This window comes from Terriglobus tenax (assembly GCF_025685395.1).
Taxonomy (GTDB): Bacteria; Acidobacteriota; Terriglobia; order Terriglobales; family Acidobacteriaceae; genus Terriglobus; species Terriglobus tenax.
The window spans coordinates 2,914,935-2,972,605 of sequence record NZ_JAGSYA010000004.1 but is presented as its reverse complement, the minus strand read 5'-3'; the positions used below and the strand labels follow the sequence as shown (position 1 = coordinate 2,972,605).

49 protein-coding genes (2 of these 49 cut by a window edge) are annotated in these 57,671 nt (G+C 60.3%); 17 read left to right on the top strand and 32 right to left on the bottom strand.

Features of this window, described 5'->3' with window-relative positions:
* Positions 1-487, top strand: the 3' portion of a protein-coding gene (locus OHL13_RS18290) for a phosphatidate cytidylyltransferase (RefSeq protein ID WP_263411557.1). 335 nt of this gene lie to the left of the window's left edge; the window shows 487 of its 822 coding nt (coding positions 336-822); its start codon lies off the left edge, out of view; the stop codon is at positions 485-487.
* 117 nt (positions 488-604) lie between these two features.
* Here OHL13_RS18290 and lptE read toward each other — a convergent pair whose 3' ends face one another.
* Positions 605-1,120, bottom strand: coding sequence for an LPS assembly lipoprotein LptE (lptE, locus tag OHL13_RS18285; protein WP_263411556.1), 516 nt, complete (start codon positions 1,118-1,120; stop codon positions 605-607).
* Positions 1,121-1,311: 191 nt separating this feature from the next.
* On the opposite strand from lptE, the gene OHL13_RS18280 reads away from it, so the two are divergent.
* Positions 1,312-1,983: a hypothetical protein gene (locus OHL13_RS18280; RefSeq protein ID WP_263411555.1), complete on the top strand. Its 672-nt coding sequence runs from the start codon at positions 1,312-1,314 to the stop codon at positions 1,981-1,983.
* Between the two features lie 51 nt (positions 1,984-2,034).
* Here OHL13_RS18280 and OHL13_RS18275 read toward each other — a convergent pair whose 3' ends face one another.
* The 4 genes from OHL13_RS18275 to OHL13_RS18260 all read right to left on the bottom strand — a co-directional run bounded on the left by OHL13_RS18275 (position 2,035) and on the right by OHL13_RS18260 (position 6,706).
* The gene (locus OHL13_RS18275; RefSeq protein ID WP_263411554.1) at positions 2,035-2,391 is read right to left on the bottom strand and encodes a DUF4260 domain-containing protein; all 357 of its coding nucleotides are present in this window, start codon (positions 2,389-2,391) and stop codon (positions 2,035-2,037) included.
* A 68-nt stretch (positions 2,392-2,459) separates the two neighbouring features.
* The gene (ftsH, locus tag OHL13_RS18270; RefSeq protein WP_263411553.1) at positions 2,460-4,376 is read right to left on the bottom strand and encodes an ATP-dependent zinc metalloprotease FtsH; all 1,917 of its coding nucleotides are present in this window, start codon (positions 4,374-4,376) and stop codon (positions 2,460-2,462) included.
* 254 nt (positions 4,377-4,630) lie between these two features.
* Positions 4,631-5,680, bottom strand: coding sequence for a tRNA lysidine(34) synthetase TilS (gene tilS, locus OHL13_RS18265; protein WP_263411552.1), 1,050 nt, complete (start codon positions 5,678-5,680; stop codon positions 4,631-4,633).
* A 12-nt stretch (positions 5,681-5,692) separates the two neighbouring features.
* A complete protein-coding gene (locus tag OHL13_RS18260) occupies positions 5,693-6,706 on the bottom strand; it encodes a carboxypeptidase-like regulatory domain-containing protein (RefSeq protein ID WP_263411551.1) in 1,014 nt (337 codons plus the stop codon).
* Between the two features lie 23 nt (positions 6,707-6,729).
* Between OHL13_RS18260 and OHL13_RS18255 the strand changes: the two genes are divergently transcribed.
* Positions 6,730-7,185 (top strand): GNAT family N-acetyltransferase, encoded by a 456-nt coding sequence (locus OHL13_RS18255; protein ID WP_263411550.1) that lies wholly within the window; start codon positions 6,730-6,732, stop codon positions 7,183-7,185.
* Positions 7,186-7,200: 15 nt separating this feature from the next.
* Here the strand turns inward: OHL13_RS18255 and ispD are convergent, their stop codons facing one another.
* The gene (gene ispD, locus OHL13_RS18250) at positions 7,201-7,902 is read right to left on the bottom strand and encodes a 2-C-methyl-D-erythritol 4-phosphate cytidylyltransferase (protein ID WP_263411549.1); all 702 of its coding nucleotides are present in this window, start codon (positions 7,900-7,902) and stop codon (positions 7,201-7,203) included.
* Positions 7,903-7,956: 54 nt separating this feature from the next.
* On the opposite strand from ispD, the gene ispF reads away from it, so the two are divergent.
* Positions 7,957-8,559 (top strand): 2-C-methyl-D-erythritol 2,4-cyclodiphosphate synthase, encoded by a 603-nt coding sequence (ispF, locus tag OHL13_RS18245; protein ID WP_263411548.1) that lies wholly within the window; start codon positions 7,957-7,959, stop codon positions 8,557-8,559.
* Between the two features lie 46 nt (positions 8,560-8,605).
* Here the strand turns inward: ispF and OHL13_RS18240 are convergent, their stop codons facing one another.
* A complete protein-coding gene (locus tag OHL13_RS18240; RefSeq protein ID WP_263411547.1) occupies positions 8,606-8,926 on the bottom strand; it encodes a putative quinol monooxygenase in 321 nt (106 codons plus the stop codon).
* Between the two features lie 169 nt (positions 8,927-9,095).
* Between OHL13_RS18240 and gltX the strand changes: the two genes are divergently transcribed.
* Positions 9,096-10,595: a glutamate--tRNA ligase gene (gltX, locus tag OHL13_RS18235; protein WP_263411546.1), complete on the top strand. Its 1,500-nt coding sequence runs from the start codon at positions 9,096-9,098 to the stop codon at positions 10,593-10,595.
* A gap of 45 nt (positions 10,596-10,640) precedes the next feature.
* Here the strand turns inward: gltX and OHL13_RS18230 are convergent, their stop codons facing one another.
* Both OHL13_RS18230 and OHL13_RS18225 read right to left on the bottom strand, forming a co-directional pair.
* On the bottom strand, positions 10,641-11,114 hold the full coding sequence (locus tag OHL13_RS18230; RefSeq protein ID WP_263411545.1) for a protein-disulfide reductase DsbD N-terminal domain-containing protein: 474 nt from the start codon (positions 11,112-11,114) through the stop codon (positions 10,641-10,643).
* A gap of 2 nt (positions 11,115-11,116) precedes the next feature.
* A complete protein-coding gene (locus tag OHL13_RS18225) occupies positions 11,117-11,752 on the bottom strand; it encodes a TlpA disulfide reductase family protein (RefSeq protein WP_263411544.1) in 636 nt (211 codons plus the stop codon).
* 76 nt (positions 11,753-11,828) lie between these two features.
* On the opposite strand from OHL13_RS18225, the gene OHL13_RS18220 reads away from it, so the two are divergent.
* Complete coding sequence (locus OHL13_RS18220) at positions 11,829-12,815, top strand: KpsF/GutQ family sugar-phosphate isomerase (RefSeq protein ID WP_263411543.1); 987 nt, start codon at positions 11,829-11,831, stop codon at positions 12,813-12,815.
* On the opposite strand, the gene OHL13_RS18215 is transcribed toward OHL13_RS18220, so the two are convergent.
* The 3 genes from OHL13_RS18215 to OHL13_RS18205 form a co-directional block, all read right to left on the bottom strand.
* Entirely contained in the window at positions 12,812-13,147 is a 336-nt protein-coding gene (locus OHL13_RS18215; protein WP_263411542.1) for a DNA-binding transcriptional response regulator, read from the bottom strand. The two genes, OHL13_RS18220 and OHL13_RS18215, sit on opposite strands and share 4 nt — an antisense overlap.
* Before the next feature lie 117 nt (positions 13,148-13,264).
* Positions 13,265-14,005 (bottom strand): Crp/Fnr family transcriptional regulator, encoded by a 741-nt coding sequence (locus OHL13_RS18210; RefSeq protein ID WP_263411541.1) that lies wholly within the window; start codon positions 14,003-14,005, stop codon positions 13,265-13,267.
* 235 nt (positions 14,006-14,240) lie between these two features.
* Complete coding sequence (locus OHL13_RS18205) at positions 14,241-14,585, bottom strand: STAS domain-containing protein (protein WP_263411540.1); 345 nt, start codon at positions 14,583-14,585, stop codon at positions 14,241-14,243.
* A gap of 81 nt (positions 14,586-14,666) precedes the next feature.
* Between OHL13_RS18205 and OHL13_RS18200 the strand changes: the two genes are divergently transcribed.
* Positions 14,667-16,412: a proline--tRNA ligase gene (locus OHL13_RS18200; RefSeq protein ID WP_263411539.1), complete on the top strand. Its 1,746-nt coding sequence runs from the start codon at positions 14,667-14,669 to the stop codon at positions 16,410-16,412.
* A gap of 9 nt (positions 16,413-16,421) precedes the next feature.
* Positions 16,422-18,956: a PBP1A family penicillin-binding protein gene (locus OHL13_RS18195; protein WP_263411538.1), complete on the top strand. Its 2,535-nt coding sequence runs from the start codon at positions 16,422-16,424 to the stop codon at positions 18,954-18,956.
* 14 nt (positions 18,957-18,970) lie between these two features.
* Here OHL13_RS18195 and OHL13_RS18190 read toward each other — a convergent pair whose 3' ends face one another.
* Positions 18,971-19,942, bottom strand: coding sequence for an energy transducer TonB (locus OHL13_RS18190; RefSeq protein WP_263411537.1), 972 nt, complete (start codon positions 19,940-19,942; stop codon positions 18,971-18,973).
* A gap of 59 nt (positions 19,943-20,001) precedes the next feature.
* Between OHL13_RS18190 and OHL13_RS18185 the strand changes: the two genes are divergently transcribed.
* The 3 genes from OHL13_RS18185 to rimM are packed head-to-tail and all read left to right on the top strand — an operon-like array spanning position 20,002 to position 21,834.
* Positions 20,002-20,769 carry an enoyl-ACP reductase FabI gene (locus OHL13_RS18185; protein WP_263411536.1) on the top strand — a complete coding sequence of 256 codons (768 nt, stop codon included), beginning with the start codon at positions 20,002-20,004 and terminating at the stop codon, positions 20,767-20,769.
* Positions 20,770-20,779: 10 nt separating this feature from the next.
* Positions 20,780-21,289, top strand: coding sequence for a DinB family protein (locus tag OHL13_RS18180; protein ID WP_263411535.1), 510 nt, complete (start codon positions 20,780-20,782; stop codon positions 21,287-21,289).
* Positions 21,286-21,834, top strand: a complete 549-nt coding sequence (gene rimM / locus OHL13_RS18175; protein ID WP_263411534.1) for a ribosome maturation factor RimM — start codon at positions 21,286-21,288, stop codon at positions 21,832-21,834. The genes OHL13_RS18180 and rimM overlap by 4 nt, the downstream gene beginning before the upstream one ends.
* 50 nt (positions 21,835-21,884) lie before the next feature.
* Here rimM and OHL13_RS18170 read toward each other — a convergent pair whose 3' ends face one another.
* The 6 genes from OHL13_RS18170 to OHL13_RS18145 all read right to left on the bottom strand — a co-directional run bounded on the left by OHL13_RS18170 (position 21,885) and on the right by OHL13_RS18145 (position 28,984).
* Positions 21,885-22,883, bottom strand: a complete 999-nt coding sequence (locus OHL13_RS18170) for a hypothetical protein (RefSeq protein WP_263411533.1) — start codon at positions 22,881-22,883, stop codon at positions 21,885-21,887.
* Positions 22,884-23,113: 230 nt separating this feature from the next.
* Positions 23,114-24,490, bottom strand: coding sequence for an alpha/beta hydrolase family protein (locus OHL13_RS18165; RefSeq protein ID WP_263411532.1), 1,377 nt, complete (start codon positions 24,488-24,490; stop codon positions 23,114-23,116).
* A 74-nt stretch (positions 24,491-24,564) separates the two neighbouring features.
* Positions 24,565-25,557 carry a pectinesterase family protein gene (locus tag OHL13_RS18160; RefSeq protein ID WP_263411689.1) on the bottom strand — a complete coding sequence of 331 codons (993 nt, stop codon included), beginning with the start codon at positions 25,555-25,557 and terminating at the stop codon, positions 24,565-24,567.
* Between the two features lie 180 nt (positions 25,558-25,737).
* Complete coding sequence (locus tag OHL13_RS18155; RefSeq protein ID WP_263411531.1) at positions 25,738-25,998, bottom strand: hypothetical protein; 261 nt, start codon at positions 25,996-25,998, stop codon at positions 25,738-25,740.
* Positions 25,999-26,010: 12 nt separating this feature from the next.
* On the bottom strand, positions 26,011-27,741 hold the full coding sequence (locus OHL13_RS18150) for a sodium:solute symporter family protein (RefSeq protein ID WP_263411530.1): 1,731 nt from the start codon (positions 27,739-27,741) through the stop codon (positions 26,011-26,013).
* A 145-nt stretch (positions 27,742-27,886) separates the two neighbouring features.
* Positions 27,887-28,984, bottom strand: a complete 1,098-nt coding sequence (locus OHL13_RS18145) for an L-rhamnose/proton symporter RhaT (RefSeq protein ID WP_263411529.1) — start codon at positions 28,982-28,984, stop codon at positions 27,887-27,889.
* 167 nt (positions 28,985-29,151) lie between these two features.
* Here OHL13_RS18145 and OHL13_RS18140 point away from each other — a divergent pair, with 167 nt between their 5' ends.
* The 5 genes from OHL13_RS18140 to OHL13_RS18120 all read left to right on the top strand — a co-directional run bounded on the left by OHL13_RS18140 (position 29,152) and on the right by OHL13_RS18120 (position 39,160).
* Positions 29,152-30,366, top strand: a complete 1,215-nt coding sequence (locus OHL13_RS18140; protein WP_263411528.1) for a TIM barrel protein — start codon at positions 29,152-29,154, stop codon at positions 30,364-30,366.
* A gap of 49 nt (positions 30,367-30,415) precedes the next feature.
* Positions 30,416-31,504: a substrate-binding domain-containing protein gene (locus OHL13_RS18135; RefSeq protein ID WP_263411527.1), complete on the top strand. Its 1,089-nt coding sequence runs from the start codon at positions 30,416-30,418 to the stop codon at positions 31,502-31,504.
* Between the two features lie 48 nt (positions 31,505-31,552).
* Positions 31,553-35,044, top strand: coding sequence for a DUF4450 domain-containing protein (locus tag OHL13_RS18130; RefSeq protein WP_263411526.1), 3,492 nt, complete (start codon positions 31,553-31,555; stop codon positions 35,042-35,044).
* A 94-nt stretch (positions 35,045-35,138) separates the two neighbouring features.
* Positions 35,139-37,898 (top strand): glycosyl hydrolase, encoded by a 2,760-nt coding sequence (locus OHL13_RS18125; protein WP_263411525.1) that lies wholly within the window; start codon positions 35,139-35,141, stop codon positions 37,896-37,898.
* Positions 37,899-37,948: 50 nt separating this feature from the next.
* Positions 37,949-39,160 (top strand): glycoside hydrolase family 88/105 protein, encoded by a 1,212-nt coding sequence (locus OHL13_RS18120; RefSeq protein WP_263411524.1) that lies wholly within the window; start codon positions 37,949-37,951, stop codon positions 39,158-39,160.
* 68 nt (positions 39,161-39,228) lie between these two features.
* Here OHL13_RS18120 and OHL13_RS18115 read toward each other — a convergent pair whose 3' ends face one another.
* The 3 genes from OHL13_RS18115 to OHL13_RS18105 all read right to left on the bottom strand — a co-directional run bounded on the left by OHL13_RS18115 (position 39,229) and on the right by OHL13_RS18105 (position 46,601).
* A complete protein-coding gene (locus tag OHL13_RS18115; protein ID WP_263411523.1) occupies positions 39,229-40,569 on the bottom strand; it encodes an oligogalacturonate lyase family protein in 1,341 nt (446 codons plus the stop codon).
* Positions 40,570-40,667: 98 nt separating this feature from the next.
* A complete protein-coding gene (locus tag OHL13_RS18110; RefSeq protein WP_263411522.1) occupies positions 40,668-44,471 on the bottom strand; it encodes a carboxypeptidase regulatory-like domain-containing protein in 3,804 nt (1,267 codons plus the stop codon).
* Between the two features lie 261 nt (positions 44,472-44,732).
* Positions 44,733-46,601 (bottom strand): alpha-L-arabinofuranosidase C-terminal domain-containing protein, encoded by a 1,869-nt coding sequence (locus OHL13_RS18105; RefSeq protein ID WP_263411521.1) that lies wholly within the window; start codon positions 46,599-46,601, stop codon positions 44,733-44,735.
* Between the two features lie 164 nt (positions 46,602-46,765).
* On the opposite strand from OHL13_RS18105, the gene trmD reads away from it, so the two are divergent.
* A complete protein-coding gene (gene trmD, locus OHL13_RS18100) occupies positions 46,766-47,560 on the top strand; it encodes a tRNA (guanosine(37)-N1)-methyltransferase TrmD (protein ID WP_263411520.1) in 795 nt (264 codons plus the stop codon).
* Between the two features lie 41 nt (positions 47,561-47,601).
* Here trmD and OHL13_RS18095 read toward each other — a convergent pair whose 3' ends face one another.
* The 10 genes from OHL13_RS18095 to OHL13_RS18050 form a co-directional block, all read right to left on the bottom strand.
* Positions 47,602-48,834 (bottom strand): MFS transporter, encoded by a 1,233-nt coding sequence (locus OHL13_RS18095; RefSeq protein ID WP_263411519.1) that lies wholly within the window; start codon positions 48,832-48,834, stop codon positions 47,602-47,604.
* A gap of 1 nt (position 48,835) precedes the next feature.
* Positions 48,836-50,440, bottom strand: a complete 1,605-nt coding sequence (locus OHL13_RS18090) for a fucose isomerase (RefSeq protein WP_263411518.1) — start codon at positions 50,438-50,440, stop codon at positions 48,836-48,838.
* 12 nt (positions 50,441-50,452) lie between these two features.
* The gene (locus OHL13_RS18085; protein WP_263411517.1) at positions 50,453-51,352 is read right to left on the bottom strand and encodes a dihydrodipicolinate synthase family protein; all 900 of its coding nucleotides are present in this window, start codon (positions 51,350-51,352) and stop codon (positions 50,453-50,455) included.
* Positions 51,353-51,409: 57 nt separating this feature from the next.
* Positions 51,410-52,162: a GntR family transcriptional regulator gene (locus OHL13_RS18080; RefSeq protein WP_263411516.1), complete on the bottom strand. Its 753-nt coding sequence runs from the start codon at positions 52,160-52,162 to the stop codon at positions 51,410-51,412.
* Positions 52,163-52,183: 21 nt separating this feature from the next.
* Complete coding sequence (locus tag OHL13_RS18075) at positions 52,184-54,106, bottom strand: CocE/NonD family hydrolase (RefSeq protein ID WP_263411515.1); 1,923 nt, start codon at positions 54,104-54,106, stop codon at positions 52,184-52,186.
* 70 nt (positions 54,107-54,176) lie between these two features.
* Positions 54,177-54,560: a DUF3037 domain-containing protein gene (locus tag OHL13_RS18070; protein WP_263411514.1), complete on the bottom strand. Its 384-nt coding sequence runs from the start codon at positions 54,558-54,560 to the stop codon at positions 54,177-54,179.
* Positions 54,544-55,317, bottom strand: a complete 774-nt coding sequence (locus OHL13_RS18065; RefSeq protein ID WP_263411513.1) for a HipA family kinase — start codon at positions 55,315-55,317, stop codon at positions 54,544-54,546. The genes OHL13_RS18070 and OHL13_RS18065 overlap by 17 nt, the downstream gene beginning before the upstream one ends.
* Before the next feature lie 63 nt (positions 55,318-55,380).
* Positions 55,381-56,595: a J domain-containing protein gene (locus tag OHL13_RS18060; RefSeq protein WP_263411512.1), complete on the bottom strand. Its 1,215-nt coding sequence runs from the start codon at positions 56,593-56,595 to the stop codon at positions 55,381-55,383.
* 139 nt (positions 56,596-56,734) lie between these two features.
* A complete protein-coding gene (locus tag OHL13_RS18055; RefSeq protein WP_263411511.1) occupies positions 56,735-57,640 on the bottom strand; it encodes an Fpg/Nei family DNA glycosylase in 906 nt (301 codons plus the stop codon).
* A protein-coding gene (locus OHL13_RS18050) for a DUF3800 domain-containing protein (protein ID WP_263411510.1) crosses the window boundary here: on the bottom strand, positions 57,633-57,671 show its end. Its footprint extends 813 nt past the window's final position; the window shows 39 of its 852 coding nt (coding positions 814-852); its start codon lies off the right edge, out of view; its stop codon occupies positions 57,633-57,635. Before OHL13_RS18050 ends, OHL13_RS18055 begins: the two co-directional genes overlap by 8 nt.

Genomic DNA, 57,671 nt, shown 5'->3' with positions numbered 1-57,671 from the left:
GCTGTACATCGCCTGGCCGCTTTCGCTGCTGTACCTGCTCGGTTCCCAGTCCACCGGCCTGCTGATCTTCCTGTTTGTCTGCGTCTGGTCCGGCGATATTGCCGCGCTGTACATTGGCCGCGCCATGGGCGGCAAGAAGCTGGCGCCGTCGATCTCTCCGGGAAAGACCTGGTCGGGCTCCATCGCTTCAGTCATTGCTTCCGTGGTTCTTGGTCTGCTGCTCACGTGGCTGGGCCAGTGGCTGGCGGCACGCGGGCAGTCGATTCTGGATGTAGGCCTGCCGCTGACCTCGGTGCCGGTCTTCGCGGCCCTGATCAACGTTGCGGCCCAGATTGGCGACCTGCTGGAGTCGGCCATTAAGCGCGGCGCAGGCGTAAAAGACTCCGGCAACCTGCTGCCGGGGCACGGCGGCGTGCTGGACCGTATCGATGCCCTGCTGTTTGCCGCTCCGGTGCTGTACTACTCCCTGTTGTTGCAGTCGTTTTAGGTCCCATCTCCATCGCAGTCGGACGAGAGCTTTTCGTATGTCATCTCGACCGGAGTAGAACGCAGGTCGTTCTGCGAAGCGGAGAGATGACAAATTCCCCTAAACTGACACACCAGCCTAAAAGCTCTCAAGCATGTCGCTGACCAGAGACTGCGCGAAGTTGCGCGCCAGGCGCTGCACGGCCGGACTGTCTTCCTGGAGGAAGGCGCTCAGGTCCTGCGTGGACTGGTATTGTTCGCGAAAGCTGAAACCGTCGTTCTTGTACAGCACCCGGCCATCCGGCGCAGTGAGTGTCACCTTGGCCACGATCGTGATCAGGTAGCTGGAGGTCTGGCCGCTGGTGGAGTCATAGGTCAGCGGAGCGATGGTCTGCGAAACGATAGTGCCGGTCAGCAAAGCGTCGCTATTGCCGGGATTCTCGTCCGAGGTGACCACGTAGCGCGTGCGGTTATTCAACGCATGCACCACCGCCTGCGTGAACGCAACCTCGGTGTGATAGCTCTGCGTATGGTTCTTGAACATGGGCACCGCCAGCGTGCGTACACCGGCGGGAATATGCGTCGCCTGGCCCACACGGTGGTAGCCACAGCCCGTTACTGGCAGAAGAGCAAACAGAAAAAGAAACCGCTTCATCGCTGTTTATCAGTGTACGCAGAATCAATTCCGGTACCCCCCGCGCAGGCAACCTTTCCCCGGTTTCTGTGAATTTTTCTCGGGCTGCAAGCCCTGTATTTCTGCAACGGAGGGATCTGAATAATTCATCTGATGTTCATAGACAGTGCTGCAATTCCGCGGCCTGTAACGCAGTAGCAGTAGAGGTACCGATGAATCGATTTACCCCCCTTGCCTTACTTTTCGCTCTTCCCCTGGCAGCGTTCGCTGCTTCCAGTGATTCAGACTCCACCACCGCAGCAGCCGCCACAGAAAGCTCTTCCCGTATGGCGATGCAGACAGTAGCCACCACCCAGGACCCAGACCAGCTGAAGCACGGCACCATCATCGGCTCGGTCACCTTCAGCGGCGTTTACACACGGCAGTTTACCCAGCAGCAGCCCGTGATGGGCACCGCGAACAACGGCGATAAAAACCTGGCCGGATGGGCCGTAACCCCTGAGTTCAACTTCACGAAACACCTCGGGCTGCAGGCGGATTTCATGAATACCTACGCCTCGGACAGCTACCCGGGCGCAAACAAATTCATGATGGCGGCCGGCCCGCGCTACACCTTCAATCCATACTGGAAGGCCACTCCTTTTGTGTATGGCGAGGCAGGCGAGGTGCGCACCACTTATGGCCGCAACGCGGGCGGCACTCACCCGCCCACAAGCTGGAACCCCGTTGTTTCCGCCGGCATCGGCTTCGACAAGAAGATCAGCCCGAACTTCGCCCTGCAGGTTGTCCCCGCTTCCTGGACCGGCGAGCGGTTTGATTACAACGGCACCTGGCAGAACAACTTTCAGGCCCGGCTGGGCATTGTCTTCAACCTTCGCAAGTAATCTGTAACAAGCCTAGAAAGGCCGGACTCACACTCCGGCCTTTTGCATTCTTTAAACCCGTTGCAAATGGGTGTCTTTGAAATGCGTTGGATACTTCAGGCCGTAACCTAACATGCGGTCAAATCCAATGTGCGCTAACCAGATCAATGCAAACAATAATGTGGACCGGTGCCGCTGATGGAAGCTGACAAGCGCCAGCAGGATCGGCAGTCCTTCATTGTGCACAAGGTTATACGCCGCTGCTCCTGCCTGAGCGCCAGCTGCATAGGCGATCATGGCGAGGTCCGGAAACAGGAACAGGACAGCAAACCACAGCCAACTGCCATGCAGATGGCGATAGCCATAGAGAGAGGCAGCGAGGGCAGCAATGCCCTCCAGGTGCAGTAACAGGCGGGGATGCGTCAACATGCGACCACGCTACAGGAAAAATGCCACCCCGAAGGGTGGCATTTTGGTGAAACAACAGAGTGAGTTGATTATGCGGGGCTCGGGTGTCCATCACCGAAGCCCGGGGCGCGACCGCCCTCCGGCTTGATGATCTTCTGGGCGTCCGCGGTATTCGAGTCGGCGTGCGCGAGAGCAGACTTTACCGGGGGCAGTTCCTTGCCCTCGATGATCAGCTTGATCTCGTGCGCATCGATGGTCTCGCGCTCCAGCAGGGCCTTGCTCATGCGATGCATGATGTCCTGGTTGTTCTCCAGGAGCGAGTAGGCTGCCTTGTAGCCCGCGTCGACGAACGAGCGAACCTGCTCGTCAATCTGCTTGGCCGTGTCGTCGGAGAAGTCGCGGTGCTGGGCGATCTCGCGGCCGAGGAAGATCTGCTCTTCCTTCTTGCCGAAGGTCATCGGTCCAAGACCGCTCATACCGTACTCGCACACCATGCGGCGGGCCAGGTCAGAAGCACGCTCGATGTCGTTGCCGGCGCCGGTGGTCATCTTCTTGAGGAAGATCTCCTCGGCGCAGCGTCCGCCCATCAGGATGGCAAGCTGCGTCTCCAGGTAGTCCTTGGTAACGGTGTGCTTGTCTTCCTCAGGCAGTTGCATCGTAACGCCCAGTGCCATGCCGCGCGGAATGATGGTGACCTTGTGAAGAGGATCGGCATGCTCGCGCATGGCGGCAACCAGAGCGTGACCAGCCTCGTGGTATGCCGTAACCTTCTTCTCTTCGTCGGTCAGCAGCATGCTCTTGCGCTCGGCGCCCATCAGGACCTTGTCCTTGGCATGCTCAAAGTCGAACATGTGGACGGCCTTGCGGTTGTTGCGAGCGGCGATCAGCGCAGCCTCATTGACCATGTTGGCCAGGTCGGCACCGCTGAAGCCCGGTGTTCCACGAGCCAGAATGTTCAGGTCGACGTCTTCAGCCAGCGGCACCTTCTTGGAGTGCACACGGAGAACCTCTTCGCGGCCACGAACGTCCGGACGGCCCACGATCACGCGGCGGTCGAAACGGCCGGGGCGCAGAAGCGCCGGATCGAGAACGTCAGGGCGGTTGGTGGCAGCAACCAGGATCACGCCGTCGTTGGACTCAAAACCATCCATCTCGACCAGCAGCTGGTTCAGGGTCTGCTCACGCTCATCGTGCCCGCCGCCGAGGCCTGCGCCACGGTGACGTCCGACAGCGTCGATTTCGTCAATGAAGATGATGCAGGGGGCGTTCTTCTTGCCCTGCTCGAACAGGTCGCGGACACGGCTTGCGCCGACGCCGACGAACATTTCAACAAAGTCCGAACCGGAGATGGAGAAGAACGGAACGTTGGCCTCACCCGCCACAGCACGGGCAAGCAGGGTCTTACCGGTTCCCGGAGGTCCGACGAGCAGCACACCCTTGGGAATGCGGCCGCCCAGGCGCTGGAACTTCTGCGCCTCGCGGAGGAACTCGATGATCTCCTTCAGCTCTTCCTTGGCTTCGTCGACACCAGCGACATCCTTGAAGGTGACCTTTTTCTGCTGCATGCTCAGCAGGCGGGCGCGGCTCTTGCCGAAGCTAAGGGCCTTGTTGCCGCCGGACTGCATCTGACGCAGAAGGAAGAACCACAGGCTGATGATCAGCGCGAAGGGCGCGATCTGAATCAGAAGGCCCAGCCAGGCATTCGACTGCTGGTCCTTGACCGTGATGGCCACACCGTGGTCGCGCATCGACTTGTACATATCCGGATAGTTGGCCGGAATAGTGGTGTGGAACTGGTCCTTGTTGTCGCGATAGTGGCCGGTCACTTCCGTGCCATTGATGGTCACGTCAGAGATCTTGCCCTGTTCAGAGTCGTTGAGCATCTGGCTCAGGGAGATGGTTGTATCGTGCCCCATGCCCGTGCCCTTGACCACGAACTGCCAAAGAATAACCAGGCAGGTGATCATGAATACCCAGATCAGGACGGTTTTTACAGTTGAATTCAAATCCGGTTCCTCTTTCCGGCTGCTTCACCTTGGAAGCTAAACCAGGCAGAGTCGTTTCCTGAAGAAACGCTCCTGTAATGGTTTAGACGTCCCCCAGGGGCGGAAGGTGCCCGGGGGAGAACGTGCGTGCTGGTGTCTTAGATTCTACTCCCAGCCTTTCCGATTCGACGGGAGCATTCCGGGGAAAGTTTCCTGCAATTTCCATTTACGGCACAAGGCTTTAGCGTGACGGTAACCGTACTTCCGGGTAGCGCTCATCCCTTGGAGACCTGCAGCTCCCGGGCGGTTCTTTTTGCCCGCAGGCCGCCGGGCAGGTGAAGCTGCGCCCCCGGTTTGCTGGAGACGGTCGGGTCTGGCGTCCAGCCGTCCCCGGCCAGGCCGCACATGGCCAGCAGGCGGGCGGTCTCTACAAAGCTCAGCCGGCACCCCAATCCGGCCACCGCCGAGCGCAGCACCCTCCTTCTGGCGGCCAGAGAGAGCGGGCGAAGCCGCTCCACCTCAATGGCGATGGATTTTGCCCCCGGAGCGGTCTCGGAACTGCGGCCGCCACCCCGGACAGGGGTTCCGGGCAGCACCAGCCCCGGCAGCAGGCGGGTAATCTCCGTCGCCCAGTGCTCTTCCTCGGCGCGAGCCAGCTCGGCTACCTGAGCCAGCGTGGCGGCGGCCTGCGGGTTGAACTGGCGCAGCAGCGGCATCAACTCGTGCCGGACGCGGTTCCGGGTCAGGTCCAGCGAGTGATTGGTGGAATCCGTCCGCCACGGCTGCTTGCGGGCGTTCAAAAAGGCCTCCACCTCGGCGCGGGCGACCCCCAGGATGGGGCGGATGATTTTTGGAGTGCCCTGGGGCACACCTTCGACTACCGGAGAAATTGCCCCCAGCCCCTCGGTCCATGCTCCACGCAGCAGCTTCATGATGACGGTCTCAGCCTGGTCATCCTGGGTGTGGGCGGTGGCGACAGAGTCAACCTCCAGCCCGGCGAAGACCTGGTAGCGGAGCTTGCGGGCGGCATCTTCCACGGACTCCTTCTCCTGCTCGGCTCGGGTGGGGACATCGACGTGCGCGACGGTGACGGGAATCTGCAGCCGGTCGCAGAGTTCCTGAACGAAGGCGGCATCGGATCTCCCTTCTTCCCCGCGGATGCCGTGCTCCACGTGTACCGCGCTGAGCACGATGCCGAGGTCAGTTTTTTTCTCTGCCAGCGAGAGCAGCAGGGCGACAGAGTCCGCACCACCGGAGACGGCCGCGCAGACACGCGCGCCGGGGTGAAAGAGTCCGGTGTTCAAGGAAAGTACGGGCAAAGCCATTGCCCTCTTATCCTAGCGGCTGGCAGGCGAGGAAGCTTTTTGCATTTGGACGGTGGGCAAATGCTCCGCCTTTGGATCAAACAGGTTATTCCAGACGACAGGCTCAAAGTCTGGCGTGCGGAGACGCAGTTCATAGCTATCCTCCGTCTCAAAATGGAGCGCATAAACGCCATGGGTATCTGTCACGGCTCTGGTCAACGGCGCCTTGCGCCCATAGCGATACACCTCCACCGCAACACCGGTAAGCGGCTGCAGGTCTGTATCGATCACAATGCCAGAGAGGTTCATCGAAACCACGACCGGCTTTGGCCGTATGGGGTTCCCGTCGCTATCCAGAACCGTAACGCATGGAGAACACTCCCCGACCGGCAGCTTGACGCTGAGTGGATCGTCTGACGCTTCCAGATCTTTTTTCAGGTGGGCGGTCCTGAACGCAAGTGCGGCGACTTCAATCTGGTAGTCGAGCGCGGGGATGTTCAATACCGCTTCACCCTGCTGATTTGTGAAGCCGACCGTGCCCCTGTCGGTCGAGTATTGACGAAGAAGGATCGAGGCGCCTGGGATATCGGCTCCGGTTGGGTCGGTGACATGCAGTTTTTGCAGAAAGTAGGGCAGAAACTGCGACCCGCTGCCATGATCTTCCATCTGCAACACAGGCGATACCGTCAGCGTCTTTCCACTCTGCACCACGATGTTCTGCAACAATGGAATGAAGCCTGATCGAGAGAACTGGACCTGGTACTTCCCTTTCGGCAAGGCGAGCTGAAAGGCACCATCCCCGGTCGTGTGCTCCCTCCGAATCGCCTCGTGTGTGTCTGCGGTGAGAATCAACACGTTGGCGCGGGATATCACCGCACCCGACTCATCCATGACAACCCCGGTTATCGCACCTTTCTTCGGCACGGCAAAAGCAAATCCGCATATCAGAAACAACTGGAGCAGGGGTGAAGCAAATTTACTTTTCGCGATCATTGGCCACCTGGATGCTCTACACGAAACACAAAAAGCATATGTCCGGACAGGCACGCTTGCTAGATGATTAACAGAACATGTTCGAAACACGAGCCGCCACAACCGCCGACGCTGCCTTGATCGCTACCCACCGCCAGAAGATGTTTGCCGACTCCGAGCAGGGCGATGAAGCCGTCCGTGCGGAGGTCCGCAGGAACTTTGAGCCCTGGGTGCAGCCGCGCCTTGAATCCGGCGAGTACACCGGATGGATCATCGAACGCGAGGGCACAGCCATTGCCGGTGCGGGCATCTGGTGGATGCAGTGGCCGCCGCACTTCCTGGACCCCGAGCCGCTGCGGCCTTACCTGCTGAATGTCTACGTGGACCCGGCCTATCGCGGCCACGGGTTAGCCCGCAAGCTGGTGGAACTGAGCATTGAGGCAGCAAAACAGCGCAATTGCCGCCTGCTGTCGCTGCACGCTTCCAAGATGGGAAAGCCCATCTACGAGAAGATGGGCTTTGTGGGGACTACGGAGATGTTTCTGTATCTGTAGCGGGAAAAGCACTTCTCAGTGCTCCAGATAAAACTCGGCCAGCTCCAAATCGCCCGGCTGGGTGATCTTGAAGTTGCGGGGTGAGCCAGCGACGACAGCCACTTCCATGCCGGCGCGTTCCAGCAGGCTGGCTTCATCGGTCCCGGCGAAGCCGTCCGCCTCAGCCTCGGCAAAAGCCTTCTTCATGCGGCCCGCCGTTGCGCCCTGCGGCGTCTGCGCCAGCACGATGCGCTCACGCGGAATCGTGCTGGTGATAATCGCGCCCTCTGCGGTGCGCTCCACCTGCTTGATGGTGTCAATGGCCGGAACGCCGACAATCGCCGCACCGTGCTTCTGGACAGCGGAGATGGTGCGCTCGATGGTGGCTCCGTCGATCAATGGCCGGACGGCGTCGTGCACCAACACAATATCGTCGTCCGCACAGTCCAGCGCAGCCAGGGCGTTAGCCACCGAGCCCTGGCGGTTCTCGCCGCCTTCCACAACACGGATACGGCTGCCGAGCCCTGCAGCTTCAATCTGCTGGTGGACGCGTTCCATCTCCTGCGGGCGCACGGCAACCAGGATCTGGGTGACCGCCGGAACGCCAGCAAAGGCCTTCAGGCTGTGGATAAGAATGGGCTCCCCGCCCAGTTCGAGAAACTGTTTCGGAGCAGCAGCGCCTGCTGCCGCCATGCGCGTGCCGATCCCGGCCGCCGGAAGGATGATAAAGACTCGCATATTCAGGACTGCGAGTATAACGCGTCTGCCCGGTGAGTTTATTCTGTTGTCTGCATGCGAATTGGTTACGGTTTCGACTCCCACGCCTTTAAGCCCGGCGTACCCCTGATCATCGGCGGCCTGCCGATCGACTATCCGGAGGGCCTTGCCGGCCACTCGGACGGCGATGTCCTGCTCCACGCCATCACAGACGCCCTGCTGGGCGCGGTCTCCGCTGGAGATATTGGCACTTTCTTCCCGCCGAGCGATCCGCGCTGGAAGGGTGCAGCTTCGGATATTTTCCTGCGTACCGCTCTCGAGGAAGTTGCCACTGCGGGCTACCGCATCGTGAACATTGACACGGTGCTGATCATGGCCAAGCCCAAGGTCGTCCCCATTGCCGGGGAACTGCGCGCGCGCGTTGCCGAGCTGCTCGGGATCTCTCCCCGCGACGTCGGCATCAAGGCCAAGACCCCCGAGGGTCTGAACCAGGACAATGTCGCCGTGGCCCAGGTGGTTGTTCTGCTGGAAGACATTGAGACCTCGGACGGCAAGCTGGCCATCGCCGTGGAAGACGATGTGGACGCCGCCGTGAAGGACCTGGTGGACGGCATCGAGGTCCACGACACCCGCGCCCTGGGCCGCAAGCCCGCGTTTGATGCGGATGATCTGACGTAGGAACCATGCGGGGGTGTATGCGTTTCGCGCGCACACCCCGCGTTCTCTACTTTGCTCCAAGCAGAACGGGGTCTGTCTCAACCAGCCTCAGCGACTTCACCATGTTCTGCGTTTGAGTTTTGTACTTCCTGAAGTGCGGCGTTTGCAGGTGCGCTTCATACGCGGCCTGATCGCGGTACATCTCGAAGAGCCGTATCTGGTCCGGATGCCCCTTCACGGACACGGCATAAAGCGTTAAAACCCCAGGCTCAACGCGGATGGACGCTTCAATCTCCTCACGCAGGAGAAGCCTGTACTCCTCCAGGCGGGCGGGATCGATCTCGAGCTCCGCCAGCCGCACAACGCGATCCTGAACTGGTTGAGCCACTCCCCGGCCTGCCGAAAGCAGACAAAACACATCAGCAGCAGCCGCAAGCAAAAAAGCTGGTCTTACTCGCATGGATCCTTCTCCTTCAGATGAGACCTGCCGTTTAGACGCAACGGTCTTCATCCTAACCGGAGGCAACCGGGCACTCCGCTAGAATGGAAGACTGGTTATGTCTGAAAGTTCCCGTCCTACCCGCGTCCGTATTGCTCCCTCGCCCACCGGCGATCCTCACGTCGGCACGGCCTATATCGGCCTGCTGAACTACCTGTTCGCCCGTCAGCGCGGTGGCCAGTTCATCCTGCGCATTGAGGACACGGACCGCACCCGCTTCGTTCCCACCTCCGAGCAGATGATCTTTGACGCCCTGCGCTGGCTTGGCCTGGACTGGAATGAAGGTCCCGATGTGGGCGGACCGCATGGCCCCTATCGCCAGTCGGAGCGCACGGAGATCTATCGCGAAAACGTGCAGACGCTGCTGGACAACGGCACGGCGTATCGTTGCTTCTGCACGGCAGAGGAGCTGGAGGCCAAGCGCAAGGCGCAGATGGCCGCCAAGCAGCCGCCCAAGTACGACCGCACCTGCAAGTATCTTCCGAAAGAAACAGTGAACGCCAACCTGGCGGAAGGCAAGCCCTTCACCATCCGCATGGCAGTGCCGGAGAGCGGTTCCACCAACTTCCGCGACGAGCTGCGCGGCGAGATCGTCATCGACCACAACAACGTGGATGACCAGGTGCTGATGAAGTCCGACGGCTTCCCCACCTATCACCTGGCCAACGTAGTAGATGACCACCTGATGCAGATCACCGACGTGATCCGCGCCGAGGAGTGGATCAGCTCCACACCGAAGCACGTGCTGCTGTACAAGAGCTTTGGCTGGGAGATGCCGAAGTTCTGGCACATGCCGCTGTTGAGGAACATCGACAAGTCGAAGATCTCCAAGCGCAAGAACCCGGTTTCGCTGATCTATTACCGCGAGTCGGGCTTCCTGCCGCAGGCGGTCATCAACTTCCTGGGCCTGATGGGCGGCGGTATGCCGGTGCTGAACCCGATTGAAGCAGCCAATGCCGGAAGCACCAAGGAAGCCGATATCTTCAGCCTGGCGCAGATGGTGGAACGTTTCCAGTTCGACCGTATCTCCCTGGGTGGACCGGTCTTTGACCTGGTGAAGCTGAAGTGGCTGAACGGCGAGTACCTGCGCGCCCTGCCGCAGGAAGAGTTCTTCACCGCGTTGAAGCAGACGATTCTCTCCGACAGCTACATCCGCGCCATTGCGCCGCTGGTGCAGACGCGGCTGGAGACGCTGGGCCAGTGGGGCGACCTGACGGGCTTCTTCTTCTCCGACAACATTGTGCCGCCGGTAGAGGTATGGGTTCCGAAGAAGCGCACGCCGGAAGAGACGCTGACCTTTGCCGTCGAAATGCTGACCGTACTGGAGACGGCGGACTGGACGACGGAAGCCATCGATGCTGCTCTGCGTGCCCTGCTGACAGCCAAGGAGTGGAGCGTGAAGGAAGCCTTCATGCTGCTGCGCGCCGTACTGACCGGAAGCACGCAGTCGCCACCGCTGCTGGAGTCGCTGGTGGTCTTCGGCAAGGCGAGAAGCATTGACCGCGTACGGCGGTTCATTGACGGCCAGAAGAAGGCCGCCGCCAATACGAAGAAATAAGAAAAGCCCGGCGATCGCCGGGCTTTTTACTTGCCGTCACAAACCTTACTTCGCCGTAACCGCAATCTCCACCGGCAGCTTCTTCGGCGGGTAGCAGGCGGCGTTGTCGCAGGCCTGGTAGCCCAGCACGCCCTTCACGGTGTAGGTGCCAGGGTCTGCGGTCACGTGGACCTTGATCGTGACCGGGCCTGAGTAGACGTCGAGCTTTTCCTTCGGGTCAAACGAAAAGCTGTACTCGTGCCCAGCCGGGTAATCAATGGCACCCAGCTTCACGCCCGCGGCCGGCTCCAGCTTCAGCACAGTGGGGATCAGCAACTCGCTCTTCGGCGTGTGCGAGTTCATGTGGTAGCCGTCGTTCACCTTAAAGTGCAGCTCCACCACGGCAGGCTTCTTCGCAGCTACGGTGGCCGGCTCCGGAGCATAGGTCACATAGCCCTTGGGGGCAACACCGCCCATCTGCGCCAGGGTAAGGCCGGCGGCCAGCATCAGTACGGCAAACGATCCAAACAAACGCTTCATGCTTAAAGTGCTCCTGTAGCGGCAATCGTCTTCTTGATTTTAGCTTCGATGCCGTCCTTGCTTCCGAGCCCGGCGGCCTGCTCCACGATATTGCCCTTGCCATCGATATAGAAGCTCATGGGCAGCAGCGAGAAGTCGCCGTAAGCCTTGTCTGCCTTGGGATTGCCCAGAAGAATGGGGTAGGTCACACCCAGTTTGGTTGCGGCCTTGGCGATGGCCTCCTTCGGCTGGTCATCATCTTCCGAGACGCCGAGGATGACGAATCCCTGCGCGGCATACTTCTTCTGGAACTCCTCGAACCAGGGCATCTCCAGTTTGCAGGGAGCACACCAGGTAGCCCAGAAGTTCACCAGCACGGGCTTGCCTTTGTAGTCACTGAGCGAGACTTTTTTGCCCTCCAGCGAAGTGAGCGAGAAGCCGGGAGCGGGCTTGCCGCGAAGGTCCAGCTCGCCGACGTAGCTGTCAGCGCCTGCTGTCGGCGTGGGCATAGCTTCGCCGTCCTTCACCATGGCGAGCTCAGGTATCTGCTTTGCCTTTTCCGCCGCTTCCCTGCGTGCGCGCAGGTTCTGCACGCCTGCCCAGACCAGCGCCGCCACCAACAGAACAACGACACCGACTACTGCCAGATTCCGCTTCACGATCGAATCTCCTGTCTTTCAGTGTATCCGGCGCGGCGCGGCTGCACGTCTGCCGGTGTAGCATCTGGTTGGACTGATGGAAACAGCAAAGAGCATCAAACCGGCTGATCTGGTACGCATTGAAGCCGCCGCACTGCAGCAGTTGGCCGGACGCCTGGACGGGGCCATGGCAGCGGCTTTTGAGAACGCCGCGGAGCGCATTGCCGCATGTGCCGCCAGCCGCCAGCGGGTGGTGGTGACCGGCATGGGCAAAAGCGGGCTGATCGCCCAGAAAATTGCCGCCACCCTGAACTCTACCGGCACCCCGGCCCAGTTTCTGCACCCAGCGGAGGCCATTCACGGCGACCTGGGCATGCTGACCCGCGGCGACCTGGTGCTGGCACTCTCCTACTCGGGCGAAACCGAGGAGATTCTACGGCTGCTGGAGCTTTTGAAGCGGCTGGGCGATGCCCTAATCACCATGACCGGATGCCCGGAGTCGTCGCTCGCCAGGACCAGCGACGTGGTGCTGGACTGTTCCGTAACCGAAGAGGCCTGCACGCTGAACCTGGCCCCGACGGCGTCCACTACCGTCATGCTGGCGCTGGGCGATGCGCTGGCGATTGAGGTCTCCCGCTTGCGCGGTTTCCGCGCGGAAGACTTTGCGCAGCTCCACCCCGGCGGCAAGCTGGGCAAGCGGCTGCGGCTGGTTTCGCAACTGATGCACACCGGTGAGGCGATCCCGATGGTTGCGCCGTCGACACCGATGCCCGAGGTGATCCACGAGATGAGCCGTAAGCGGCTGGGAATGACCTCTGTGGTGGAAAACGGGCGTCTGCTGGGCATTCTCTCGGACGGTGACCTGCGCCGCCTGCTCGAGCGCGAGCAGGCACGGGCGCTGACGCTGACCGCGGGCGAGGTGATGAATACCGCCCCACTGACCATCGCTGCGGACGAGCTGGCTTCGTCAGCCCTGGCGGTGATGGAAGAGCGGAAGATTACCGTGCTGGCTGTTCTCTCCAAGACGGGGCAACTGGAAGGCGTGCTGCACCTGCATGACCTGTGGGGACTGGAGCTGGTCTAGCTCTGCGTCAAACGCCGTACCGTGCGTAAAAGCTGCTCCGGACGATGGGCGCTGCAGCGTTCCATGCCATCGACGACGCCTTCTACCGGGTCCCGGCTGAGCATCAGGATCTTGCAGCCGTTGCAGGCCGCGCGGATCGCCGAAGCGATGCTGGTTGCATCTTCCTGTCGCAGGGAATGGCACAGCACGGCGAGGTCATAGCGCTTCTGCGCCAGTTCGCCGACCGCCTTTGCAGGCTCAGCCGAAGCCACTTCGGCGCCGGTCTGGCGAAGCAGGCTGGCGCGGGTTTTCAGCAATACCGGATCACTGCCAATAGATAAGATAGCTGGCATTCTCTAACCGATCGTCATAGGTTCCGGGTAATGCAGGGGCCCCCGTTAAACGCAAAACGTATGACTGCACTGTAGTGATATCACCCTCGCCATGTCGGTGCGGAAGCCGACATAACGTCAGGGTTTCTTCAGGGACGCCGGCCGGAAGCGTTCGAGGACATTGTTCAGGGTGTGATAACACTCGCAGGCAGCCTTCTGCAGTCCGGCACGGTCCTGAATGCGGATCTTGCCGCGGGTGTACTCCATCAGTCCGGCACGCTGCAGATCGCCAGCGGCAATGGTTACCGTGGATCGGCGGGCGCCCAGCATATGGGCCAGGTACTCCTGCGTCAGGCGCAGGGACGCGGACTGCATGCGGTCAGAGGCAGTCAGCAGCCACCGGGCCAGCCTCTGCTCGACCGAATGAGCCCGGTTACAGACGGCGTTCTGCCCCATCTGCAGCATTTGGAAGTAGATAGCCTGGTGAATGAGGTGCTGCAGAGAGGAGTCGCGGCGCATTTCTTCCCGTAGAACAGAGGCCCGGATACGGAGAGCAGCGCCCTCTCCCTGCACGGTAATGGCGTGAGCTGCCAGAGGCTGGTCCATGAGCGGGCCGGTGTTTACCAGCCCTTCCTGGCCGACGGCGGCCACTTCAACCGAGTCGCCGGACTCGGTAAGGACGCACAGGCAGACAAAGCCGCCCAGGGGAAAGTAGACATACTCCGCAGGCTTTTCCGGCTCTGCGAGCACCATGCCTACCTGCAGATCCACAGGGGAGAGGTGCCGTTGAAGAGCGGCGTACGTCGTCTCCAGGAGCTGCAACAAAATCCAGTTTGGGGGCCGTTGGTTCATGGTCCCCGATGTTTGTCGATCGTTCATCGAGGTGTTTCCTTAGCGCAGAAACGCCACTTAGCCATGCCCTATAACGGCATGACCCTAGAAAACAACTGCCAGGTTGTGGCGAAATGCTGTTCTTTATCCTCAACGATTCGACGCGCAGATGTCTGTCGCGCAGCATACATAGCACAACTTTTTGAAAAATAAGACGATCCTGGTCTTTCGTGTGCTCAAAATCTTAAGCGTGACTTAAGCGACTGGTTCGCAATCCCCGTCCTTACAGCGTCGATTCGGCGTCGGCAACGGTGGGATAGACCTTCAGCACCGTGTTCACCTTGGTCAGCTCCATCAGGGCGGCGATGCGCTGCTGCAGAGCAGCGACGGCCAGGCGGCGCCCCTGCTTCTGTGCGGAGAGGTGAAAGTTCATAATGGCGCCCAGTCCAGCGGAATCCACATACGGAACGCCCGACATATCCAGCACCACCAGCGGCTCCGTAATGGCCTTGGCCGCCGCCTGCAGCTTGGGCAGGTCACCCAGCGTCAGGGATCCGGAGAGGCGCAGGATGAGAATTCCCGCAAGAGCTCCGGGGGCGGTCTCAATCGTCAGGGGCAGAGCTGGCATGGTGCTACCACTATACCAAGCAGTGACATACGCCCGCAGGAATCGTTTTTCGCGCACTTTGCTTCGATACAATCAAACCCTATGCAACGTTGGTCAAAGCTCTTTATTCCGACCCTGCGCGAGGCCCCGGCGGATGCCGAAGTGGCCAGCCATAAGCTTCTTCTGCGCGCCGGTTATGTCCGCCAGCTGGGTGCGGGCATCTACAGCTACCTGTTTCTCGGAAACCGGTCTGTCAACAAGATCATCTCCATTGTCCGCGAGGAGATGGACACGATCGGCCAGGAGTTCTTCCTGCCCGCGCTGAACCCACGCGAGGTATGGGAGGCCAGCGGCCGCTGGTCCGTGATGGGCGAGAACATGTTCCGCCTGAAGGACCGCAAGGGAGCGGATCTTTGCCTGGGCATGACCCACGAAGAGGTGATGACCGAGATTGCCCGCAAGGAGCTGCGCAGCTACAAGCAGCTGCCGCAGATCTGGTACCAGATCCAGACCAAGTTCCGTGACGAGCCCCGCCCGAAGAGTGGCCTGCTGCGCGTGCGTCAGTTCACGATGAAGGACTCTTACTCCTTCGATATGGACACGGCCAGCCTGGACGAGAGCTACGACAAGCACGACCGCGCCTACCGCCGGATCTTCAAGCGCTGCGGCCTGGACTTTGTCGCCGTCGAGGCGGACTCGGGCGCCATGGGCGGATCGGCAAGCCAGGAGTTCATGGTCTACACCGATGCCGGGGAAGACCTGATTGCAAGCTGCCCGAACGGCCACTACGCGGCCAATCTTGAGAAGGCGACCAGCACGCTGACCGCTGTGGCCGAGCTTGCCGATGGCGCGATCGAGGAGGTCGCAACACCCACACAACGCACCATCGATGAGGTCGGCGCGTTCCTGAAGGTGGAGCCGGTTTACCAGATCAAGACGATGGCCATGGTTGTGACCACGCCGGATGGCAAGTCGAAGACCGTGGTTGTCTTCCTGCGCGGCGATCACCAGTTGAACGAGGCGAAGGTCTCGGCGGCGGTGGGCGGCGGAGAGCTTCGTCCGATGGTTGCGGAAGAGATTCTGGCGGCGTTTGGCGCACCTGCGGGCTTCCTTGGTCCGATTGGAGTCAAGGCTGATCACGTGATCCTGGATGCTTCGCTGGAAGGCCGCAAGAACCTGATCGCGGGAGCGAACAAGGAAGGCTTCCACCTGCGTAATATCACGCCGGGCAAGGACTTCAAGCCAACGCTGGTAGCCGATGTGCGCAACATCAACGAAGGCGAGCCCTGCCCGCAGTGCGGAACACCTCTGAAGCTGGGCCGCGCGGTTGAGATTGGCCATATCTTCAAGCTCGGCAACAAATACACCCTCTCCATGGGCGCCAGTGTGCTGGACCGCGATGGCAAGGAAGTGACGCCGATCATGGGCTGCTACGGCATTGGCATCGAGCGGATTCTGACCTCCGCCATTGAGCAGTCGGCCGCCAACCGTGGTGTCGATGCCAGGGGCGAGATCAGCTACGCCATGCCGCCGTCGATTGCACCGTTTGAGGTGGTGGTCACCGTGACCAACGTGGGCGACGACGCCCTGCGTGTGGCCGGGGAGCAGGTTGCCGAAGCGCTGGATAAGGCCGGCTTCGACACCCTGCTGGATGACCGTGACGAGCGGGCCGGCGTGAAGTTCAAGGACGCCGATCTGGTCGGTATCCCCTTCCGTATCAACATTGGCAAGAAACTGGCCGAGGGCAAGGTGGAGCTGGTGAACCGCCTGTCCAACGAAACCGTAGATGTTGCTGTTGACGAAGTTGCGTCTGCACTGTCGCAGGCGCGGGAATCTGCGTCTAAGTAGAGAACGCCTATGGCCGTAAAAGTAAAGATTGGCGGCAACAGCCGCTCTGGCTCCCGGCACTCGCTGGGAATCCGTATCCTTCGGGCAGCTCTGATTGGCTGCTCGGCGCTGTTGCTGCTTTTCTTTGCGGTCTTCGGGTACTACTACTTCCGGTACCAGAAGATTGTGGATGACCGGCTGAACGCCGGGCCAATGTTCACCAACACCTCCCAGGTGTTTGCCGCGCCACGCGAGGTGCGCCCCGGGCAGAAGTTGACCGCCGCGGTTATTGCGCAGGAGCTCCGCCAGGCTGGCTATAACAACAACCCGCAGATGGGCACCTTCCAACTGCGCGGCGACAACATCCTGATTAAGCCCGGAGCGCACAGCTTCCATTCCACCGACGGCGCAACCGTCAACACCTCCGGCGGCACGGTGCAGTCCATTACCGCCGAGAATGGCGTGGCGCTGCGTGGCTATGAGTTGGAGCCGCTGCTGATTACCGGCCTGTCCGAGGACAAGAACCGCATCAAGCGCCGCCTGGTGACCTACAAGGACATTCCCGAGCGCATGGTGCAGGCGGTTACAGCGATTGAAGACCGCCAGTTCTTTGAGCATGGCGGCATCAACTATGCGCGTACCCTGAAGTGCGGCGTGCAGGACATCCTGAGTGGTCGCAAGGCCTGCGGCGGATCGACTCTGACGCAGCAGCTTGCCCGTGGCTTCTTTCTGACGCCGGAAAAGCACATCAAGCGCAAGCTGATCGAGATCCTGATCAGCTTTCAGTTGGAAGCACGTTTCAGCAAGCAGCAGATCTTTGAGATGTACGCCAATCAGATTCCCCTGGGGCAACGCGGCAGCTTCGCCGTCAACGGCTTTGGGGAAGCATCGCAGGCATACTTCGGCAAGGACCTGAAACAGCTCGATCTGGCTGAATGCGCCATGCTGGCCGGCATGATTCAGCGGCCCAGCTACTTCAACCCATATAAGCATCCTGAGCGCGTGATGGAGCGCCGTAACATCGTGCTGGATTCGATGGTGGAAATCAATGCCATCACGGCCAGCCAGGCGGAACGCGCCAAAGCCGAGCCGATTCGTCTGGCTCCGCCGAATGTGGATGCCAGCGAAGCTCCGTACTTTGTCGATGTCGTGCATGACGCGCTGGTGCAGCGCATTGGCGACCAGGAGATCTCGCACCAGTCGCTGCGCATCTATACCTCGCTTGACCCTGACCTGCAGCGCGCGGCGTCAGAGGCAGTCGCCGTGGGCATGCAGAACGTTGATGAGATGGTACGCAAGCAGCACCGTGGCAACAGCCCCATTACCTGGCCACAGGTTTCCCTGGTGGCTCTGAACCCGCACACCGGGCAGGTGCTGGCGATGGTGGGCGGACGCAATTACGGCGTCTCGCAGTTGAACCACGCAACCTCCAAGCGTCCGACGGGATCGATCTTCAAGCCGTTTGTCTACGCGGCTGCGTACAACACGAGCATCAACGGGCAAACGCTGGGCGATAAGGGCATCTTCACCGCGACCACGATGCTGGACGATGTGCCGACCACCTTCACCTTTGACAATGGCCGCCAGACCTACACGCCCGGCAACTACAAGGACGAATATCACGGCTCAGTAACGGCGATTTACGCACTGGCGCACTCGCTGAACAATGCGACCATCTCGCTGGGCCAGCTTGTGGGCTTTGAAAATGTGGCTGCTCTGGCGCGTCAGTCAGGCATCCTGGCTGCACGTGGAACACCGGCCGTTTCGCTGGGCTCCTACGACGCCACGCCGCTGGACATGGCGGGCGCCTACACGGTCTTTGCCAATAACGGTGTTCACCTGAACCCGTGGACGCTGGCCAGCGTGCGCAACACCAATGGTGACATTGTGGCCGACTTCGCTCCTGAGGCTCGCCAGGTGATGGACCCGCGTGCCGCGGCGCTCTCCACTTCGCTGATGGAAGGCGTCATGAACTTCGGCTATGGCTATGAGACGCGCAAGCGCGGCTTCATGGCTCCAGCTGCGGGTAAGACCGGCACCAGCCACGATGCATGGTTTGCTGGCTACACCTCGAACCTGATCTGCATTGTGTGGGTCGGCAACGACGACTACACCGACGTAAAACTGGCCGGCGCGCTGGCTGCCGCACCCATCTGGGCGGAGTTCATGAACCGCGCCATCAAGCTGCCGCAGTACAGTGACATGAAGCCCTTCAGCTATCCCGATGGCGTGGTGGTGGAGCGGCTGGACAAGAACACCAACCTGCTGTCGGACTCAAGCTGCCCGAACTCGTATTCGGCCGCCTTCCTGGCCGGAACCGAGCCACACGACACCTGCTCCCGCATGGGCGAGGACCAACGCGGCTTCTTCCAGAAGATGCTGGGCATTGGTCAGTCGCCGCAACAGCAGCAGGAGGAACAGCAGCAACAGCAACCGCCGGCCAGCACAACTCCTGGAGCTCCGCCGAATCCCACCGCGGAAGAACCCAAGAAGAAGAACTTCTTTCAGAAGGTGTTTGGTGGCGGAGGCGACAAGAAGCCGCAGCCGCCGCCGCCACAGCAATAGAGTGTGTTGAAAATTTACTGCTTGAATTTGTAGGCTTTGGGTATCACATACTGCAACGTGAAAAGCGTATCGATATCAGATGGACCCCCTGCCTCATACACAGAGGCGAATTTCCACGTGCTGAGAGCCGTCATAGCTGATTTCGTGAGGAATAGAGACGGGCTCGACACAGGCTCAAGAGCGGATACCGCTCCAGATTCATCAATGTGAGCTGCAATCAGAACATCACCTGAATCCTGCTGGCTTTGCGCTCCGAGGGGATAGGACGGGACAGCACCCTTGATCTGTTGACGGGTGATCCCAAAGGTTAACATCAAACTCTCACTCACAGGTCGAGCGCCGGGTGGGACGGCGACAGATGAAGCTCCAGAAGGATCGAGTTCTTCAAGCTTTTCAACATTCATCTTCATCAAGACCTTTCCGTTTACAGCCATCTCGATACGTAACGGAACATACTGATCTCGGAATTTACCGATACGATTGAACATAATGAAGAGATTTCTGGCTCTGATGACGCGAATCATCGGCAGTTTCTTATCGCGGCAGAAAACTTCTGTGGGTTCGCGTGCTGTGAAACAAGAGAAGTCTGGGGCGCCTTTCAGCGGACTAACCGGCTCCAGTCGCGAAGGAGTGCTGTAAGACATCTGGAGCTGTGTAAGCATGGTAAGTGCCAGCTTTAGCAGATACGGAGCATCCTGTCCGGTTACGTAAACAGCAGATGAGTGCTTTACCTTTGTAAGGTTGATGCCTCCTGTAACCGTCAGCGAGCTTTCCACGCGAGAATATGTCTTCTCGTCGACCGTACCAGAGGTTATCTCTCCCTCAGCGTTACTCATTTCAAAGCTGACGATGCGGTGCCATGGCTTGCTGTAAGCCTGATTGAAAGCTTCCTGCATCTCGTAAAACTGACTCGAAATGTTGTTTTGGGCATATCCAATAGCCGACAATGCCGTACAGAAGAGCAGGATCAGAAGACGTCTCAACATGGTGCAATCCTACCGCACCGATCCTGATACCCTAACCAACGGGAAAGGATAAAACCCTCATGATTGATTTGACAGGCAAAGTGGCCGTTATCTTCGGCCTGGCCAATAAACGCAGCATTGCCTGGGGCATTGCCCAGAAGCTCTCCGAGGCAGGCGCGACCATCGCCCTCTGCTACCAGAACGAGCGCCTGAAGAAGGAAGCCGACGCTCTTCTGCCTGATCTGAAGAACGCCAAGGCCTACCAGTGCGATCTCTCCATCGACGCCGAGATCGAGACCACCTTTGAGGCCTTCAAGAACGACTTCGGCAAGATCGACATCCTGGTCCACGCCGTTGCGTATGCTCCGGCCGACGAGATCAAGAACGACTTTATCTACACCAGCCGCGAAGGCTTCCGCATTGCGCAGGACGTCAGCGTCTACACGCTGATTGCCGTGTCGCGCGCGGCCATGCCGCTGATGACCGAGGGCGGCGCCATTCTGACGCTGAGCTACTATGGCGCGGAGAAGGTCTTCCCGAACTACAACGTGATGGGCGTAGCCAAGGCGGCCCTGGAAGCCACGGTGCGTTACCTGGCAGCTTCGCTCGGACCGAAGAACATCCGCGTGAATGCGATCTCCGCCGGGCCCATCAAGACGCTGGCCGCGCGCGGCATCGGCGACTTCACCAAGATCCTCGACACCGTCACCGAGCGTGCTCCGCTGCACCGCAACGTGGACCAGCTCGAAGTAGGCGGCGCTGCACTGTTCCTGTGCTCTCCGCTGGCCAGCGCCATCACCGGCGAGATTACGTACGTGGACTGCGGCTACAACATCACCGGAATGTAGGGATCGCATCATGCGCATCGCACAGGTTCTGCTGGCGGATTACGACGCTGAGGTCAGAAGCACACAGCGTCTTTTTGAACGGCTTCCGGCGGCAGACAAAGCCACCTGGAAGCCGCACGAAAAGTCGATGGAGTTGGGCAAGCTGGCCATGCATGTGGCTGCCCTGCCTGGCTTCGGCGCAATGATTCTGAGCACCCAGACCCTCGACACCGGCCAGCAGAGACCACCGAGCTTCCCCTATGAAGGTGCGACGCAGGCTGCAGCCATTTTTTCCGAAACCTCTGCGAAAACCCGCTCGATTCTTGAGGCCATCTCCGATGAAGAGATGGAGCAGCCGTGGCAGCTGCAATTCCATGACCGGGTCTTCTTCAAAGGCAGCCGCATTCTTGCCTACCGCACCATGTTCTTCAATCACCTGGTGCATCACCGCGCACAGCTTGGCGTCTATCTGCGCCTCCTGAACATTCCGATTCCGGGCTTGTATGGCCCGTCAGCGGACGAACCGATCAACCTGGGATGACCGACACACCGTACACCGCAATTGCCCGCCTACTGCGTCCGCAGGGACGCAAGGGAGAGCTGTTGGCCGACATGCTGACAGACTTTCCGGAACGCTTCAAAACCACCACCTCCGTGCTGTTGGAAAATCCGAAAGGCGAGCCCGCACCAGCAACCCTGGAGGAGCACTGGTTCCCCACGGGACGCAATGCGGGGCGAGTTGTGCTGAAGCTGAAAGGGATTGACTCCATCAACGACGCCGAGACCCTGCAGGGCAAGCTGGTGCTGGTGCCGGATGATGAACGTGTTCCCCTGGATGAGGATCGCGTCTGGGTCTCTGACTTGATCGGCTGCGAACTGTACCATCACGACAACCTGATCGGCACCGTCGCCGAGGTGCATGAAAACGAGTCGCCCGAAGGCGCATCCCTGCTGGTCGTTCGAAAGAGCCATAGTGAGGACGAGCTGCTGATTCCCTTTGTGAAGGCTTACATCCTCTCGCTGGACATCCAGGCCAAGCGCATTGAGATGAAGCTGCCGGATGGACTGCTCGAGATCAACGGTTAAACGAACAACGCCTCGCATGTGCGAGGCGTTGTTGCATCTGCATAGAGCGCTTAGTCGCGACGGCCAAAATTCCAAGCAAAACCGATTGAGATGATGGGATAGACCGTAGCGTAATCGTTGAGGTCGTTCTGGATCTTGACGCGCTGCTTGGCCAGATCCCGTTGGGCATCTGCTTCGGCTGAAATTTTGCCGCAGCCCTGGTTATCGCAGACCGTTCCATCCAGGTTCAGGCCAAACTTCGGTGCGCCGGTAAAGACTCCGCCAATTTCAAACGGAATGCTCCAGCGACGACCATTGCGCGGTATCAGGTTGCCGAAACCGAAAGTCACGATCGGCGCGACGGAACGGTCGTAGTTGAAGGTGGCATTGCCTTTCACAGGATCACTGGGTGCGCTCGTGTAGGTGCCGTCGCCCATGTCGAAGCGCTGACCGCCGTTGACCCAGATATCCGCCGAACCATGGTTCTTGTGGATCAGGATGCCCGGGCTGACGTGGAATCCGCCGAAGTGCTGAAACGGGAAGTAGTCCACCTGCACCTGGCCGGACTTGAAGTCGAGCTTCGCGCCATAGTTCCAGCCACTGTCACCAAAGGTACCGTTGTAGCTGAAAAAGTTGGCGCCCATGCGCAGATTCAAGTGCTGCGCCAGTGGCGTAGCTGCCTCAACACCTGCACCGAGCGGGCTGAACTTGACTCCCACGGCGTACTGCTGGAAGGGACGCAGGCGGAAGCTGGTACGCAGAAGTTCCGGACGCTTCACGGCAGTCTCTCCCGTGGCAGGAACCGTAGTTTCCACACGCGAAGTAATCTGCTGCGAAGAACTGCTGCTCGATGAAGCAACGGCATTCTGTTGCGCAGCAGTGCCGCTTTGCTGAGCCGGAGGGCAAGCGGGCGTTTGACCAGGGATAGGAGTTTTGCAGGGATTGGACTGGCTACCCGCTGGCCAGTCAGGAATACCAGGCTTTGAGGTCGACGAGTTCTGCGCGCACAACTGCACCGGAGCAGCGCTGGCAACAGCCAGCGTAAGAAGGAGGATTCGGTTCTTGAGCACGATAGCGATGTCCTGTTCGCAGGGGATTGAGGTCAAAACACACATCTACTCGGCAGGTTTCGCACACACACACGGTCCCCGACAGAGTCAAAAAGGGACAGACTGGCCCCACCTGTTTAACGGCAAAGAGTGTTGACTACTTCGTGACTAAGCATAGCGTGGTTTCCATGACCATCGGCGTGAATTTCACGTTGCCGGAAACCAGATGTCCACCCCTTCGAAGGCCGCCCTCAGCGAGCCTTTTCCAGCGCTTGAATCTTCGATGCCCAGGAGTCGTACAGAAGTTGGTTCTTCTGCTGATTCCATTCTTCGTCGCTCAGCACCATCAGGTCCTGACGTGGAATTCCCGGGAAACCAGTGCCTACGGCATCCAGTCCACCTTCACGATCTTCACGCAGATAGTTCTTCAGAATGAAGACATCGTTCTTGTGAATCCAGTCGGCAATATGTGTTGTTCCCGCGGCACGCAGACCGGCATCATCCCAAAAAGCAAAGTGCAACTGCTGGTTGAGCCACAGCATGCCGTCCAGGTTTACCCAACTGGTGCGATGGCTGATGCCGGGATAGAGGATCGTTGTGAAGAGTCCCTTGTCTGTTCCCGTAAGACGGATCGTTCGTTCGCGCACCTCGACAAACCATGCCGGCGGATGATCACTCATCTTCATCACGGTGTCCGCATCGCCGTTCATCGCGTACATGGGTCCACGCTCGGCATTCAGCGTGTAGAGGATGGGACCGCGATCCCCGAGAACCGCAAGTGCGCGATATGGCGCAGCCTGGCAGGGAAGCTTGCCGGTATCAAAGTATTCATGCGCACCGTCATAGGTGCCTCCGCCACTGAGCAGTACGGCGTGGATACGTGGATCGATCGCCCCGGTAATACCGGTGATAAAAGCACCCATCGAGTAACCCACGGTGCCAATGCGCGATGGATCCACCTGAGGCAACGAACGCAGATAGCTGACCGCCTGCATCACATCCACCTGCATCAGGCCTGCGAGACGCTGGCCCCAGTGCGGTAGATCGACCGCAGCATCATGCTCCGCAGGGCTTTGCCCGGTAGCCTTGTGCGCGTTGCGCTCCCCCTCTCCGATGGGGTCATACGTCACGGCCACCGCACCCGCCCTGGCGAAGAGCATGCCACTGTAGAAGGAATACCAGGTGAACTTGTCTCCACCGTGGCCATCGACGATGACGATACCGGGAAGCTTCTGCCCCGGCTTCAACAGCTTCGGGTCTGGCCGGTAGACAATCGCCGGAACCTTCATGCCATCGGCGGTGTTGTAGGTCACGCGGTCGGCAATGACGCCGGGCATGGGCGAGAAGCTGGACCACACCTTTGCTTCGAGCGCAGGGAGCCTGTCCGGCACGTAGAGCTGCTTTTTGATCTCGCGCCGCCATGCGGCATTGCGGGACGTGCGCTGCGCCGCGGTCAGGTCTTTACCTTCCTTGGTGAAAATGCCCTGATCGAACGGATGCCGGACGGAGAAGTACTGCTCCGGGCGAATCTCTCCACCACCACCCGCGGCGACGATGGGTGGGAGCTTGGTTTGCGCGGCGAGGGTGGCGGTGAGGAGAAGAATGGCGAGTTGTAGGGGTGTGCGCATGGAACTCCTTGAAGGTTTGTGGCACTCAAGCCCACATCTGCTGCGCAGATATGGGGCACCCGGAGTATGGGCTATCAAGGCAGCTTTGCGGCCTCTGCCACCGGGTTCCAGTTGTCAGTTCCCTTCAGGAAGATCTGCGGCTCAAACTGTTTTGCCTGCGTGGCGGTTAGCTGGTGTGCCCAAGGGACGCGCTGCGAGGTATTGGCTCCTGCGCCGGTGTTCGCGAACTCAGCATAGAAGACCTTCGTCAGGTCTGCGGCGTTCGAGTTCCAGTCGTGCCAGCCCTGCGGGCTCAACGTTTCAGGCAGCTCCGTATACATGAAGACGACACGCGAGTAGGCGCGCCAGGGGCGTCCGAGATGGAATGGCTTGCCGTCGAGTCCCTCGGCCGTAACGCGTGAGTGCGTGATGACGTAGCCCGTTGCCTGAGTTGGCGTGGTGCGCGACTGCGCTGTCAGGTAGCCGGGACGGATGATGTGGATCTCGCTCTTGTCGAAGACCGCGGCAGCGTTGCCGAAGATAAAGTCCACACCGCCGGAGATATACGAGTCGACATAGTACTGCCGCCCGAAGTCGGCGAAGAGCGTGTCCTGGTCGCCAAGGAAGCGACAGTGCTTGAAGATGGCGCGGTCGCTGCTGACGGCAATGGCTACGGCCTGGCCCACGTTTCCGGCGGAGTTCTCAAAGGTGATGTTGTCAGCCTGGAAGTCGTCAGCGCTGATCTCAACCGACTCGGAGAAAAAGGTGCCGCCGTTCGTTGGACCGGTGCGGGCCGCGGTAATGACCACCTGCGATGGATCACTGCCGGTGCCCAGCCACGTGGTGTGCGGACGACGGCGCGAGACCCAGACACGCTCCTTGTAGGTTCCGGGCGCAATGTGCAGGTAGAGCCGTCCGCCGGGGCCGGGATCGGGTGCGTGGTCCATCGCCATCTGGATGGTCGGAAAGTCGTCTGTGCTGGAGGTGTTGCCCCTGGATGCGGGCGAGACATGCACATGAACATCCTGCGCGCGCAGAGCAGGAAGAACGCAGGCAGCAAGCGCCAGACACGGCGCGGCAAACTTCACAAGATGCAAGACAGCAAACCTCCGCGAAACGTTTCGAATTGAGTGTATTCCTACGGGCCTATGAACAGAGAGACCTGCATTCGTATTGGAATGCAGGTCTCTCCACTTCGCTTTCACCCCAGCCAGCGAGCTGGCCGGGGACCCCGATGCGCTACGGTCGAGAGGACAAAGGTTCGTGCGCTACGGCCGGAAACGGAAGGTGTAGAAGCCGCCGAAGAGGGTCATCAGAATGCCCCACCAGAAGGTGGCGTGCAGCTCCGCCAGTACCACGGCGGGCGGGTGCGAGAACTGGTAGATGCCGATGGGCAGCAGCACCAGACCATAGCCCAGGCAAAGAATGCCGACGAAGAACCAGATGGAGAGCGACTTCTTGCCGCTCTCAGGAGCCGTCACGGACGAGGATGCCGGATGCGAATGGATGTGCTCGGTAGGACCAGACATTGGCTTCCCTTTCTACCAGAAGATGACGTTGAGGATGATGAAGCCGACGCCGACGACTCCGGCCCAGAAGATCGGCTTCTGGAAGAGCGTCTTTGCTCCGTCGTCCGGAATGGCGGTCGCGCCGTAGACCAGACCGTCGAGTTCGGAGACGGGCTTAGGCTTGGTCATCAGGCTGACGACGACGGTGACAAGGACGCAGATCAGCCAGCTCCACAGCGCGCGGAACATGTTCTCGGCCATGGGCTTTGCGTCAGGCGAAAGTGCAATGGTCGCCAGCGCGCTGGGGCCGCCCGTTTGCACATACACAAACATGGCGATGGAGCTGACGGTTCCGGCCAGCAGGCCCCAGAAACCGCCCGCTCCGGTGGCGCGCTTCCACAACATGCCAAGAATGACCGTGCCGAAGAGCGGCGCAATGAAGAAGCTGAACAGCGCCTGCACGTAGTCCATGATGGACGACGCATGCGCCAGGATGTACGCCGACATGATGGAGATCAGCATGCCAATCACCGTCGACCAGCGGCCTACAGCGACGTAGTGCTTATCCGGAGCGTTCTTCTTGATGTATGCACCGTAGATATCGTAGGTCCACACCGTGGAGAAGGCCGAAACGTTACCCGCCATACCGCTCATAAAGCCGGCAACCAGTGCCGTAATGCCAAGCCCAAGCACACCCGGACCGCAATAGCGGATCAGCATCAGCGGAAGCACTTCGTCATAGGCGTGCTGGCCGGTCTTTTGCGCGATCTCGGTCGAGACCAGGTGCATCGTCGAACCATCCGCATTCTTCAGCACCGAAAGCGCCAGCAGGCCTGGAACGATGACGATAAACGGGACCGCCATCTTGAAGGCAGCGCCGATGATTGGCGCCATCTTCGCCGCGCGAAGGTTGTTGGCGGAGAGCACGCGCTGCACCACCAGGAAGTCGGTGGTCCAGTAGCCGAAGCTGATGATGGCGCCCAGGCCAAAGACAATGCCAACCCAGTTGATGCCCATCGGGTTGTCCTTGAAGTGCCCCAGCGTCGACCACAGGTGCGTGTAGTCATTCGACCCGACGTTGACGGCGATCTGCGCCTTCAGGTTCTTCCAGCCGCCGGCCTCAATCAGGCCGAGAATGGGAATCAGCGCCGCTCCGGCCCAGATGAGGATGAACTGCAGCACCTCATTGATGATGGCCGAGCGCAGTCCGCCGAGCATGACGTAAACCGCGACAGTCGCCGCTCCAATCCAGATGGAGAAAGTGATGTTCCATCCCAGCACCGTGCGCATGACCACGGCCATGGCGTACATGTTCACGCCACTCATCAGGATAGTCATCAGGCCGAAGGAGATGGCGGAAAGACCGCGGGCACCTTCGCCGAAACGCAGTTGCAGATAGCCGGGGACCGAGTGCGTCTTCGAGATGTAGTAGAAGGGCATCATCACAATGCCAAGGAAGAGCATCGCGGGAATGGCGCCAACCCAGTACCAGTGCGTCGCAAGGATGCCGTACTGATACGCGGAGCCAGCCCATCCCATCAGTTCCAGCGAGCCGAGGTTTGCGGAAACAAAGCTGAGGCCGGCAATCCAGGCCGTCATCTCGCGTCCGGCGAGGAAAAATTCTTCACTGGTGTTTGCCGAGTCCTTCACATAAAAGCCGATGAAGATCACCAGCACGAAGTACAGCAGCAGAATCAGGATATCGGGCCAGGACAGGGTGACAAGTTGCCGGGCATTGAAGATCGCAAAGGCGAGATGGGTCATAGAGGGCCGTTCAGTCCAGCAAAACCATGATCGTGGATTGGGGATTATTTTCGCAGGCCGAATTATATCAACCTGGTCATACCACTCGCTTGCACTTTCCGCCTGCCTCATTTCCAGCGAGACAGGCGGCTGTGTTGTTCAATGTTTAGTGCGCCGAACGGTAGTTTCCGTAACCCACAATGATGGTGGAAAGAATCAGCAGACCCACGCCGCAGGCCAGCACACCTTTGGCGCGCGGACTGGCATGCTTCCACTCCTTAAGGCTTACGCCCCAGATGGCGGCGAAGATGATGATGGAGGCCATGTGCAGTGTCCAGCTTGAGAAGTCATACTTGCCCATCTTCGTCTGCCCCATGGAGTAGAAGAAGAACTGGAAGTACCAGATGATGCCCGCCGATGCCGCGCAGAGATAGTTCTTCATCAACTGGCCGCCGGAGAGCTTCTGTTCGCCTCCGGCTTCGGGGTCGGCTACCGCGCCTGCAAGCTGGCCTGCCGAGCGCTTCCGCACGATCAGCCACACGGACCAGAGAAGGTTGGTCGCAAAGCCTCCCCACAGAACAACAATCAACACAGGCAGGTTCTGCCACAGGTCGAGCCGTCCGTTGGCCTTCAGATCCGCGGCGGCAATGTCGCCAATCGGTTTGCCCGCGGCAAGACCAAAGGCGAAGAAGGAACTCATGATGCCGGCAAAGACCGCCACGATGATTCCCTTGCCGAAGGAAAGATCTTTCTGCTGGGCGGTGACAGGCACATCGTCGGCGGTATCGCGGTCCTTGTAGTATCCGGCGAGTCCGTTGACGGCAATGGCCAGCAGGCAGACGCCGATGCCGCCGAGGATGATCTGTCCGCCGGTCTGGCTGGCGATGGCGCCCAACTGGCCTTCCAGCATGGGAGGCATCAGCGTTCCGAAGGCCGTGCAGAACCCCAGGGCAACAGCGTAGCCGAGTGCGATCCCAAGATAGCGGATGGCAAGGCCAAAGGTGAGTCCGCCAACGCCCCAGGCAATGCCGTAGAGGACGGCGTGAGTCACGGCCTCGCGGGGTGAGCGGGCCAGGATCTCACTCACATGCGGGACGAAGATCCAGGCAATCAGGGCCGGCGCGATCAGCCATGCGGCCACACCCTGGATGATCCAGTAGATCTCGAAGGACCAGCGCTTAATGGCGCGAAACGGTATGAAATTGCTGGCTGAGGCAAGGCCGCCAAGCCAGTGATAAAGAACGCCAAGCAGAGGTCCGGGCATGAAAACTTTCCTTTACGTGCAAGAAATCGGTGCGGCATACTGAGGCACATTTCGGGCGCAACCATGAGAGCACATTTATCCATTAGATGAACAGTTTCAAATATGAACCATCGTTCTGGTAGTATGTGCGATGGCAGTACACAAGACCATTTCGAAGGACCCTGACCATGGAACGCAGCGTGACCTCTCTTCCGCAGGAGCATAAAGAGCGTGTTTGGCGGGCGCTCGACGGACTCCAAATCGAGATTCCATCGTGGGGCTTTGCGAACACCGGAACGCGCTTCGGCAAGTTTATTCAGCCGGCCGCCGCGACCAACCTGCAGGAGAAGTTTGCCGATGCCTCCGAGGTGCACCGCCTGACCGGCATTACGCCGACCGTCGCCCTGCACGTACTCTGGGACCTGCCCGAGGGCGAGGCCAGCGTTGGTCATGTGAAAGAGTTGGAGCAGACCTACGGCATCCGGTCGGGCTCCATCAACCCGAACCTGTTCCAGGACCAGGAATACAAGTACGGCTCGCTGTGCAACCCAGACCCCGCCGTGCGCGAGAAGGCCGTGGAGCACATGCTGACCTCTGTCCGTATTGCCAGGGAGCTGGGCTCGCGTGATATCTCGCTGTGGGTTTCGGATGGATCGAACTACCCCGGCACACAGAGCATCTCGCGCCGCATTGGCTGGCTGGAAGAAGCCCTGAAGGCCACACACGCCGAGATGGCACCCACGCAGCGGCTGCTGGTAGAGTACAAGCCGTTTGAGCCGGCTTTCTACCATACTGACATTGCCGACTGGGGCATGGCTTACTCCCTGGCGAAGGCGGCCGGGCCGCAGGCCGTGGTGCTGGTCGATACCGGCCACCATGCGCTGGGCACCAACATTGAGCAGATTGTGGCCTGGCTGCTGCACCTGAACATTCTTGGCGGCTTCCACTTCAACGACCGCAAGTTTGCCGACGATGACCTGACCATCGGCTCCATTGATCCGTACCAGGTCTTCCGCATCTTCCACGAGATTCTGAGCTACAAAGCCGCGAACGACCTGCACGAAGACCAGATCGCCTACATGATTGATCAGAGCCACAACCTGAAGGGCAAGATGGAAGCCATGGTGCAGACCGTGATGCAGGCACAGGAACTGTTTGCCCGCGCCGCCCTGGTAGACCAGGCGCTGCAGGCTGAACTGCAGGATGCCTGCAAGCTGGTTGAGGCAGAAGAGCACTTCCGTGGCTGCTTCTATACGGACGTTCGTCCGCTGGTAGCGGAGTGGCGCCAATCGCGTGGCCTGCCGCCCAACCCGCTGGAGGCACTGCGTACCAGCGGCTACGTGGAGAAGATTACCGAAGAACGCGCCGCAAAAAACAGCAATACCCAAAGCTCCTATGCCTGAAGCCTAGGCTCGACTAGTATGGTTCCTTCATAATGAAAGGGACCAGAACGTGGCACCCAAAGGCAAAAGCCGGCAGCTGTACCTGATCCCTGTGCTCTCGAAAGCACTCGATATCCTCGAGATGCTGCAGCAGAGCCAGGGAATGACGCTGGAGTCTATCCATAAGCAGACGGGCATCTCTAAGACCACCGTCTATCGCATTCTGAAGAGCTTTGTGCACCGCGGCTATGTGTCGCAGAGCGCCGATGGCGCTTACCGTCACGTCACGCGGCAGAAGAAGCTGCGCTTCGGCTTTGGCAGCCAGAGCAGCGAGATGCCCTTTGCCATTGCCGTGGAGCAGAGCCTGCGCAAAGCCGCGGCCGCCGTTGGCGTGGATCTGCTGGTGCTGGACAACAGCTACGACGGTGCGACGGCCGTAGCCAATGCCGAAAAGTTTGTGCAGAGCCAGGTCGATGTGGTCATCGAGTGCCAGATTGACCAGCATGTGGCACCCATCATCGCCGACCGCATCGCCGCGGCCAATATCCCGATGATTGCCGTGGATATTCCTCACCCTCACGCCATCTACTTCGGTGTGGATAACTATCGCGTGGGCCATGCCATGGGTGAGGTGCTGGCCGAGCATGCCCTGGAGCGCTGGAAGGGAAAGATCGACTGGATTATCGGTCTGGATCTGGCCGAAGCCGGCCCCATGGTGCAGAGCCGTATTACCGGAGTCTTCGAGTCGCTGCGCAACCGCATGCCGGATACCCCGGTGGAATGTTTCGTCCGTGTGGATACACGCGGACTGCGCGATAAAAGCTCGACCGCGGTACTTGAGTTCCTGAAGCGCCACCCCAAGGACAAGCGCATCCTGATTGCGGCGGCCAACGATACTGCTGCGCTCGGAGCCATTGATGCCGTCCGCAAGCTGGGCCGCGAAAAGCAGGTGGCCGTGGCTGGCCACGATTGCGTGGAAGAAATGCTGGTGGAACTGCGCCGTCCGGATTCGCCGGCAATTGCCTCGGTCTCGCACGAGGTCTCGCAGTATGGCGAATACCTGATGCGGCTGGGCCTGTCGTTGCTGCGCGGTGAGATTGTGCCACCGTATAACTTCACCCAGTACGAAGTCATCACGCGCGAAAATCTGCCCAGTTAGGCACCGGGGTTTCGTCACGGAAACAGTTTCTGATTTACCGTCTACGTGATGGACCCATTGTGGACTCGCCGCCGCTTTGTGCGCACAGCCGGATCGCTGAGCGCGCTGGCCACTCAACATCCCATGCTGCGCTGGGCAACGGCCCAGGAAGGCATCCCTCCGCCGTCTTCGCAGGCCCATTCGCCGGAGATCACCTCCGGCAAAATGGTGCCTCTGCTGTTTGAAAACACGGCGCGCCCCATGCGCTACACACCGGAGCGAGTCGGCTTCTTCATCCGCAATGGAAGCGAGTTCTTCAACCGGCCACTCTACGGGCCAAACATCCCCTTCCGCGTGGACGGTGGCGATCTGCCGGAGTTTTCTCTCTATCTGCCAGGGCATGGCGGCAACCTGCGGCTGGGCCTTGCGAAGGGAGAGCAGGCGAAGTGGCTCTTCGCCTTTGAGACGGTCATTGCACGCTATGTGGAGGGCCGGCTGGAGTATGAGTTGCGCGATGCCTTGCTTGGCGCGAATGGAGTACTGCATCTGGAGGTGCTGACGGTTGGCGCTGGCTTTGCCGTGCAGGCGCGTGGTTCGTCGCTCCCTGCCGATCTTTCCCTGACCTTTGCCTTCGGTGGTGTCAGCGGACGCAAGGGTCAGCGCAACGGCGACATTGGTTGCGAGTCCGAACCGGTGACGCAGTTCTTCCAGCTTCGCCCGGAAGAGGCCGCGAACAACCAGTGGACGCTGCGCGGGACCGAGGCTGAGGTCGTCTCCGGCAAGTTCAAGCTTGTAGTGCACACACCGCGAAATGCTGCCTTGAAACTGGGCCGCGCCGCAGACTGGAACGCGGGTTGGCAGAAGCTGTGGGGCAACGACGAGACCTCTCCCGCGCAGCCGGTTCTTCTGGGGAATATTGCCCTTGGCGACGCGCCGCTGTTGCTTGCCGTCCATGCGGTGGAAGGCGTCGTCCAGCCACCGAAGCCGGCCTCCGGCGCTGTTACTCCAGCGGACTTCGCCAGCCGCCGCGAAGATCTGGCAAAAACTGCCTCTGCCATGCACTGGGAGACCGGCGATGCCTATCTCGACAGCATGGCGCCCGCGCTTTGCATGGCCGCCGATGCCATCTGGGACGAAGCGCAGGGCTGTGTGATGCATGGCGCCGTGGCGTGGCGCAATGCCCTGGCGGGCTGGCGCGGACCGTATGCGCTGGACGTGCTTGGGCAGCACAACCGCATGCGCCGCCACCTGCAACGCTGGCTGGCAAAGCAGGATAAATCCCCTGTGACCAACGGCAGCGGAGGCACCTACGGCAGCAAGGGCTTCATGGATATTCAGCCCGCAACCGGGGCTCCAGACAAAGGCAGCCACGATGCCCGCACGGAGAATCTGCTGCATTCCAACGGAGACCTGGGCCATAACCACTACGACATGAACCTGGTCTTCTTCGATGCTCTTCTGCGGCATCTGCGCTGGACCGGGGACATGGAGTTTGCACGTACGGCATGGCCCGCGCTGGAAGCCCATGCTGCATGGGAGCGCCGCCTCTTCCGCCGTAACTATGCAGCGGAGGGCGAGCTCGAAGCTCCGCTGTACGAGGCCTATGCCGCCATCTGGGCCAGCGATAACCTGCAGTACAACGGCGGCGGAGCGGCCCATAGCTCCGCGTACAACGTCTTTCTGAATCGCAACCTGGCACAGCTTGCGCGGCAGTTGCATCTGGCCGCCGAGGTCGCCGCAAGCTATGACTCCGAGGCCGACGCGATCGTCCGCGCCATGCGCACGCACCTGTGGATGCCCGAACGAGGAGCCTTTGCCGAAAGCCGCGACTGGATGGGCGAGCGCACGCAGGCCGAAAGCCCAGCATGGTGGACGGTGTATCACGCGCTCGACTGCGAGTTCGCCTCCGCCGAAGAAGCGTGGCTGATGGCGACCGACCGGCTGCACGCAATTCCGAAGGTTCCTGTACATGGCCCGGGTGTGCCTGCGGATGTCGGTTGGCAGATTGCCTGCTCTGACTGGCAGCCATACGTGTGGTCGCTCACGCTGCTGGTCACGGCGGAAAACCTGCACACCGCACTCGCGTTATTCCAGGCAGGCATGGCCGACGACGGCTATGCTCTGCTGCGCGGCACACTGCTGGACGCAGGCTTCCGCGGCCTGTGTCCCGGCAACTTCCCCATGTCGCTGCAGATGGACCCGCACCGGCAGGAGTCGCAGCGCGACTTCGGCGACCCCATCGGCTGTGCGGCGCGCGCCATCACAGAAGGCTTGTGGGGCGTCCGGCCTGACCTGCTCCGTGAAGAACTGCGCCTTGCGCCGCAACTGCCGCTGGACTGGACCAGGGCTGCGCTGAAGCACCCCGAATTGCAGCTAACGTACACGCGCGAGGGCAATCACGAGCACTGGAAGATCACACCGCGCCTGCAGAAGGCCGCCACGCTGCATCTGCGCCTGCGCGCCCGCACCACGGAGCTGCCCACCGTCACCGTGAACGGCAAGCCCGTACATGGACGCTTTGACCAGGACGCCATCGGCGAACCGAGGCTTCTGCTTGGCCCTCTGCCCGCGCAGGAGACATTCGACATCGCGCTGCATTGGCATGGGGATACACCACGCAAGGCGCCTGCCGCCATCCACCTCGCCGCCGGGCAACCGATCGTATGGCCCGCCGGCATCGACAGTTCACATCTTGACGACCCGCTGGGTTGCCTTACACGCCGCGTACCCGGCAAGTACACCATCTTCGCGCAGCAACAGCACGGCGCGTGCCGCTACCGGCTTCCGGTAGAGATTGCCTTTGCAGAGCCGAAGAAAGCCCCGACCGTTGCTGCAGCAACACGGTATGAGCCCATCGCACTGGAGACCTGCTTCAACGGCCACACCCGCGAGATCTTCACTCGCGATTACAGCAGGCCCCGCTCCGGACTTACATCTTTGAACCTGCCCAACGGCCTGCTGGGCGGATGGGCGAACTTCGATGTCCATGCTGAGATTGATGATGCCGGTCTGCGCAACGCGGGCGGTATGCTGCGGCTCGACAAGGATGTGCGTTTCCGCACACCGCAGGGCGAGGCGAAGAACTGCTGCTACCTCTCGCAATGGGCTATCGACTCCCCGCGCCTCAAGCTGCCGCTCGACGGCACGGCGCGGTCGCTGCATCTGCTGCTGGCCTGCACCACCTTTCCGCAGGCAACATGGTCACGCCACGCTACTGTTACCGTCCACTACACCGATGGCCACAGCGAAGCGACCGAGCTTCGCAGCCCGCGTAACTGGTGGCCCGTTGAGCAGGACTACATGCTGGATGACTACCTGTTCCGCCTCGGCGATGATCCTGCGCGAAGCCTGCCCATGCGGGTTGACCTGCGGACCGGGAAACCGCGCACGCTTACCGTGGAGAACCTGCGCGGCAAACCCCAGCGCGGCGTGCCGGGCGGATCGGCTTTCGTTCTGGATATTCCACTGGACCCGGCGCGCACCCTGGCATCGCTCGATCTGAACTGCGAACTCTACGGTGTTGTGCTGGGACTACTTGGGGCAACGTTGGGCAGAGATTAAAAGCACGTATTCGCCAATTCTGGAATTGTTTACCTATTGACACTGATAGCCCCGCTTCACTACAGTTCGCACCTGAGGGAGTAAGCTCGCGAGCATGAAACGTCTACCCTGCAAACAGCTGCTCCTACCGGCGGCGGCTGCCCTGGCCTTTGCCTGCTGCCATGTCTCTGCGCCTGCGCAGGCCGCACCGTCGTTGCAGACCATCCAGAAGGACTTTCTGAATCCACCGGATGCTGCCCGGCCGATGGTGCGCTGGTGGTGGTTTGGTCCGGCAGTCGAAAAAGCCGAGATCCTGCGCGAGTTGCAGCAGATGAAGGCTGATAACATTGGCGGCGCGGAGCTGGCCTTTGTGTATCCCGAGGCGCTGGACGACCCGGCCACGGGCCTGAAGAATTTTTCCTTCCTGTCACCGGAGATGCTGGACGCGGTGAACTACGCGCAGGTGGAAGGCCGTAAGCTGGGCCTGCGCATGGATGTAACGCTGACCAGCGGCTGGCCCTACGGCGGACCGACGACCAACCTGCATAACGCTGCAACCCGGCTGAAGACCGTACCGGTTGCCCTGCCAGCGGGAAGTGTCAGCGTTGCCGCACCCGCGCTGAAAGAAGGCGAGAGTGTCCTCGCCGTGTCTGTGGTCAACGGCACGCCGGAGAAGTGGGATGCCACGACCGCGGAGACGGTGAAGCTGGAAGCCGGCAGCGTCAAAGTAGCCCCCGCAAATACGTCCCGCACCGTGCTGTTCTTTCTCCAGAGCCATACCGGCCAGATGGTGAAGCGTGCCGCTGTGGGCGCGGAAGGCTGGGTGCTTGATCCATTCAGCAAGGAAGCTGTTGCGGCCCATCTGAAGAACGTGGGCGAGCCGCTCATCAAAGCCTTTGGCAGCACGCCGCCCTACGCCATCTTCTCGGACTCACTGGAAGCCTATGGCGCGGACTGGACGCCTACGCTGCCGGAAGAGTTCAAGAAGCGTCGCGGCTATGATCTGCTGCCCCATCTGGCCGAGCTGGTTGCCGGCAACACGCCAAACGGTATCAACCTGCGCCATGACTGGGGCAAGACGCTGACCGAGCTGGTGAACGATGCCTACCTGGTCCAGATCCAGGCATGGGCGAAGCAGCATGGAACACGCTTCCGCTCGCAGACATATAACGAGCCCGCCGTCTCGCTCTCAAGCCAGAAGCTGGTCGCGTTGCCCGAGGGCGAAGGCCCGCAGTGGCGCGGCTTCTCCACGCTGCGCTGGGCAAGCTCCGGCAATCACCTCTTCGGCAACAACGTCACCTCGGGCGAGACCTTCACCTGGCTGCACTCGCCGGTCTTCCGCGCCACGCCGCTCGATATGAAGGCCGAGGCCGACATTGACTTCATCATGGGCGAGAACCTTCTGGTCTTCCATGGCTGGCCCTATTCCGCGCCGCAGGCAGGCGAACCCGGATGGTCGCTGTACGCAGCGGCGGTCTTCAATGACCACAATCCCTGGCACCCGGTCATGCCGACGGTGAACCACTACATTACGCGGCTCAGCTATCTGCTGCGCCAGGGCAAGCCCGCTAACCAGGTGGCCGTTCTTCTGCCGACCGATGATGCATGGGCCGCCTTCCGCCCGACCAAGGTAAGCGTGACCGTGGCCATGCAGGACCTGCTGCCCAAGGAGATGCTGGGCGGTATTCTCTCTGCCGGCTATAACTATGACTTCACCGACGCCGACGCCATCAACAGCCTGGGCGTACAGCACAGCATCCTGCTGGTTCCGCCGACCGATCGTATTCCGCTGGAGACGTTGCGCAGGATTGCCGCATGGAAGGCCAGGGGCGGCAAGGTGGTGTCTTACAAGCAGGCGCCGACGCTTACGCCCGAAGGCAAACCTTCGGAAGAGCTCAAGAAGCTGTCTTCCGCGCTCTTCCCCGCTGTTTCCAGCTCGGTCGACCAGTTAACCGATGCCTTGCACATGGCAGCGGCGCCCGACCTGAAGCTCGACGTCGCAAAGGATGCTGACCGCAACGTCATCGGCTTCATCCGCCGCAAGCTGCCGAATGGCGATGTGTATTTTGTAACGAACACCAGCAACCGCGAGATCAAGGCGACGGTAACCCTCGCCACACGCTACACCGATGGTGTTGTACTTGATCCTGAGACAGGAAAGACTGGCTGGGATATTATCTCGCCGAAGTCCATCGAGCTGACGCTGGCGCCGTATGAGTCGCGGACCTATCTTTTCGGAGCGGGTTTTCATGCTCCGGCAGGCAAAAGCGGCTTCGTTACCGCGAAGAAGCTGGACCTGAGCAAGGACTGGTCCGTCAAGTTCACCGGCACGGGGAAGACCGAAACACTGGCCGCGCTGAAGGACTGGACCGCGGACGAAGCTACGCTGCACTACTCCGGCGAAGCCGTGTACACACGCAACGTCACCCTCGACCAGAAGCCAACGCAGCCGGTTTATCTGCATATTGCCGGTGGTGCGCCGGAGCCGGGTGCGCCGGATGCGCCGCGTGAGGAAGAACATCACAATGTTCCGAACCCCATGGTGACGAAGACTGGCCCCGGGACGCATGCGTGGTATGAACCACCGGTGCGCGAAGGCGCCCTGGTCTTCGTCAACGGCAAGCCTGCGGGCGCGCTGTGGCATCCGCCCTATCGTCTGGACATCGCTCCTCTGCTACAGGCCGGCGAAAACAGCATCGAGATTCGCGTTTACAACACGGCCATCAATGCGTGGGCCGCATTGCCACCCCGTGATTACAAACCGCTGATCGCCAGATATGGCGACCGTTTCCAGATGCAGGATCTCGACAAGGTAAAGCCGGTGCCCTCGGGACTTCTGGGAGCTGTTGAACTGGAGTTTCAGGAGCACCCGTAAGCCAGCAGCCCAAGCCACAACACGCATACAAACGAGGAATCACGCACCCCATGAAGACATCACTCTTTCTTCGCACCAGCGCTGCATCGCTTGCTCTTGCCGCCGTCTCGGCCTTCGCGCAGCAATATCCCAAGCCAACGCCTGAGATGCAGGCCATTATCGATAAAGACAACGGGAGGCACTTCGGCACGTCGCCCGAAGACCCTGGACCGAAGGCCACGGATATCTCGCCTGCACTGACGCCTGCTGCCATCGACAAAGTGGTGCGCAAGGTGGCTGACTGGCAGTTGAAGGAGTCGCAGCCGTACTTCGACAAGATCTGGACCTGGAGCGTGATGTACAGCGGCTACATGGCCGCGGCCGATGCCCTGCATGAGGCGAAGTACCGCGATGCCATGGCGGAGATGTCGAAGAAGTTCGAGTACCAGCTTCGTAATCCTGAGAAGCTGCCGAACGCCGACGATATCAGCATCGGGCAGACCTATGCCGAGCTGTATCTCGACGGTGGCAAGAAGGACAAGGCCATCATCGAGCCGATGACGAAGACACTGGAAACCGTAATGCCGCTGGAAACGCTGCGCCCGGGCGACGCGCGCATTCCATGGTGGTGGTGCGATGCCCTGTTCATGGCACCGGCGGTATACACGCGCATGTACGCCGCTACCGGTGAACACAAGTACATTGACTACCTGAACGCACAGTGGAAGCGCACCTACGATCTGCTATGGGACAAGGACGAGCACCTGTACTGGCGTGACGACAGCTTCATTCCCAAGCGCGGTCCTGGCGGCAAGAAGGTCTTCTGGTCGCGCGGCGAGGGCTGGGTGGTTGCCGGCCTGGCACGCACGCTGCAGTACCTGCCAAAGGATGATCCGCGGCGTCCGTTCTACGTGCAGCAGCTGAAGGAGATGTCGGCCGCTGCCGCCGCACTACAGGGCAAGGATGGCCAGTGGCACGCCAGCCTGCTGGACGCTGAGCACTTTCCGCAGCCCGAGACCTCCGGCGCGGCGCTGTTCGTCTACGGCATGGCCTACGGCGTTAATGAAGGCATTCTTGACCGCGCCACCTATATGCCTGTGATCACGAAGGCATGGGCTGGACTGCTGACCAATGTCTACGCGGACGGCCGCCTGGGCAACATCCAGCAAACCGGTTCCGAGCCTGCCTACTATCGCCCCAGCGCCAGCTACACCTACGGCGTGGGCGGCTTCCTGATGGCCGGCAGCGAGCTGCACCGCATGGTTACGATGAAGAAGAAGTAACCGCGCAAATCCGAACATAGAAGAAGGCACCCCACGCGGGGTGCCTTTCTTTCTTTGCTCGCAACAGGCTACTTTGCCTTATCGATCTCCACACCGAAGACATACGTCGGTCCGAACATGTTCGAACGGAAGATGACCATCTTCATATCCGGCGTGAAGCTCACATTCGGCTCCAGCGTGTAGTTGTGCTTGCTCATGTTGATGAGCTTCTCCGATTGGAAGACCCACGACTGCACAAGATCGGGACCGTCCATCATGCCCGGCGTCTCGATCTTCTTCGTATGGAAAAGATAGATCCACTCTCCATCGGGAGCGCGCGCCACCTGGTGCGGATCGCCACCGTCGCCGGTGAACAGGCCGGTCTTCTCGTTCACGTTGAAGTGAATTGACCACTCGTTGCGGTCCATGTGATACCAGTTGCGCTTACCGGTCTCCAGGTTGACAGAGGCCAGCCAGAAGTCCTCGCCCTTGGGCGTCTGCAGATCGTAGTAAACGGTCTTGCCGTCCTGGCCCCAGAACTCGTGTCCGGCAATCTCCATGGCCATGGTGCGCTTGTGCATCAACTGGTTGTGCGTGCCGTCGGTCCAGATTGTCCAGATGCGATCGACCTTCTGCCAGGGACCTTCATGGCAGTACATCAGCAGCTTGGGATCGCTGGGCGAGAAGAGCAGGTGGTTCACCCAGTCCGTCGAATGCAGCAGCGGGGTTACCTTACCGTTGCGCAGGTCCAGCGTGTAGAGCACCAGCGGAATACGCGCCGCCAGACGGCGCTCCATCATCTCGCCCTTGTTGCGCGGCTGGTCCAGCGGGCTGGTCTGCGTTGTTCCGCCAGCGGCCTGTGCTGCAGGCGTTGCACCGTTACGACCGTACTGCTCGTTGGGTTTCTCAACTTCGTCATACGTGCCTGCAGCCAGCGTTTCATCGGCATTCACGCTGACGATGTTGCCGCGGGGAGGCAGCTTGGCCAGGAAGGTCGTCTCGCCAGTATCCACATTGGTCTTGTAGACGGCGCGTTCATCGTTCTTTACGTAGAAGATGCTCTGCGTTTTATGACCAACCTCAAGCGTGTGTACCTTGCCCTTCACCACGCTGCGCGTCTTGTGCGTGGCCAGGTCCAGTACGGAGATACCTTCCGGCGTGGTGTAGACCATCTCCTTGCCATCCGGAGTGTAGGCATTCACGTTGAAGTAAAAGCTGGCGGAGCCGGGCTCATCGGTCAACCGCGTCACGCGATGACCAGTGTCCTTATCGATCCACGTCTTTGGAGGATGAGCAATTTCGTCCGGAGTCGGACGTTTTTCAACGGGACGGCGGTCATCGGGAACGTTGAAGTCCTGCGCGGCAGACAGTGCCGGACACAGCATCATGCCAACGGCAAGGGGGGATATCAGTGCGGCCAGAGAGCGCATGCAACATAACTCCTGCGATACAGATTGTGAGACAGAAAAGTGGGCCCCGCATGACTTGCGTCGTGCGGGGCCCGTTAGGTTTTGTTAGGAGGCTACGGTTAGAAGTTGAGGTGTCCCGCAAGCTGGAAGCTACGCGGAGTGTTGCTGATGCTGCTGATCTGTCCGAAGGCGGTGGTTCCCCACACGGCATTCGGATTCCCCAGCGTCGGATGGTTCATGACATTCGACGCGGTCACTTCAAACTGGAAGTTGATCGCATCGTGGATGGGAATGGTACGACGAACCGCAGCATCAAGGCTCAACTGTGCCGGGTTTTTCATGCCGTACGCCTGGGTACGTGGAGCATTGCCCAGAAGATACACACTGCCATTCGTGAGCGGAGCCGTGAACGCATTTGTATCCAGGTATTTGACAGACGTGCAACCAACACCAAGGTTGCAGGCTGTGCTTCCGCTTCCTTTACCGTAACCACCACTGAGCCGGCCAGAACCAGAATACGAAGGATTCAGGTCAGGCATGCACTGCCCCTGCAGTGGGTTGTTTGCGGTCGTGCAAAGGCCCGAGGTAACAGCAACCGGCGTACCGGAGTAGTACGTGAAAATACTCGAGAGCTGCCAGTCGCTCAACAAAGTGCGGGTAACAAGGTTGTTGCCGCCATATCCATTCTTTCCGACAGGAAGCTTCCAGACGCCATACGCATGGAAGGCATGCGGAGACGAGATCGTCGTCACAGAACGGTCAATCCGGTCCTGTGCCCAGTTCTGCGTTCCTCGCGAAATCGCAGCCTGAGGAATGGCGAATCCACTACGGAAGGTGCCATCGTTGCCGATGTTCTTCGACCATGTGTAGTTGAAGTTGAAGGTCAGGCCGCGCGACATGCGCTGCTGCACCGTTACCTGAAGCGAGTTGTAACTGAAGTTGCCAACGTTGCCCCAGGTGTCGGTCACGCCGGAGTACTGCGGGAATGCCGTCAGACCCTGCGCGATCGTCGCTGCGCCACCATTGCTGGCAGTCGCCGCGTTCTGGAAGAACGTTGGGATGTTGAGCCCCGGCACGATTGCCTGGGCAGCAGCGACGTTAGCCGGAGTTGCCTTGGCGGTAAGCAGCGATCCGAGTGCCAGATACGCCGGGTTGAGCTGGTTTGACCAGTAACCACGCGCATTCGCGGCATTCGAGGTCGAGTTGATCAGGTGATGACTCTGGTTGCCGACATAGTTGATCGCCAACACCATGTCCTTGGTAATGGCACGTTGAATGCCAGCGTTGTAGAAGGTGAAGTTCGGCGCGCGGCCCGCGAAGTAAGGATCCGCATAGCTGACCGCCTGAGCCGTCGCCATGCTTGCGCCGTTCAGGTAGAAGCCCGTGTTCAGGCTCTGGGTAGCTGCACCGGGCGCCGGAGCGGTCGGGTAAGCCTGTCCGTTGAACAAGGCTGTATTCGCAAGCCCCTTGGACTGGAAGGCAGAGCTGTTGTTGAGATAATAGGAGGGCCCAGCACCCGCGCCGTTCGTTACTTCTGCCGGAGATGCAATGCTCGTGTTGAAGCCCAGCTGGCCGGTGCCATTGAAGGCTCCACCACGTCCGCCAACACCGCCACCCTGCGAGAAGACACGGCCAATGCCGATACGGATGACTGTCTTGTCGTCAGGAGCGTAGGTAAAGCCGACACGCGGTCCCCAGTTCTTCCAGTAGGTTTGTACCGGGGTACGGCACTGGCAGCTTACACCCGCTCCGCCGTAGTTGCCGGCAAGCTGAATGGCTCCCGGTGTCCCGGTGATCGGGTTGGTCAGACCTGGATTGAGGAAGCTCCAGCGATCCTTGACCTCACGATACGGTGGCAGGTAATCCCAGCGAAGGCCGGCGTCCAGAGTGATTTTGTCCGTGATGCGCCATGTGTCTGAAACATAGGGCGCAATAGGACGGTAGCGACCGCCGACTTCACTCACCGGGCGAAGCCCCAGGCTGGGCGTGCCGCCGATGGCACCCAGAAGGAAGCTGGCATAAGAGTAACCAGAACCGCTGGAGAGCTGCGTTGTTGTACCGGTGGCATTGAAGTTCGCCGTCGAGAAGTTATTGAAAGCCATCTGCAACAGGCCAGTATAGGTATCCGGGTTGGCATTGTTAATCTGCTGCCACTGGATCTGGATACCTGCGGTGATGGAGTGCTTGCCCTTGGTATAGAGCACATTGTCGAGCAACGTGTAGTTGTTCGGGGTCGTCTTCTGGGTAGACACAGCATCACTTGCGCCGGTCCACGTCTGCAGAGCAACCGAACTTGCGCCGCCGGTGGTAAAGGTCACGCCAGGAAACGTCTGGCCGGCCTGACCGGCAGGCAGATTCGTTACGCCCAGGTCACCGATCTGGAAGCCGGGAACGTTCTGCGTCGAGTTCGTGATGTTCTGGAAGAACCGTACATAACCAAACTTCAGCTGGTTCACCAGGTTGCTGTTGATCGTATAGACGTCCTGAACGTCGAAGACCTTCGGATAGATTGTTGCCAGCGTTCCGCCGGTGTAAGGCTGCGGCAAGTAGGGCGCGCTGTAGTTATTCAGATAGCCGACCTTGCCGATTCCGGCGACGGTCGAGATACGGTGGTTCGGCGTTATCTGGAAATCAACGCGGTAATCGATGTTGAAGTTATCGAAGCCGTAAGGAACGCTGCCCAGATAGTTGTTGGTCGTGCCGGAGTTAGACGGCGTTGGCAGGTACTGCTGCGCCGCCTTGGCAAAGGGCGAAATATAGCTTGCAGGAATCACGTTTCCAGCAAATGGCTGACGGGTGCAAACAGAGCCAGCGCAGCTTGTCGTTGTCGGGTCATACAACTGGGCCGTTGTTCCGAGCTTTTCCGTGAAGATACCTTGCCGCTCCAGCAGCGTCGGAATGGTGTAGAGGGTTGGGCTTCGAACCGAACGATTGTGGTAGCGGTCATACGCCACGAAGAAGAAGATGCGATTGGTAAATGGAACGTGCCCGCCAATGCTGGCCGAGAGTTCATTCTGGTGGTCTACCGGTTTCGGCGCGCGAACCGTTCCGCCCTTGCCGTCCGATACCGTCTGGACCTTCGTCAACAGCGGCCATGCATCCAGCGCCGTGTTCCGGATGTAGTCCGATACCTGACCGTGATACTTCAGGCTGCCCGATTTGATAGTGAAGTTCTGCGCACCGGCGCCGGAGTACTCAACCGGAGGCGTGCTGGTAAGAACCTGCGTCTGGTCGATGGATTCCACCGAGAACGCCTGCGATACAAGGCGGTTGTCGCCCTGCTGGCTGACCGTCTGCGCGGGCAGACCGTCTACATACAGCTGGCCGAGATAGTTGCCCGTGCCGCCAACGATGGGCAAACGTGCTCCACCCTGTGCGCCAGGAGCCAGAGAACCGAAGGCAGTCGCATCACGCTGGGCATTGTTGGTGACCAGCGGAAGATTCGAGTACGTTTCGTTTTCAATGGTCAGGCCGAGCGAGGCATTGGTGGTCTCCAGTTGCGGAGGCGCCTCAAGTACGGTGATCACATCGCTGGTCGCGCCGACGGTCATGGTCACGTCAAAGCCAGTCACGATCATCGCGTTCACGGTCAGGTTCTTCTGGATGAACTCCTGAAAGCCTTCGTGCTTCACATCGACGGTATAGATGCCCGGCGGCAGCGGCGTGATGGAATACAGACCCGCTCCGGTGCTCTTACGCGTGGTCTGCGTCCCAGTTGCCTGGTTGGTAATGATGATGGTTGCGTCCGGGACGGCAGCGCCGGTAGGGTCCGCTACCGTGCCCTGCAGGCCACCTTCACCACCCGTCTGCGCCCGCGAAACACAGGGCGTAAGGACGAGGACGCTCAGGGCCATTAGCCCGAGCAGGCGGCGCCACCTGGAAGGCACACTGCGCACACTCGACTCCAAAAAGGTTGTTGCCATTACTTCCTCCGCGACTCCAAATGCTGTGGTTGGATGTCGCACAGAACCCTAGAGGTCGAAACGTTTCATTGTCAATAGGGAAGTTGTTTCCAAAGAGAAATTTTCCGTAGAAATAGCCCCTCTGAAGGGAAACCCCTGAAAACACTGGGGATTCCGAAGCAGCAAACGTTTTCTTTCGAGTGTCGTAGGAAAGCGTTTTTGCGCGCTTAACAACACACGGGACACCCTCAGGCGTCCCGTGTGTTGTTCCTCATCCCCGGTTTACTTCAAGGGAATATCGATGACCTCAATCGTATTGGGAGCCACCGTGTGCTTCCAGTTCCCCGGAGTCACGGCGACCGTTCCCTTGACCGGCACAACCAGCTTCGGCGCCGTGATCGAGTTCGTCACATACCAGGTGGCCGCGTGCATCGTATTGCTCACGGCGGCCCCGGCCTTCGCTCCAGACACGTCCACGGTCAACGCCTGCGGACGGTCGCTGGCATTCACCAGCTTCAGGTAGAGCACCTTCTTCTCCGGCGAAGCCGTCGCCGACCAGAAGAAGCGGTCATTGGCTCCCTCAGCGGAAGATTTCACCACCTGCGTGCCCAGATGCTCGCTGAACAGCACCTGCGCCCAGTAGCTGGGAGATCCATAGGAGTTCAGCGCGTCATAGCCGATCAGGTCGCTGGACCACTGCATGCCGCCTGGGTTCACGTTGGTGAACAGGGGGGCATACGCCGCCATCACTACCACGTCCGAGTTGCGCTCCATGGAGGTCATCCAGGCGGCATCGCCCAGCGCAGCGCCGAAGTCCGGCGTGGGCGAACCGGTGCGCGTGGCCCACTCTCCGACAAAGATCTTCGGCCCATTGCGGTCCTGCGTATCGTACTTGTGCACCAGGTCAAAGAACTCGTGCGGTGTCTGGTAATAGTGGTCGTCGACGATGTCCGGCGTGCCGCCGTGCTCCCATGCGGTGGCAATGATCTTCAACTGCGGATACTTTGCGCGGATGGCCTTCTCAAATGGCGGATAGCGCTTGATGTAGCTGCCAGAGCGGTCAAGGTTGTCCTCGTTGCCGACCTCGATCAGGCGCAGCTTGAAGGGCTCCGGATGTCCGTCCTTCGCTCGCACCGCCCCCCACTTGGTGTTGACGTCGCCGGTAACGTACTCAATCTCATCCAGGGCATCGGCAATATACGGCTTCAGCGCATCGCCTTCGGCGTGCTCTCCGTTCAGCGTGTAACCCGCAAAGACAGCCAGCACCGGCTCCATCTTCAGGTCTTCGCACCACTCCAGGAACTCGAGCAGGCCCATACCGTCACTCGAAAGATAGCGCCACGAGGTTTGCTTGGTAGGACGGTCCACCAGCGGCCCAATCGTCTTCTTCCAGTCAAAATGCTCGGCCAGCGTGTTACCTTCCACGTAGTTGCCGCCGGGGAAGCGCAGGAAGTTCGGACGCATGGCGCCCAGCATCTTCATCAGGTCAGGCCGGTTGCCCTGTGGGCGGTTGTTGTAGGTCGGCGGAAAGAGGCTGACCATCTGCAGCTCAACACTGCCCTTCTGCGCGAAGAGCATCTCCCAGTGGTTGTCCTTGCCGGGAACCACATTGGCGCCGGTCTTCAGCGTGTACTCGTACTTCTTCCAGTCGCCGTCGGTCAACGCCACAGTCGTCTCCGCCAGCGTGGCCGCGGTGTTGTTGGCCACCAAACGGATGTGCGCCGTGCCGACACCCGCCGGCCTGGCATAGAACGATCCATGATAGGTCTCGGACGGTCGCACAGCCATGCCCCAGTAGCCATCATTAGTCACGCCGGCCTCGTTGCCCTTTGAGGCCTCACGAACCTCGAGCTTCATGCTCTTGGGCAGCGCCTTGCTCGGACCGGTGTCGCCTCCGCTTACCTTCGCGGACGAGTTGCCCTGCGTGGTTACACGCCACCACTCAAAGCGCGGCCAGCGGTTGGTGAAGGTACGGTTGCGGATCATCTCCGCATACAGCCCACCGTCGTAGCTGAAGTTGATCTCTTCGGTCATCAGCCCATACAGCGTGGGACTCACCTCGGCAACCTTCTGCGTGGTATCCACGGTGAGCTTCGCCGGCTGCTGCGCCATTACACTGCCCAGCGCCAGCGCGCTGAGACCAACTGCCATCCACATCCTTCGCATGTCTCGTCCTCGAATGGGTTTAAGAAAACGTTATCTCGAAAGCGCCTGACCCGCCCCCAGGATAAAAACTGTTCCGGTTGGAACTATACCCTCCCCTGCACTGTGGAGTACATCCCTTCCACCACACCGACGTACACTGGGAATTCAGCATGCGGTTTGAGATCATTACTATTTTTCCGGGGTTCTTCGAAGGGCCGCTCCAGTACGGAGTGGTTTCGCGCGCCATTCGCAACGGTGTGGTCGCAGCCCAGGCCCATGACCTGCGCGCATTCACGCACGACCGCCACCGCACCGTGGATGACCGCCCCTTTGGCGGTGGTGAGGGCATGGTGCTGAAGCCGGAGCCGATCTTCGAGTGCGCCGACGCCATCGGCGTCACCCCTTTGCCGGAACGAGACCTCGCGCGTGAGTCGGTCATCGTGCTCTCCGCCGGTGGCAAGCCATTTACCCAGGCCACAGCACACGAGTTGTCGAAGCTCGAGCGCATCACCATGATCTGCGGCCGTTATGAAGGTGTGGACGAGCGTGTGAACTCGCTGCTCTGCGACCGTGAGCTGTCGATCGGCGACTACGTTCTCTCCGGCGGCGAGCTGGGAGCGGCCATCATTCTTGACGCGGTCACCCGCCTTCTTCCCGGCGTGCTGGGCAATGCGGACTCCGCCCGCTTTGAGTCCTTTGGCCACAGCGACAGTGAGATTGAGCACACCCTCGAAAGTCCGCAGGCCACGCACGGCAGCGGAGGCCTTCTGGATTACCCGCACTACACGCGGCCAGCCGAGTTTCAGGGTCACGCGATTCCCGAAGTACTGGCCAACGGCGACCATGCACAGGTGCGGAAATGGCGACGGCAACAGCAGCTGCTGAAGACCGCGAAGAACCGTCCTGACCTGCTGGAGAAAGCTGCCCTTTCCAAGGAAGACCGCGCCTTCCTGGCGAAGCTGTAGCGTTGTTGCCCCAGTTTTCGCCAAAGGCGAAGAATGGCTTTCTAAGCCGCCTTCCGCAGATTCGCGGAAAGTCCCAGCAGCATCATTGCCAGGCACAGGTAGATCACCGACGTCGCGCTGATGCAGGCCGACAGCCCAAAGCGCTGTGCCGCGGCGGCAATCACCACCGGGGCAAAGCCTCCTCCCAGCCAGCCGAAGCTGTTCATCACGCCGGCAGCCACGCCGCGCTTCTCCACCGGCACCACGTCATACAGCGACGCCCAGATATTCGCGTCGTAGATGCCTTTGAAGAAGCCAAAGCCGATCATGCTGACGATCAGGCCGATGACCGTGATCGACCATCCGGTGAGAAACAGGAACGGTACACCGCACAGCAGTCCGATGGCCTGCGTCAGTTGCCGGCCTCCGGCGCGCTTCGATGCAAAGCGGTCTGCCAGCCAGCCACCCAGTAGCACACCCAGCACGGACGCCGCCTGCAGATAAGCGGTAGAGCTGAAGCCCGCATTGCTCAGGCTCATGTGAAACTTTTCCAGGAGGAAGGTGGGCAGCCACGTCAGGAAGACCACCGCAACGAAGTTCGCTCCCATGAAGACAGCGATCATCAGCACGATGCGTCCCTGCGCCAGCACATCGCGCACGCCATGAACAAAGTGCAGCAGCGGATTCTCCTGCTGCGTCTCCGATGCCAGGCGCGGCGGACGCTTCAAACTGAAGATCAGCACCACCGCCAGCACAAGGCCCAGCAGGCCAAAGAGGGTGAAACTGGTGCGCCATCCATGCTGTTCAGCAATGAAGGCCGACATCGCACCGCCTGCGATGGTGCCCGCATACACGCTGGACTGGTGCAGCGCCATGGCCCGGGACCGTGTTGCCGCGCTGTGATAGGCGCCGATCAGCGCCATCGCCGCGGGAAAATAGAAGGCTTCGCCCAGACCACCCAGCGTGCGGAAAAAGACCAGCACGCCATACGAATGGCTGAAGGCCGTGCCCGCCGTGACCGCGGACCAGAATGCCAGCGCACCCACAATTACCTTGCGCGGCGAGACACGATCACTCACCCAGCCGGCTACCGGGCCGGCCAGGGCGTACATCCACATAAAGCTGGAACCAACGATGCCAAGCTGAATCGGCGTCAGCGCAAGCTCCGTACGAATGAGCGGGAAGACGGAGAAGATCGCCTGGCGGTCCGCATAGTTGAACAGGCAGACGAACCACAGCATGCCAACCAGCAGCCAGGGATACGCTCCGCCTGTACGAGTCTCGTTCGCCGTCACGCTATGCCTTTGCCACGCCGCAGAGATGGACTTCGACACCAAGCTCAGCAAACGCGGCAGCCTTCACCGCCAGCGCATGGTCGGCACCCGCAGAATCGTTGGCATAGGCAATGCTGATGTGGTTGGCGCGATGACGCGCCATGAAGCTGTCGCGCGTAACGCCATGCAGCACCGTGTTCACCATCGGCCACTGGTAGGTCGTCTCGCGCCAGCGGCGCTCGGTCTCAGCCTCCGGCAGCGAAACGACCGTGCCGCGCCCAAGATCCACATGCAGCTTGCCACCTTCAACGAACACGCGACTCCACACAATCTCACCCGGCTTGCCCACGCCTTTCAGCGATCCACCGCCCAGCGGGAAATACATGGCCGGCTGGCGCTCGCTCACGGAACCAGCATAGCCGCCCACAAAGTGGCTGGCCGGAGCAGCTCCGGAGATCTGCAGCACCCATACATACTGCTTCTTCCCGTCCACCTCAAGCTCTTCACCCCAGCGCACATCATGCAGCGTCGTCGAAGGATCAAGACCCAGCTTCGTCCAGCAGCGGTTGGTCACCAGCGCATCCACCGCCGCGCCCTCATCCACTTCATTAAAGTGCGGCAGCGCCTTACCGGCGAAAAGCTCCTTGCCCTCCGCGTCAAAGACAGGCGGACGGTCAGGATTGTTCAACAGGCCTTCCACAAGATCGGACGCAGGCACCGTATCCTTCAACCCCTGCTGATACTGGATACCAATCGCATCGCAGCCAAACTCCGCCGCCATGCGCACCGCGGCGATATACATCTTCGCCTGCAGCAGAATCTGTTTGTCCGTCAGCTCCGTTGCTTCGTCAGTTCCGGTCACAAAACGCAGGCCGCGCGTGTCCAGCCATGTACGCACCGCTGCGGCCTCTTCATCGCCGACCGTGGCCATGCGGGCAGCAAGCGCGCTCTGGCTGAGCCGCTCTTTGAAGATGCCGCAGGGGTTCAACAGCTCATCGTCGATGATGGCGTTGTACATGCCCATGCAGCCTTCATCAAAAATGCCGAGGATTGCCTTGCGCTCGCGCAGAAGACCGGCAATCTCTTTGCCGAGCTCCTGAGCTGACTCCGGCAACGGCACCGCGGACAACGGCTTTACATACGAAAGATCATGCTGAATCGCTCCGGTTTCCAGCCACTGTTTCAAACCATCCAGGAAAAATGCGTCGTCAAAGTCGCGGCTCCAGAGGGTAGAAAACGTCACACCGGCCTTCACCAGCGATCCATTCAGATTCAGCAGACCCACCAGCCCCGGCCACTGACCGGACCAGTTTGCCAGCGTAAGAATCGGCGCATTGTGAAAACGCATGCCCGGCAGCACATGGTGCGTGTATTGCCACGCGGCGGTGGCGAAGATTAGCAGAGCATCCTTGGGAATGGACGCAAAAACATCCATACCCATGCGCTGGCTTGAGATGAAGCCGTGCCCCGCCCTCTCATCCACCGGGAAGGCGCGTTTCAACGTCACACCCATGGTTGCCAGCACCGCCGTCAGCTTTGTCTCCAGGTCGCGCTGTGCCGGCCAGCAGGCCTGGTTGGCGGAGAGCCTGAGGTCGCCGCTGGTTACCAGATACACGTCATTCGCCATCACTGTCTGCTCCTAAACCGCCATCATCGCCGCGTGGTTTTCCGTAAACCACGCCATCATCTCGTGCATCTGCTGCACACGGTCGTCGCTCAGGGCAAAGGGAAAGTTCGCCCTGGCCAGCTTGCGTGACTCACCAAAGACCTTCAGCCCCCACGGCGTCGGCATACGGTCAAGCTGCTGGATGAACAGCCGCAGTCTGCCGTTCAGCTCATCCAGCCGGGCAGCCTTTGCCTCGCTCTGCCCTGCCTCAAAGATCGCCTTAATCAGCTCCGGCAACACGCACGATACCCCAGAGACCACACCGTCGGCCACACCTGCCTTCAACGCAGGCGCCAGCGCGTTGTCATTGCCAATAATGCGGCAGGCCGCGGGTGCACGCTTGGTCAGCAGTGAAACCGTGTCGAGCGATCCGCTCGAATCCTTGATGCCGATGATGTTCGGACAGTGTTCAATCAGGGAGAGCGTCGCTTCTGGCTCCAGGCCCGAGGTGAACTGCGGCAGGTTGTAAAGCAGCACGGGCGTCTGAACCGCATGTGCCACTTCGCTGCTGAACGCCGCAAGATCGCCCTGGCTGTATGGGAAAAAGTAAGGCATGGGCAATAGAAGCCCCTGCGCTCCGGCACGGCCCGCGATCTTGCCCAGGCGAATCGCATCCATACTGCTTGCAGCGCCTATACCCGCCAGAAACTTCGCCCGGCCGACGGTGGCCTCCGCCACCGTCTCCATCAGGTCGACAAACTCCGTTTCCGTAACCTGCGGAAACTCGCCGGTGGCGCCATTGATGGCGAACCCCTGAATACCTTTACCGATCAGGAACTCCAGCCACCCTCGCAGTTGCCCGGTATCGATTCGTCCTGCCGCGTCGCGCGGCGTGAGCACAGCGGCATATACACCCATCACCAGTTTTGCCATGAGGGCATCATAGATTCACTGTCTACGATTTGTCGACAAATAGAATGCGGGAGTACCCTACCCGCCCAGGCTCGCCAGGTGCTGCTCCCGTTCCCACTGGTCAAACTCCTCCAGCCGTTCCCGCCCGCTGGCCTGGATATGTTCCGCCAGCAGCTTGCGCGCGGAGTCGGCCTTGCCGTCCACCACGGCCTGCAGAATTTCCTTGTGGTGGCGGTGAATCCGCTCCAGCTCCTCGCGGCGGTGTCCGCTGCGCTGGATGCCGAAGATACGGATCATCAGCCGGGTCTCGTTCACTACCTTCAACATGCGTTCATTGGCAGCCAGCCGCATCAGCAGGGAGTGGAAGCCAAGATCGCTAACCGCGAAACGGCGCATCTGCTCCTCGTCCAGCTCTTTGCTGCCGGAAGCCCTCAGCTCCTTCAGCAGCGCCTGTGTCTCTTCCAGCAGCTCCTTCATCCGCGATGCATCCGCGGGACGAATGCCATTCTGCGCCGCGCGTCCCACGGCAAAAACCTCCAGGGCTTCGCGCAGTTCGTACAGCTCCGTGATTGCCTGCCGCGTCAGCCGCGTAACCACAATGCCGCCGCCCGGGCTCAGATCCAGCATGCCCTCGGCCAGCAACTGGCCAGCCGCCTCGCGCACCGGTGTGCGGCTGCTGCCAAGCTCCTTGGCCAGGGCAACCTCTGAGATCAGTTCTCCGGCCTTCAACTGGCCGTTGGCAATCTTCTTCTGGATCAGCAGATAGGCCTTACGGCGTACTGAATCCTTTTTCCCTTTTTGCTGGTGGTGCGTTGTGGACCGTCTCGGCATGGAACAAGTCTAGCCTCTCCGCTACTTCACCACCGGCAGTTCAACCGCGCTGCCGGAGTAGATGCGTTGTGTTGCTTTTGTATAGTCCCCGGGCTTTGCCCAGAAGATATTCGGCACAAACGTCTGCGGGTTCCGGTCATAGAGCGGAAACCAGCTGGACTGCACCTGCACCATGATGCGATGGCCAGGCAGAAAAACATGGTTCGCCACCGGCAGCTCCCACCGGTACTCCAGCGGTTTGTCCGCCGCAATCGGCTTCGCCGTCGCAAAGCTCTCACGGTAGCGGCCGCGGAAGATGTCCATCGACACGGCAAGCTGGTAGCCGCCAAGCTCCGGCTGCTCCGCTACCTCGTCCGGATAGACATCGATCAGCTTCACCACCCAGTCGGAGTCGGTCCCGCTGGTCGAAGCCAGCAGCTTTACCAACGGCTGTCCGCTGATCTTCATCGGCTCCGTCAGCGGCTCACTCACATAGCTCAGCACATCGGGCCGCCCTGAAGCCTCGCGCTGGTCATCCACCAGCCAGTTCACCCAGGTCAGCGGAGGCGTATAACCAATCGGCTGGTTGGGTCGCGCACGGAACGGCACAGGTTTTGCGGGGTCAGAGACATACTCTTCAAACTCCGCCACCTTGTTCGTTGGCGCGGCCCAGGTTGTCTTCAGTCCCTTGCCCAGGTACAGGTTCTTCTTCTCAATCGAACAGGTCTCGCCGCACGCAGGCCAGCTCTTCAGCCTGCGCCACTCGTTTGTGCCCGTTTCAAACGCCGTCACCGGGGCAACATCCATCGGCGGCGCATTGTCCTTCAGGTAGTGATCGAGGAACGGCAAAAGCACCTTCTTCATGAAGTAGGTGCCGGTCGCCGATCCCCAGCGAATCGAGGCCATATTGCTGGCTTCTTCAATCTCCTGCCCATGGTGCCACGGGCCCATCACCAGAAAGAGCTTGCCCTTGTTCTCCGGCCGCGCGGCCAGCGCCTTGTACACGGCGGGAGCGCCATAAATGTCTTCCTGATCCCACAGGCTGTGAACCAGCATCATCGGAATCGCCAGCGGCTCCTTCGCCAGCAGCTTGTCGACTGCCTGCTGCTGCCACCAGTCGTCATAGGCCGGATGCGCCAGGATGTTGCGCCAGAAGCCCATCTGCTCCACCCCGTGCCGCTTACCCATCTCGCCGGCCGAGCCGGCCTTCATCCAGAAGTCGTACTCATCGAAGGCATCGGACCACCACTTGTACTCGTTCGAGCGGCCGCCCTCCTGCTCATAGATGTACGAAAGGTTCTGCTGACGGAAGGCCCCGTTGTGGAACCAGTCATCGCCCATCCATCCGTCCACCATCGGATTCATGGGGACAGTAACCTTCAACGCCGGATGCGGGTGATAGGCCGCCATCAGCGGCTCAAACCCGTCATAGCTGATACCCAGCGTACCCACCTTGCCGTTCGACTCCGGAATGTTCTTAACCAGCCAGTCGACGGTATCGTAGGTATCGGTCGCTTCGTCCACCGGCGTTGGATTCAACGGCCCATGCACGGGGCGGTTCATGATGTTGTCGCCCTCGGAGCCATACTTGCCGCGAATGTCTTGCACCACGCGGATGTAGCCGCCGCCTACAATCACATCCACCGCATTGTCATATCCATAGAGCGCCGCGCCCAGGTGCGCGCTCTGCCGGTTGGCGGTAAGCGCGTCCGCGCTGTACGGCGTACGCGTCATCAGGATCGGAGCCTTTTTTACCGCTGTCGCTGCCTTGGGGATAAGAATCACCGTGTGCAGCTTCACACCATCGCGCATGGGAACCATCACCACGCGCCGGGTGTAATCAAAGCCGGTTTCCGTCGGCGTCAGCGTCGCAGGAGTTTCGCTGGGATATTCGGGATACTTCGGCTTCTCCTGCGCTGCGCAGGCAGTCACTAGTAAGGCCAGAGCGATGACGTGCAGTTTCACGGTATTCCTCCGCGTTGGTTGCGACATGCCAACACCATATCGCGGAGCAGCCATTGCAGCTATGTGTTTCTTACTCGCTCAACACAAGCTTTTGCACCAGGCCATCCAACAGACTTTCCGTTCCATCGCACACCCCTGTGCGCACCGGCCCGGTCTGCAGAATGGTGCTGCGCGGCGAGGTCAGCCAGTGGAAACGCGCCTTCAGATCCATCTTCGCCAGCGGTCCGGCAGCTTCGTCACCGGCGGCAATCTTCTCCACCGCCTCCAGATGCAGCTTCACCGCTCCCAGGTCTACCTGCGGCCACAGTGCTTTCAGCCGCGCGTCGTCCACTAGTGTCTTCGCGGCCAGGTAGCGCTTCTCCAGGCACAGCACAATCACACCGGCATTGAGGAACTCCTCCCGCTCGACGCGAGGCACGATGCGGATGACCGCGTAATCAAACGAGGCGCGCATGCTCGGCCTCCTCTTCAAATGCATGACTGGCCAACCGCTTCAGGAAGAACTCCACATACGCCGCGCGCTTGGCGTCGGGTGTCTCGGCGCCTTCTTCCACTTCCAGCCATACATCCGGCACCAGCGCCAGAATGCGTTCAAACTCAGCGCGATTCAGCTTTGCGCGCGCCAGCTTTCCAGCGCCACGAACATCCGTGGCCCACGGCAGCAGCACATGGTCTTTGATCGCAACAAATGGGCTAACGGCCTTGTCCATCATTGATGCCCAGTCATGCTGTACATACAGCGCCGCGCCATGGTCGATAAACCACAACGCTTTCCCCCAGCACAGCAGGTTGGGGTTACGCGGCGTGCGGTCCACGTTCATCACGAAGGCATCCAGCCACACCGCAAGAGACGCCACATGCTCCGTTGCACAGTCGCCCGCCGCCACCTCGAACATCGTCGAGCCAGGCAGATAATCCATGCCCAGATTGCGGCCAACCGAGGCCTTCAACAGGTCGCGAATCTCTTCATCGGGATAGTTCCTGCCCAGCGCCGGATCAATCTCCACGAACACCAGCTCCGGCACGTTCAGCCCCACGGTCCGCGCAATCTCACCGGCGACAATCTCCGCCAGCAGCGCCTTCACACCCTGCCCGGCTCCACGGAACTTGACGACATACATACCGTCGTCATCCGCCTCCACAAGGGCAGGCAGACTTCCGCCCTCGCGCAACGGCAAGGCATAACGGGTCGCTAGTACTTCACGCAGCACAGATCAAATCCTTCCTTGCATGGGTGCCCCACCCTCGCAATGCCAGGGTGGGTTCGATTGTGACTACGCCTCGCGGAAAATCTCTTCCCGCGGGTCCTCCGGGTTCAGCTTCGCAAGCTCGCGCAGAATCTCCTTCGAGCGCTCGTCCTGTACCTTCGGCACCACAACCTTCACTTCCACAATCTGGTCGCCGCGCACACCGTCGCGCGTGGCAGACGGCACACCCTTCTCCCGCAGGCGCAGCTTCTGGCCGGCCTGCGTGCCGGGCGGAATCTTCAACTGTGCACGCCCATCAATCGTCGGCACATCCACCTTCGCACCCAGCGCCGCCTCGCTTACGGAGACAGGGACTGTGACAAAAATATCGTCCGCCATGCGCGTAAACACCGGATGCACGCCCGCCTTGATGATCAGGTACAGGTCGCCCGCCGGACCACCATGCAGCCCCGCATTCCCCTTGCCCGCCAGCCGAATCCGCTGCCCATCGCGCGTGCCTGCCTTGATGCGGAACTCCAGCGGCTCCTTCTTATAGAACACACCCTGTCCATGGCAGGTGCCACACTCGTTCTGCACCTTGCCGCTGCCACCGCAGCGCGGGCACTGCAGGTTGAACTTCATGCGGCCACCCATCTGCGTCACCTGGCCCGAGCCATGGCACTCCGGGCAGGTAATGCTGCCGCCTGTCGTGGAACGTCCATGGCACGTCGGGCAGGTCTCCTGCTTCTGAATCTCAAGCCTCGTCGTGCCGCCGCGGATCGCCGTCCAGAAGTCCACCGTCACCTGGTACTCAATGTCCGTACCCGGCTGCGGCCCCTGCTGGCGAGCTCCCGCGCCGCCGTTGAACATGCCCCCGAAAATATCGCGGAAGCTGCCCCAGCCTGATCCTTCCTCCGGCTGCGGCTGGCGTCCACCGCCACCGAAGCCCGAGAAGTCGAAGCCGCCAAAATCAAACGGAGCTCCCTGCTGCCCCGCACCGCCACCGCGAGCTCCGCCCGCCGCCCCACCGCCGCCACGCGCATAGGCTTCCGCCGCCGCGGGGTCAATGTTGTCCGAATAGAAGCCGAGCTGGTCGTAGATCTTCCGCTTCTTCGCGTCCGACAGAATGTCATTCGCCTCGGAGATCTCCTTGAACTTCTCCTCGGCCTTCTTATCGCCCGGATTCACATCCGGGTGGTACTTACGCGCCAGCTTGCGAAAGGCCTTGCGGATCTCGTCCGCTGTCGCCGTCTTCTTCACGCCAAGTGCGCCGTAATAGTCCTTCTGCTGCGTTGTCGCCATAATCGTTGTCCCGTCTTGCCTAAGGGCACGGCTTCAGCCGCGCCGTCACTGCTACTCAACTTTTGCGGCTTCAGCCGCTGAGGTCACTTTACTACCGCATCCCGCGTTGCCCCATTCTTTGCAAAGCGAGACCCTCGCCTTACTCTTTCTGACACTCCGGACACCAGTACAAACTCCGCCCTGCCATCTCCTGCCGCTGGACTTTGGTGCCGCATACCCAGCACGGCTTGCCATGCCGACGATACACATAATGCACCTCCGGCTTCAGCGGCTTGCCCGTCTTATGCGGACGGTCTTTCGGAAGCGTCGTCACAATGCGGCGATCCACCATGCCCGCCTTCAGTAGCGGAATCGAATCCTTCCAGATAGCCTTCAGCGTCTTCTCCGGAACATCCTTGCCGGCGAGAAAAGGCGACAGCCGCGCGCGGTACAACAGCTCAGCTCGATAGATGTTCCCAATGCCGGAGAGGATGGACTGGTCCATCAGAAGCGCGGCGATGGGCGTCTTTGACTTTGCGGTCTTCGCAAACGCGGGAGCTGGATCGTCCCCATTCAATGGATCAGGCCCCAGCCGCGCCAGCAGCTTCTGCCACTTCTCGCGGTCGTACAAGCTGCAATCCGAAGGCCCGCGCAGCTCAATCCAGTCCACGTCTTTCGGATCAAGCGAAGTGGAACCATCATCCTCCGAGTACCAGCCGTGCTTCGTCGTTGCATCGTCACTGGGTGCCCCATCCATACGCGCAGCTTTACCGCGCGGATGGGTGGGAAGCGACAACCGTACCCGCAAAGCCCCCTTCACTTCTGGCAGCTCGCCGACACCTTCGGTCCAGTCGCCATAGCGGCCCAGATGCACATGCAAAATCGCATCCGGTCCAAACTCATACCCCAGATGCTTGCCCACTGCATGGACACGCTTCAGCACCTTGCCGTCGATGACGTCAGCATCAGCAAACCGACCGCCCGGGGCCTCGACACGAAGCTTTCTGCCCACAAACGCTTCGGTGTGCCGCGCAGCCCAGCGATGGATTTCATTTCCTTCAGGCATGGGTATTTACAACGATCCTGTTCTTACGTGG

Excerpts from the sequence above, each read along its gene's own strand:
- OHL13_RS18120 (WP_263411524.1), top strand. The coding sequence starts at position 37,949 with ATGAAGACATCACTCTTTCTTCGCACCAGCGCTGCATCGCTTGCTCTT.
- OHL13_RS18145 (WP_263411529.1), bottom strand. The coding sequence starts at position 28,984 with ATGCCCGGACCTCTGCTTGGCGTTCTTTATCACTGGCTTGGCGGCCTT.
- OHL13_RS18230 (WP_263411545.1), bottom strand. The coding sequence starts at position 11,114 with ATGAAGCGTTTGTTTGGATCGTTTGCCGTACTGATGCTGGCCGCCGGC.
- OHL13_RS18060 (WP_263411512.1), bottom strand. The coding sequence starts at position 56,595 with ATGGCGACAACGCAGCAGAAGGACTATTACGGCGCACTTGGCGTGAAG.
- OHL13_RS18110 (WP_263411522.1), bottom strand. The coding sequence starts at position 44,471 with ATGGCAACAACCTTTTTGGAGTCGAGTGTGCGCAGTGTGCCTTCCAGG.
- OHL13_RS18210 (WP_263411541.1), bottom strand. The coding sequence starts at position 14,005 with ATGAACGATCGACAAACATCGGGGACCATGAACCAACGGCCCCCAAAC.
- OHL13_RS18150 (WP_263411530.1), bottom strand. The coding sequence starts at position 27,741 with ATGACCCATCTCGCCTTTGCGATCTTCAATGCCCGGCAACTTGTCACC.
- OHL13_RS18190 (WP_263411537.1), bottom strand. The coding sequence starts at position 19,942 with ATGTTGAGACGTCTTCTGATCCTGCTCTTCTGTACGGCATTGTCGGCT.
- OHL13_RS18080 (WP_263411516.1), bottom strand. The coding sequence starts at position 52,162 with ATGCCGAGACGGTCCACAACGCACCACCAGCAAAAAGGGAAAAAGGAT.
- trmD (WP_263411520.1), top strand. The coding sequence starts at position 46,766 with ATGCGGTTTGAGATCATTACTATTTTTCCGGGGTTCTTCGAAGGGCCG.
- tilS (WP_263411552.1), bottom strand. The coding sequence starts at position 5,680 with ATGGCTTTGCCCGTACTTTCCTTGAACACCGGACTCTTTCACCCCGGC.
- OHL13_RS18180 (WP_263411535.1), top strand. The coding sequence starts at position 20,780 with ATGCGCATCGCACAGGTTCTGCTGGCGGATTACGACGCTGAGGTCAGA.
- OHL13_RS18070 (WP_263411514.1), bottom strand. The coding sequence starts at position 54,560 with ATGCGCGCCTCGTTTGATTACGCGGTCATCCGCATCGTGCCTCGCGTC.
- OHL13_RS18280 (WP_263411555.1), top strand. The coding sequence starts at position 1,312 with ATGAATCGATTTACCCCCCTTGCCTTACTTTTCGCTCTTCCCCTGGCA.
- lptE (WP_263411556.1), bottom strand. The coding sequence starts at position 1,120 with ATGAAGCGGTTTCTTTTTCTGTTTGCTCTTCTGCCAGTAACGGGCTGT.
- ispD (WP_263411549.1), bottom strand. The coding sequence starts at position 7,902 with ATGCGAGTCTTTATCATCCTTCCGGCGGCCGGGATCGGCACGCGCATG.
- OHL13_RS18185 (WP_263411536.1), top strand. The coding sequence starts at position 20,002 with ATGATTGATTTGACAGGCAAAGTGGCCGTTATCTTCGGCCTGGCCAAT.
- OHL13_RS18130 (WP_263411526.1), top strand. The coding sequence starts at position 31,553 with ATGGACCCATTGTGGACTCGCCGCCGCTTTGTGCGCACAGCCGGATCG.
- ispF (WP_263411548.1), top strand. The coding sequence starts at position 7,957 with ATGCGAATTGGTTACGGTTTCGACTCCCACGCCTTTAAGCCCGGCGTA.
- OHL13_RS18275 (WP_263411554.1), bottom strand. The coding sequence starts at position 2,391 with ATGTTGACGCATCCCCGCCTGTTACTGCACCTGGAGGGCATTGCTGCC.
- OHL13_RS18165 (WP_263411532.1), bottom strand. The coding sequence starts at position 24,490 with ATGCGCACACCCCTACAACTCGCCATTCTTCTCCTCACCGCCACCCTC.
- rimM (WP_263411534.1), top strand. The coding sequence starts at position 21,286 with ATGACCGACACACCGTACACCGCAATTGCCCGCCTACTGCGTCCGCAG.
- OHL13_RS18140 (WP_263411528.1), top strand. The coding sequence starts at position 29,152 with ATGGAACGCAGCGTGACCTCTCTTCCGCAGGAGCATAAAGAGCGTGTT.
- gltX (WP_263411546.1), top strand. The coding sequence starts at position 9,096 with ATGTCTGAAAGTTCCCGTCCTACCCGCGTCCGTATTGCTCCCTCGCCC.
- OHL13_RS18090 (WP_263411518.1), bottom strand. The coding sequence starts at position 50,440 with ATGGCGAATGACGTGTATCTGGTAACCAGCGGCGACCTCAGGCTCTCC.
- OHL13_RS18055 (WP_263411511.1), bottom strand. The coding sequence starts at position 57,640 with ATGCCTGAAGGAAATGAAATCCATCGCTGGGCTGCGCGGCACACCGAA.
- OHL13_RS18220 (WP_263411543.1), top strand. The coding sequence starts at position 11,829 with ATGGAAACAGCAAAGAGCATCAAACCGGCTGATCTGGTACGCATTGAA.
- OHL13_RS18125 (WP_263411525.1), top strand. The coding sequence starts at position 35,139 with ATGAAACGTCTACCCTGCAAACAGCTGCTCCTACCGGCGGCGGCTGCC.
- OHL13_RS18085 (WP_263411517.1), bottom strand. The coding sequence starts at position 51,352 with ATGGCAAAACTGGTGATGGGTGTATATGCCGCTGTGCTCACGCCGCGC.
- OHL13_RS18105 (WP_263411521.1), bottom strand. The coding sequence starts at position 46,601 with ATGGCAGTTGGTCTCAGCGCGCTGGCGCTGGGCAGTGTAATGGCGCAG.
- OHL13_RS18195 (WP_263411538.1), top strand. The coding sequence starts at position 16,422 with ATGGCCGTAAAAGTAAAGATTGGCGGCAACAGCCGCTCTGGCTCCCGG.
- OHL13_RS18215 (WP_263411542.1), bottom strand. The coding sequence starts at position 13,147 with ATGCCAGCTATCTTATCTATTGGCAGTGATCCGGTATTGCTGAAAACC.
- OHL13_RS18255 (WP_263411550.1), top strand. The coding sequence starts at position 6,730 with ATGTTCGAAACACGAGCCGCCACAACCGCCGACGCTGCCTTGATCGCT.
- OHL13_RS18115 (WP_263411523.1), bottom strand. The coding sequence starts at position 40,569 with ATGCGCTCTCTGGCCGCACTGATATCCCCCCTTGCCGTTGGCATGATG.
- OHL13_RS18200 (WP_263411539.1), top strand. The coding sequence starts at position 14,667 with ATGCAACGTTGGTCAAAGCTCTTTATTCCGACCCTGCGCGAGGCCCCG.
- OHL13_RS18155 (WP_263411531.1), bottom strand. The coding sequence starts at position 25,998 with ATGTCTGGTCCTACCGAGCACATCCATTCGCATCCGGCATCCTCGTCC.
- OHL13_RS18205 (WP_263411540.1), bottom strand. The coding sequence starts at position 14,585 with ATGCCAGCTCTGCCCCTGACGATTGAGACCGCCCCCGGAGCTCTTGCG.